We start from the raw sequence: 57,012 nt of genomic DNA on the forward strand, positions 1-57,012 counted from the left end.
CCCTCCCCCCGCCCCGCCGGTGATCCCCTCCCCTCGACGGGCGCCCGCGTCCCCGATCCCGTCGTCCCCGATCCCGTCGTCGTCGCCACACTCCGCGCGGCGGGCTGCGTCTTCGCCGAGGACGAGGCCCTGCTCCTCGCCGCAGCCGCCCGCACCCCCGCCGAACTGACCACGTTCGCCGCCCGCAGGGCCGCCGGTCTGCCGATCGAACACGTCGTCGGCTGGGCCGAGTTCAACGGCCTGCGGATATCGGTCGAACCCGGCGTCTTCGTGCCGCGCCGCCGCACGGAACTCCTCGTCGCCGAAGCCGCACGGGACGCGCCGCCCCGCCCCGTCGTCGTGGACCTGTGCTGCGGCTCCGGCGCCATCGGCGCCGCCCTGGCCACCGCCCTCGACCCGGCGGAACTGCACGCCGCCGACATCGACCCCGCCGCCGTCGCCTGCGCCCGCCGCAACCTCGCCCCCGCGGGCGGCCTCGTCCACACCGGCGACCTCTTCGCCGCACTGCCGACCGCCCTGCGCGGACGGGTGGACGTCCTCACCGCCAACGTGCCCTACGTGCCGACCGATTCGCTCCCCCTCCTCCCCGCGGAGGCCCGCGACCACGAGCCCCCCGGCGCGCTCGACGGCGGCACGGACGGGCTGGACGTCCTGCGCCGCGTCAGCGCCGAAGCCTCCCGATGGCTGGCCCCCGGCGGGCGGCTGCTGGTCGAGACGAGCGAGCGCCAGGCGGACCGGGCCGTCGCCGTCCTGACCGCCGACGGACTCCTCCCCCGTGCGGCGCACGAGGAGGAGACCGGCGCGACGGTCGTGATCGGCACCCGGCCCGGCCCCCGGATCACCCCACGGTCGGCTCGAACTTCACACTGACCGCGGCATCAGCCGAGAACTCGTCGTTCGGCAGGACCTTGCCGCCCGTCGTGTAGCGGCAGTTGCTGTCCACGTAGAGGGTGGCCGTGAACACGGTCTGGTTGAAGCCACCGATCGCCGGCTCCTCCGGATCCGACAGTTCGTAGCACAGGTGCGGTTCCGGATTGTCCACCGTCCCGGTGTTGCCCCCGCCCGAATACCAGTCGAGGGTGCCGGTCCCCGCCTGAGCGGTCGTGACCGGCCCCGCGAGGGCGAAGACGAGGGCACCGGCCGCCGTCCCGAGCGTGTGACGCATGCGCATTGCTGTTCTCTTCCGTCGTGTAGCCAGGCGAACACCCGCCTGGCTACCCAACGGATCGACGCGTATGCGCCGGGTAACTCATCGGAGTGGCGGCGGCGGTGGCGAAGGTGACGGCTCAGGGCCCGGGTCCGGCTGCGGCTCCGGATGATCGGGCCCCGGGACGGGCGGCACCGGGCCGGGCGGCACCGGGCCGGGGCCCGGGGGAGGAGTCGGCTTCGGGGGCACCGGTTCTGTCATACGCGTGACCATTCGCGGCGGGTGCCCCCACTCTCGCCCCCGCAAACGGGACTTCGGCCCGGCGAGCGCACGCCCGTCCACGGCCGAGGACTTCACGGACCCCGGGATGCGGGACGACGCCCCGACCGGGAAGCGGACGCCCCACCGAACCTGTTGGTGACTCTCTGTAGTGATTCATGGGCTCACCGTAAGCCCTCGGTAGCGATCGCGGTATCGCTCCTAGGGGTGAATCGAGCACGGCGCCCCCGCCCGCACGCGTTTCGTCAATATCCCGGCGCCCCGCCGTGTGGAAAGCGTCAGGACCGGGCCGCGGGCCCTTTCCACGTGCCTAGCCTTGCGCTGCTCACATGAATTCTCCGCTCATCGGGGGCCCGCGTGCCTGACATGTATTTCAGCCGGACCGAGGTCGAGGACACGGCGGGCGTACGGCCCTGGGAGAGAAAGCGGCGCTTCTCCGCCGAGGTCAGACCCGACGACATGGCGGAGACCGCCGCCGTGTACGCACGAGCCGCCGCCGAGGCCGGGAGCGCCGCCGAACTGGCCGGACGCGCCACCGCCGTGGCAGCGGAGGCGGGCGCCGCGGACGGCACGGCGCTCATCGACGCCCGGGGCCGCATCGACGCCACGGCACTCGGCCTCGGCGGGGCAGGGGACGGCGCCGGTGACCTGGACACCGTGGTCTCCCTCCTGGTCAGGGCCATGAACACGGCGATCGACGCGGAACGCGACGTCGCCTCCCTCGTCGAAGGACCCGGGGGCCTCGACGAGGTCTACGCCCGGCAACTGGCGGGCGCCGCCGCCGACCCCACCGCCCCCACCGACCCCGCCACCGACACGCCCGACGAGAGCAGGCGCCGCCGCCTCGACACCGTCGCGACCGCAGCCCGGACGGCCGACGCCGCCCTCTCCGACACCGTTGACGCCTATCGCGCACGCCTTTCCGGATACGGCGCCGAATTGCAGCGCGAGGGATACGACCTGGCCGGTCCGCTCACCCTGTGGACCACCCCGGAAATGGCCGACCACGCAGCGGCCCGATTGGCCGAGGAATTGCGCCGCGACGATCCCGACCCCCTCGCCCTCGCCCGTTGGACCCAGGGAATCGAGGGAATCGCCGACAGCCTCTTCGGCGACTCCCTCGCCCCCGGCGACCCCATCCGCCGCCTCACCACCACCGAGCACACCTACCTGAGCCGCTTCTACGCCGCCCTCGACACCGACACCCTGGTGGCGCTCGGACGGCTCGACGGCTGGGACCGGGCGAAGACGGAGGTCGCGGGCGGCCTCGCGATGCTGATGAACCCGGACATCGGCGGCGGCACCGCCGTCCCCGACGCCGTCCGCCCGTTCGTCCTCGACCACCACACCGGCGACCTATACACCGAGCATCCGGCGAGCCAGGCGTTCCGCCGCGCGCTGGACCGCTTCAACGCCTTCGCCGACGTCCTCGGCTCGGCGACCCTCCCCGCGGGCGACCGGTTCAGCGAGACCCTGGCCCGCGCCGCCGTGGACCTCCACGCCCGCACGACGACCCAGTACGCCGTGGGCTACCCCGGCCACGCCCTGCCCGACACCGGCAGCAGCGACCTCCTCACCGCCGCCGCCCTCAACAGCCCCACCGCCGCCACCCTCCTCGCCGACGACGACTTCCGCACCCGCCTCCTCGGCCAGACCTGGGAGGACAGCACGGGCGCCGGCGCGCTGGTCAGGAGCGGCACGACCGTCCCACCCGGCATCGAGCGCGACGCGCCCGCCGCCCGCCCGTACACCGACGCAGCCCACGGCGTCCTCGGCTTCGCCGCGACCCACCAGGACGTGGTCCTCGGCCACGGCCCGTCCCGCGTCGCCGCGCTCGGCGACGCGTCCCACACCCCGCTCCAGGCCGCGCTCGCCGACACCGCGCTGACCCACCTGGCCGACGTCGCGGGCCACGGCGACCGGCCGCTGCCGGAGAAGGAACGCCACGGCGTCTTCGCGCTGATGGCCCAGGCCGACCCCACCGTCAACGAAGGCTTCAAGGCGGGCGTGAACAGCGTCCAGTACGCCATGGCCTACGGCTACTACGCCGACGTGCCGGGCGCGATGGGCGGCACCACCACGTTCGAGAGCATCGGCAACCTCACCCGCCTCGTCAACTGGGGCGAGCACGAGGCGATCGAGAACCGAGAGGGCGACGACCGCGGCCGTCTCGTCTCCGCCCTGACCACGTCCTCCGTCGGCGGCGGACTGTGGGCCGCCAGCGTGCCGCCCGGCCCCCAGCAACTGCCCCTCGGGCTGATCGCCGCGGGCTACTCGGCCGCCGTCCCCCTCCTGCCCGGCTACTCCCCGCAGGCACCCGGCGCGCACGCCGACTTCGACCTGTCGGAAGGCTTCCTCAACGAGCAGGTCACCGCCCACACCATCGCCACGGCGGCGGCCCAGGCCCACGCCGAGGGCAGCCTGCGCCCCGGATATCCGCACGGCGGCGGGCCCGTCGAGGTGGCCGCCCTCGACACGGCGCTGTACGAGGCGGCCGGCTCCGTCCCCGACAAGCGGCTCAACGCGACGGGCGACCGCCTCGGCATCGTGGACGACTGGCGCACCGCCGGTGTCTCGCCCGACCGGTACGTCCCCGACCACCGCCCCGACGACCGCCGCTCGCAGTCCTGACCCAGCCCCGCCCGACCGGCCGAAACTCCTGGTCATGGCAGGCGCGCGCCGGGGTAACAGCCGCTGTACAGAGCCCGCGCTCGCCACGCGCGGGCACCCAAGGGGAGGTCAGCGCCCATGTCACGCCTCAGCCGCCTGGACCGCCGGGTGTTCGAACGGGTCGCAGCCGCCCATCCGCCCGCCGTCCAGGCCGTCCTTCCCCGCCTCAGCCACGCCGCCGACCACGGCCGCCTCTGGCTGGCGACCGCCGCCGCCCTCGCCGTCACCGGCGACCGCACGGCCCGCCGCGCGGCCGGTCGCGGCATCGTCGCGCTCGGCCTGGCCTCCGTCACGACCAACACGGTCATCAAGTACATCGCCCGCCGCCGCCGTCCCCTGATCGACACGGTCCCCCTCGCCAGACGGCTGGCCAGACAGCCGCACACCAGCTCGTTCCCCTCGGGACACTCCGCGTCCGCCGCCGCGTTCGCCACCGGCGTGGCCCTCGAATCACGGCGGCACGGCGCACTCGTCGCCCCCGTCGCCGCCGCCGTCGCGTTCTCCCGCATCTACGTCGGCGTCCACTACCCGGGCGACGTCGTCGCCGGGACGCTCCTCGGCGTCGGCGCCGCCCTGGCGACCGGCCGCGTCTGGCCACGCCGCCCGCCCGCCACACGCCTCGTCCACCACGCCGTCCCCGCGCCCGCACTCCCCGAGGGCGAGGGCCTCGTCGTGGTCGTCAACGGCGGCGCCGGGACGGAGGACGCCACCGCCACCGCCCAGCGGCTGCGCACCCTGCTGCCCAAGGCCGAGATCGTGGAGCGCGGCGCCGAGGGCGAGGAGGAGGGCGACCTCGTCGCGCTCCTCACCGAGGCCGCGGGCCGCGCCACCGCCCTCGGCATCTGCGGCGGCGACGGCAGCGTCAACGCCGCCGCGGGCGTCAGCGCCGACCACGGACTGCCCCTCGCCGTCTTCCCCGGCGGCACCCTCAACCACTTCGCGCTCGACAACGGCGTCCACCGCTTCGAGGACACCGCAGCCGCCGTCGCCGGAGGCACGGCCGTCTCCGTGGACCTCGCCCGCATCCGCCCCGCCGGAGGCGCCGAAGGCCCGACACGCCACTTCCTCAACACCTTCAGCATCGGCCTCTACCCCGAACTCGTCCGCGCCCGCGAATCCCTCCAACGGCACTCGCCGATCGGCCGCCTCGGCAAATGGCCCTCGGCCGCCGTCTCCCTCGCCCGCGTCCTGCGCACCGCAGAACCCGTCCAGGTCGAACTGAACGGCCGCCCCCACAAACTGTGGCTGCTCTTCGCGGGCAACGGCCTCTACTCGCCCGAGGGCTTCGCGCCCTCCCACCGCACACAGCTGGACGACGGGCTCCTCGACGTCCGCACCGTCGCCGCCGACAAGCCGTTCGCCCGCACCCGCGTCACCCTGTCCGTGCTCACCGGCACGCTCGCCGCCTCCCGCGTGTACTCCGCCGCCCGCCTGCCCCGGCTGCGCCTGGCCGGACTGCACGACGCCTGCTCCCTCGCCTACGACGGCGAGGCGGGCGACGCCCCGGCCACCCTCCTGCTCGACAAGCGCCCGGGCGCCCTCACCGTCTACCGCCCCGCCGGGCTCGACGACAACCTCATCCCCGGCCCCCGCGCCACCTGACGCCGACGACCCCGGGCGGCGGCGCGCGCCGAGTCAGCGCGCCGCCCCGCCCGGGACCACCGCCGCGTGCCGCGCATGCGGCACCACCATCGGCGTCCCGGCCCGCGGATCGGGCACGATGTCGCACGCGAGGCCGAACACGTCCGCGACCAGCTCCGCCGTCAACACCTCACCCGGCGCGCCCTGCGCGACGATGCGCCCCGCGTCCATCACCACCAGGTGCGACGCGAAACGCGCCGCCTGGTTCAGGTCGTGCAACACGGCGACGACCGTACGCCCCTCCCGGTGCAACTCCGCGCACAGCTCCAGCAGCTCGTACTGGTGCGCGATGTCGAGGAACGTCGTCGGCTCGTCGAGCAGCAGCAGCTCCGTCCGCTGCGCCAGCACCATCGCGATCCACGCCCGCTGCCGCTGCCCGCCCGACAGCTCGGTCACCGTCGCCTCCGCCAGCCCGGTGAGCCCCGTGCGCTCCAGCGCCTCGCCGACCGCCGCGTCGTCGTCCGGCGACCACTGCCGCAGCAGCGAGTGGTGCGGATACCGGCCCCGCCGCACGAGCCCGCGCACGCTGATCCCCTCGGGCGCGATCGGGCTCTGCGGCAGCAGCGCGACATGCCGCGCCGCCTCCTTGCCCCGGTACGACGCGAGGTCCCGCCCGTGCAGCAGCACCTCGCCCGCGACCGGACGCACCGCACGCGCCAGCGCCTTCACCAGCGTGGACTTCCCACAGCCGTTCGGCCCGATGATCATCGTCAGCCCGCCCGGCGGGACGTCCAGATCGAGGTCACGCACGACCGGCTCGCCGCCGTACCCGACGCTCAGCCCGCGGGCACGCAGCCCTCCGCCGTTCACAGGTCCCGTGGCGCTCACAGGCTCCCCCTTCTCCATTCGCGGGTCAGCAACCACCCGAGGTACACCCCGCCGATGGCCATCGTGTAGATCCCCACCGGCAGCCCGTCGTCGATCGGCGACTGCTGCGCCACCAGGTCCGCGAGGACGAGCAGCAGCGCGCCCGTCAGCGTCGCGAGCGCCAGGTGCGCGCCCGTGCCCCGGGTGAGGCGGCGGGCGATCTGCGGCGCCGTCAGCGAGATGAACGCGATCGGCCCCGCCACCGCCACCGCACCCGCGGACAGCACGATCGACAGCACCACCGCGCTCACGCGCGTGCGCTGCGGCTCCGCGCCCAGCACACCGGCGAGTTCGTCGCCCATCTCCCCGATCTCGACACGCCGCCCCAGCAGCAGCGCCAGCGGCACGACGACCAGCAGGACGACCCCGATCGTCGCCGCGTCGTCCCAGGAACGCGCCGCCAGACTGCCGTTGACGTACGCCGTCAGCGCCGTCGCCTTGTCGCGCTCGACGGCGTACACCACGTACTGCGTGAACGCCGTCGCCATCGCCGCCACGCCGATACCGGCCACCACGAGCCGCCCCGGGTTACGGAAACCGCTGCCCGTGGACACGTACACCAGCACCATCGCCGCCACCGCGCCGACCAACGCGCCCAGCGAGACCGGCACTTCACCCGGCATCATCAGCGCCACCACGGCCGCCCCCGCGCCCGCGCCCGAGGCGAGCCCGATGACGTCGGGGCTCCCCAGCGGATTACGCGTCACCGACTGGAACAGCGCGCCCGACAGGCCGAGGGCCGCGCCCGTGCCGAGCGCCACCACCAGCCGTGGCCCGCGCAGCCGTTCGACGACGAACGCGTCCGCGCCGTCCGCACCCCCCGTCACCGCGGACGGCAGGTCGGCCAGGGCGATCCCCAACTCGCCGAGCGACAACGTCGCCACCGACGCCACGGCCGTCAACAGCACCACGACCGCGCCGACCAGCAGCTGCCTGCCGTGCACCGGCAACGCCACCCGGCTCCCCAACGTCACCACCCCGCGTGGCCCGGAGGCGGCGGTCCTCTCCAGCGGCGTCACGCCGCACCCCTCATCCTGCGCACGGCGTACAGCAACGCCGGTGCGCCCACGAACGCGGTGACCACGCCGACCATCAACTCCTGTGGCCGCAACAGCACACGGCCCACCACGTCCGCCAACAGCAGCAGCGAAGGCCCGAGCACGGCCGAGAAGACGACCTGCGCCCTGAAGTCCACACCCGCCAGCGTCCGCGCCACATGCGGAACGGCCAGCCCCACGAAGGCGATCGGCCCGACCGCCGCCGTCGCCGCCGCACACAGCAACGTCGCCGACACCAGCCCGGCCGTCCGCACGAGCGCCGGATTCGCGCCCAGCGACGACGCCGACTCGTCGCCGAGCGCCAGCGCGTTCAGCGCGGGAGCCAGCAGCAGCGCCAGCACGAACCCCACCGCGGCGAACGGCAGGACGGACCACAGCACGTCCCAGTCACGCCCGCCCAACGCGCCCACCACCCAGTAGCGGTAGCTGTCGAACACCCGCGGCTTGCTCAACGTCACGGCCTGGATGTACGCCGCCAGCACCGCCGACACCACCGCGCCCGCCAGCACCAGCCGCACCACGCTCCCGCCGCCGCCCGCCGAACCCACCGCGTGCAGCACCAGGCCCGCCAGCAGCGCGCCAGGCAACGCCCACCACACCGTGGCCGCCTGCCCGGAGACGCCGAGGTACGCCGTCGCCGTCACCACACCGGCGGACGCGCCCGCGTTGATCCCGAGCAGCCCGGGATCGGCCAGCGGGTTGCGCGTCATGCCCTGCATCAGCGTCCCGGCGACGGCCAACGTCACCCCCGCCAGGACCCCGAGGGCCGTGCGCGGATAGCGGCTCTCCACCACCGTCGTCACATACGTGTCCGCGTCGCCGCGCAGCACGTCCCACACGTCGCCGAACGGCGTCGGCTTGCTGCCGAACATCACGCTCGCCAGCACCGCCAGCACCAGCAACGCCAGCGCGCAGATCAGGGAGAACACGCGCCGAGCGGTGCCTGTACGCGCGGTACGGGCACCGCCCGGAGCGGTGTCGATCGAGGTCGTCATCAGCCGAGGTTCGCGACGGCCTCGTCGATGAGCGGCAGGTAGCGGTCGATCACCCACGGCACGGTCAGCGGGTTGACCAGCGACGACGCCGTCACGAACGACGTGTCGGCGCTGGCGACGACGCTCCCGCGCTCGATGGCCGGGATCGACGCGTACAGCGGCTGCGCCTCGATCTCCTGGCGCGTCGCGTCGTCACTGTAGAAGGTGAAGATCAGGTCGCTGTCCGCGAGTTGGTCGGCGTTCTCCAGGCCGATGAGCGCCGAGTCGGTGCCCTCAAGCTCCTCGAAGGTGGAGACGACCGGGTCCACGGTCAGGCCCAGCGAGGACACCATGGCGACCCGCTGCTCGTTCGGCAGGAAGACGCCGAGCGTGCCGGGGCCCGAGGTGTAGGTGTAGGAGAACGTCAGGTCCGCGAACTCCGGGCGCGACGCGGCGGCCTCGGCGAACCGGTCCTCGATCTCCGCGATCAGCCGCTGCCCCTCCTCCGGCTGCCCGAGCGCCTGGGCGACCAGCTCGATCTCCTGGTCCCAGTCCGTGCTCCACGGCAGGTCCGGGTAGGCGACGGTCGGGGCGATGTCGGTCAGGATGTCGTACTGCTCCTGCGTGACGCCCGACCACGGCGCGAGGATCACGTCGGGCTCCAGCGCGATGATCGCCTCGAAGTCGATGTCGTCCGCGCCCGCGAACTGCGTCGGCAGTTCGTCACCCGCCTCCGTCACCGCCTCGTGGATCCACGGCAGGTAGCCCGTCTCGTCGCTGCCCCACTCGTAGCTCTCGATGCCGACCGGCGTGTGGCCGAGCGCGATCGACGTCTCCGCCGCGCCCTGCCCCAGCGTCACGACGCGCTCGGGCTGCTCGGCGATCTCCGCCGTGCCGAGCGCGCTCTCGACACTGACCGGGAACGCGCCCTCCTCCGCCGCCGGTTCCCCGCTGCCCGCGCCGCCTCCCGCCTCGTCCGCCGCGCCGTCCGAGCCGTCGTCCGAGCCGCAGGCGGCGAGCGCGAGGGTGAGGGCGGCGGCCGTGGCCGTCAGGCCGAGTGCCCTGCCGCGGGCGCGGCGGAGTCTGGAGGACATGGCGGTTCCTTGTCGATCGGGGCGTGCGGGAGCCTCTGCCCCACCAGGGGCAAGTTAGGTAAGCCTAAGCTTATCTTACGGTCGTCCCGCCGCCCCGGCCCCGGGGCACCGCCGCCCCGCCGTCACCCGGGACGGCCCGCCCCGCCGTGGCCGGGAGCCGCCAACTGCACAAGCGCATGGCGGCCGTTGACCCGCCAGCTCTCGCCCGACGCGTCGAGCCTGGCGACCGTCCGCGCGTCAAGACCCGCGATCACGTCCGACTTCAGCGTCCGCAGCGCCACCACCGGCGAAGGGAACCAGCCCGCGACCTCCGCGAACGGCGTCGTCGGCGCCCACAGCCGGTCGTCCACCAGGCGGCGGTAGTTGAGATCACCCTTCACGAGCGTCAGCCCCATCCCGGCGAAGTCCGCGCGCAGTTCCGACGGCATCGCGTGGAACGGCAGCGGCGCGCAGAAGAAGGCGTGCGCGCGCACCGTCAGCGTGCCGTCGTTCAGCGCCGCCCACAGCCGCCGCCCGACCGCCGCCGCCCCCGGCTGTGGCGCCCCGCGCAGCCTTCCCACCGCCGCCAGGACGTCGGCCATCGTCGCGTCGGAGACGTAGTACGGGCGCGGTTTGACGTGCAGCACCACCCGGTGCCGCCGCAGCAGCGTGTCGATCAGGACCAGGTCGGGCAGCAGTTCACGGCCCGCGTTGTCCGCGACGAGCGCGACCGCCGTGCCGTCCGGCATGCGGTCCAGCACCGTCCACATCGCGTGCCCGTCGTCCGTCAGCACGTCACCCCCGCCGCCCCCGCCGCCCGACGTCAGGCCGAAACCGAGATCCGCCCGGTTGCCCCACAGCGCGGACGACACGAGCGCCGTACGCCGGTCACGCTCCGCCATGTCCCGCAGCGCGTCCAGCGCGGCCAGCTCCTCGTCCACCGCGCCGCCCGCCAGCTCCGCAGCCTTCACCGGGCCGAACGGGTCCACGCCCTCCCACGGGCCGGGCCCGAACCAGCCCACCGCGCCCAGCAGCCGCCGGTGGAACCAGCTCTCCGCCCACAGGAACGGCGCCTCGCCCCACGGCTTCCCCCACAACCCCCGCCCCCACGCCAGCCACTCGACGCGGTCGTGGTCGTCCTCGCCCGGCTCCACCAGCACGCCGCCCGTGCTCTCCGCCAGCAGACGCTCCAGCGCGTCCCGCTCGGCCGGACCGTACGGCAGCCCGTCACGCACCTGCGCGACGAGCCTCGGATGCCGCTCGTGGAACACGCTCCACGGGAAGCTCCCCTGCCGACCACTGGGAATCACGGGCGCATCGGTACCGGCCACCACGGCACCCACCTTTCTCACGGAGGACTGCCCGCCATCCTCCCCCGCGCCCCCGACATCCCCCCGGGGACGCGCGCGGCGCCGCTCGTGTACGACCGCGCGAACCGCCCGGGGACACGGACAGGCGTGCGCGCACCGGTGGAGGGCAGAGGCGTGGGAAGGGACGCCCCACCGACGGCCCGTGTGCCCAAGGGCGCGGTTCCGGGATCGTGTCGGGGGTGTTGACACAAAATTTACCTGTCCCTAAGTTCTGAACCGCACGTGAGAGCGCTCTCAGCCGTACCGTCCCCCACCGGTAGCGAGGTACCAGAGCATGAGGCCCCCCACCACACCCATCAGACGCGCCACGCTGATGCTGACGGCCGCGGCCACGGCGCTGGGCGGCGTCGCGCTGCTGCCTGGTTCCGCGTCGGCCGCCGAGATCCCGGTCGGCAGCGGCAGTTACTCCGACACCAGGCCCGCGGGCACCGTCGGCCCCCTCGACAACCAGGGCCAGCCCGTCACGCCGCAGGTCACCGACGCCATGGCAGGCGTGCCCGTGCCGACCAACGACTGGTGGTCGTCACTCGTCTTCAAGCGCTACGCGGACAACCCGTACTCCCAGCCCATGTACGGCCACCCGCTGAGCTACCGCGCCGTCGCGGCCGGACTTGAGGTCGGCTACCCGTCCGAGGCCGTCGTCAACGGCAGCTCGTTCGAGTACCCGCACCGCGCCGACCTCGTCCTCGGCGTCGCCGGGCTCAACTCGCCCGACGCCAAGGCCGACGGCTGGTCCGACTGGACCGTCAGCCCGTACTGGGAGGACGCCGGGCACACCTTCCGCGCCACCATCGGCCACGGCAGCCCCTACGTCTACGCCGAGGCCACCGGCGGCGCCGCGCAGATCACCACCTCCGCCGCGCCCGAGGTGTTCGCCGACGAAGGCAGCACGCTCGGCATCTCCGTCGGCGGCCACGACTACGCCCTGTTCGCGCCCACCGGCAGCGACTGGCAGGTCGCCGGGTCCACCCTCACCGCGGACATCGGCGGCGACGGCTACTACTCCGTCGCCGTCCTGCCCGACCGCGCCGCCCTCGCCACGTACGAGCAGTACGCGTACAGCTTCGTCACCGGCTCCACCGTGGACTGGAACTACGAGCAGGCGAACGGCGCCGTCAGCGCCACCTACACGCTGGAGACCGAGGCCCGCGAAGGCACCGAGACCGGCACCCTCCAGGCCCTCTACCCCCACCAGTGGAGCTACGCGGCCGACCCGCTGACCGACTGGGAGTACACCTCCTCGCGCGGCATCATGCGCGTGCGCGAGGGCGCGTCGTTCACCACGCGGCAGGACGCCTCGGGCGTGCTGCCCGGGCTCCCGGCCAGCGACGGACCCGACCGGGCGACGCTGGCGGCCTTCGTGGACGAGGTCGCCGCCACGGCCAACGTCGGCGTGGGCGACACCTACTGGAGCGGCAAGGCGTTCGGCCGCCTCGCGCAGGTCGTGCCCATCGCCGACCAGATCGGCGACACCGCCGCCCGTGACCAGATCCTGGACGCCATCAAGGCGCGCCTTGAGGAGTGGTTCACGGCCGGGGGCGAGACCGGCTTCGTCTACGACAGCGAGTGGCAGACGCTGACGGGCTACCCGGCCTCCTACGGCAGCGACCAGGAGCTGAACGACCACCACTTCCACTACTCCTACTACGTGCTCGCCGCGGCGATCGTCGCCCAGTACGACCCGGCGTGGGCCGCCGAGTCCGCCTGGGGCGGCATGGTCGAGGAACTGATCGCCGACGCCGCCAACCCGGCGCGCGACGACGACCGTTACCCGTTCCTGCGCGGCTTCGACGTGTACGCGGGCCACAGCTGGGCCTCCGGCCACCAGGGCTTCGTCGCGGGCAACAACCAGGAGTCGTCCTCCGAGTCCACCAACCTGTCGGCGGGGCTCATCATGTGGGGCTCGGCGACCGGTGACACCGAGCTGCGCGACCTCGGCATCTACCTGCTGGCGACCGAGTCCGAGGCCATCAGGCAGTACTGGTTCGACGGCGACGAGGAGAACTTCCCGCCGGACTACCAGCACAACACGGTCGGCATGGTCTGGAGCAACGGCGGCGCCCACGCCACCTGGTGGACGGGCAACCCCGAGGAGATCCACGGCATCAACGTCCTCCCGGTGACCGGCGGTTCGCTCCACCTCGCCCGTGACCAGGACGCCATCGACCGCAACCTCCAGGAGCTGGTCGAGGAGAACGGCGGCCCGCCCGTGGAGTGGAAGGAGATCCTCTGGGAGTTCCAGGCGCTCTCCGACCCGGCGGCGGCCCGCGCGTCCTACGACGGCGACGGCGGCGGCTCGTACACCCCGGAGGCCGGTGAGTCCTGGGCGCACGTCTACCACTGGATCTACACGCTGGACGCCATCGGCCCGCCCGACACGCTGATCACGGCCGACAGCCCGACCGCCGCGGCGTTCTCGGACGGCGGGACGGTCACCTACGCGGCGCACAACTACACCGACGCCCCCCAGAACGTCACGTTCGAGGACGGCACGGTCCTGGCGGTGCCGCCCCACTCGTCGGCCAGCTCGACGGGCTGACCCCGCCCCCACCCCCCACGCACGCCGCCCCGCGACCGGGAACCTCCGGTCGCGGGGCGGCGTGTCGTCACGGGCCGGAACGGCGCGCCGTCACGCCCGTCACCAGGTGTTCTCCGGGTTGATCGCCATGCAGTCGTCGTCCTCGCCCGAGTGGATGTCCTCCGGGTCGATGGCCGAGCCGCCGCCCGACGGCTCGCCCGCGCCGCCCTCGCCACCCTCGTCCCCCGCCGCCTCCTGGGGGAACGCGGCGCCCTCGCGCCAGTCGGCGCCGACCACCAGCGTCAGGCCGTCGTGGCTGGTCGAGTTGCGCACCGCGCTGCCCGGCAGGCCGAGCGCCTCGGCGATGGCCTCCGCCGCCGCCTGGTCGGCGACGTCGCCGTAGTAGACGGTGCTCTCCGACTCCGCGACGACCGCGGACGAGTCCGTCTCCGCCCCGGCGAAGCCCGCGGCGCGCAGCGCGTCGGTGATCTCCGAGGCCCGGCCGTCCACCGGCAGCTGGCCGTCGGCGCCGGTGCCGTTCTGCACCGCGACCTGGACGAGCGCCGGGTCGAACGGCTCCTCGTCGGCCGGTTCCTCCGTCTCCTCCGCCTCGCCCTCGGGCGCGTCCTCACCGTCGATCGGACGGTCGTCCCTGACCAGCGCGAACAGCTCCTCGGCCGGTTCGGGGTCGGGGATGAGCGTCACGTCGGGGTTGGCCGGGTCGGGGAGGTTCGGCAGCGTGATCATGTTGATGCGGTCGTTCGGGATGGAACCGAGGTCGTTGCCGAGGTCGTAGAGCGAGGTGACGGAGCCCAGCGCGTCGTCCACGGTCAGGGCGTCCACCGCGGCCTCGGCGAGGTCCATCAGCTGCCCGGCGTCGCCGACGGACATGTTGCCCTGCAACTCCTCGACCATGTTGCTCAGGTACATCTGCTGCGCCTTGGTCCTGCCGACGTCGCTGCCGTCCGCGAACGCGTACCGGGTGCGCAGCCACTGGATGGCATCCTCGCCCTCCAGGATGTTCTCGCCCTCCTCCAGGCGCAGATGCGTCTTCGGGTCCTCCATGTTGGCGTCCACGCAGACCGGGACACCGCCGATCGCGTCGGCCATGTCCACGACGCCCGCGAACTCCACCATCATGAAGTGGTCGATGTAGACGCCGGTCAGCTCCTTCCACGTCGCCACCACGCAGCCCGGGCCGCCGTAGTACATCGCCGTGTTGATGGACGCCGACTCCTGCGCCGAGTACACCTCGCCGCTCTCCGGGTCGGTGCACTCGGGGATCGGCACCTGCGTGTCGCGCGGGATGCTGATGAGCGTCGCGTTGCTGCGGTCGGCCGAGGCGTGCAGCAGGATCTGCACGTCGGCGCGGACCGGCTCGCCCGCCAGGTCCGCCCGGCCGCCGAGGCGCTGGTTCTCCTCGCCGTCGCGCGAGTCGGAGCCGAGCAGCAGGATGTTCAGCGGACGCTGGCCCGCCGCGTTCGCCTCCGGCGCCTCGATGTCGCTGTTGCCGAGGTCCAGCGGCGCGCGCTCGATGCGGCTGTTCAGGTACTCGACGTAGAGGAACGCGCCGCCGCCGACCGCCAGCACGACGAGGGCGAGCGAGCCGGAACTCCACATCAGGACGCGTTTCCAGCGCGGCTTCGGCTTCTTCCGGCCGCGTCCGCCCTTGGCCCTGGCCTTGCGCGCGGCGGCCCGGCCGGGGGGTCTGCCCTCGTCGGCCGGGCCGGTACGGGCCGCGCTCCGGCCGGTGGCCGGGCTGTCGGCGGACTCTTCCCCGTCGTCAGGTATGCCGCTCTCCGGCACGGGTACCCCCCACTCGTTCGCCCTGGCCGTTCCCTCGGGCGGGGCTGTCTGCCCCCGGGGACGCGGCGTCTCCGGCCCTTCGGTCACGCCGGATCGGGACAGTATCGCAGCGCTGTTCGAGAGCCGGATGCGCGGTCCCCCTTCGGGTGGGGGCCGCGCGGCGCGCCGCGTCCGGGTGGGCGCCCGCCGTCAGGTCCGCGCGGGGCGCTGGGCGCGCAGCGCGCGGACGAGGGCCCGCACGGCGCCCGTCGTCGCCAGCTCCGGCGTCGTCACCCACCCGACGCCGCGCGTCGGGCGGGCCGCGCCCAGGTCGGTGACGGTCACGGACGGGGGCGCGTCCGTCAGCGACAGGTCCGGCAGGATCGCCATGCCGTGCCCCTGGGCCACCAGCGACAGGACCGCGCCGTCGTCCTGCGCCTCGACCGTCGCGTGCGGCAGCCAGTCCTGGGCCGCCCACCAGTCGCGGGTGTAGGAGTCGCAGTTCTCCGCCCAGTCGATGAGCGGCAGGGTGCGCGGCGCGTGGTGGCCGGCGGGGTGCGCCAGGCTGTAGCCCTCGCGCAGCAGCAGGCCGCCGACGAGCCCGGCGGGCAGGTCGTCGTCGGCGTGCGTCAGCGTCGCGATGCCGATGTCCGCCCGGCCCGCCAGGACCTCGCCCGCCACGCCCGCGCCCACCTCGCGCACCATCCGCACGCGCGGCACGACGGCCGGGTGCCGTTCGGCGAGCCGTGCCAGCGCGGACGGCAGCAGGTGCAGCGCGGCGCTGCGGAACGCGGCGACGCGCAGCGGCCCCGCCACCGTCGGCGCGCCGCCCGCGCCCGCCGCGCGGGCCTCGGCGGGGAGGGCGTCCAGCAGCCGCAGGACGCGGCGCGCGTGCGCGACGGCCGTGTCGCCCGCCGCCGTGGCGCGCGCGCCGCCCCTGCCCCGTTCGAAGAGGACGGCCCCCACCTTCGCCTCGATGCCGCGCACCGCGTGCGAGACGGCGGACTGCGTCTGCCCCAGCCCGGCGGCGGCCCCCGAGAAGCTGCCCGCCCCCGCGACGGCCACCAGCACCCGCAGTTCGCGCACGGTCAGTTCCGACGGCGTCATGGCGTCCCTTCCCTTCTCGCCGGGCCCGTGTCCCGGTCTGTTCCATGAACGGCGCACACGGAACGTCTTGTTCCATGACCCGTGCCGTCTGCCCGGCGCGGCGCGCGGTCCGTAGGTTCCGAGTCATGACGACGACCGCCATCACCGTGCACCAGACCGCGAGGCCGGACGGCTTCCCCACCCCCGACCTGTTCCGGCTCGTCGAGAGCCCCGTGCCCGCCCCCGAGCCGGGCACGGCGCTGGTGGAGAACCTGTTCCTCTCCGTCGATCCCTACCACAGGGAGCTGATGGACGAGGACGGCGGCTGGGCCCTCGACGCGCCCCTCGAAGGCCGCACCCTCGCCCGGGTCGTCGCCTCCCGCGACCCGCAGCTGCGCGAGGGCGACCTCGTCTTCCACCGGCACGGCTGGCGCACCCACGCGCTCGTCACGCTGGGGGAGCACGGTACGCGGAAGATCACCTCCTACCCCGGCGTCCCGCTGCACGCCCATCTCGGCATCCTCGGCGGCACCGGGCTGACCGCCTATGTCGCGCTGACCCGATTCCTCGAACTGACCGAGCTGGACGACCTGTTCATCTCCGCCGCGGCGGGCGGCGTCGGCTCGGCCGCGGCCCGTATCGCCCGCCTGCTGGGGGTGCGCCGCCTCGTCGGCAGCGCGGGCACGCCGGTCAAGGTCCGCCACCTGACGGAACACCTCGGCTTCGACGCCGCCTTCAACTACCACGACGGGCCGCTGCCCGACCTGCTCGCCAAGGCCGCGCCCGACGGCATCAGCACCTACCTGGACAACGTCGGGGGCGACCACCTGGAGGCCGCGATCGGCGCCCTGCGCGACCACGGCCGTATCGCCTGGGTCGGCGCCATCGCCCAGTACCACTCGGCCGCGACGCCGCCGCCCGCGCCGCGCAACCTCTTCGACATCGTCGGCAAGTCGCTGCGCCTGGAAGGCGTCCGCGTCCGCGACTTCACGCCGGTGCAGCAGGAGCTGGAGGACCTCCTCGTCCCGCACCTGCGGTCGGGCACCGTGACGTCGGACGCGACGATCGTGCGGGGGATCGAGCACACCGTGGGCGCCTTCCTCGGCATGCTGCGCGGCGAGAACCTCGGGAAGATGCTCGTCGCCCTGGAGCCCGCGGGCTGAGCGCGCGGCCGTGGAACTGGGCCGACGCGCGCGGAGGGGGGTGCGTCGGCCCGTCGGGGCAGCGGAACTAGTCATTGACAAGATCCGCCGCCCGGTGTCATCGTGGGCGCCGTCCGCACGGACACCGGAACCACCGAGAGGACGCGACGTGACGCACAGCCCCGGCACCGTCAGGAAGATGTGGCAGCTGCTCGAACCCGTCCACGCCACGGCCTACTTCGCGCCGGAGTGCGTCGCGCGCGCCGCCGCGCTCGGCTACCCGGCGGAGCGCCGCTGGGCCGGGTACTTCGCCTACCGCGCCGCGCCCCTCGGCCCCGTGGGACCCGCGCTCGTCACCGCCACCTTCCACAGCTTCGCCCCGCGCAAGGTCGAGCGGTACATCGCCCCCGCCTGGGACGTCGCGAGCCCCGGCCAGGTCGTCGAGGCGCGCCTCGCCTCCGTGGACGAGGCGCTGCGGCGGGTCCTCGGCGGGCTCGCCGACACGCCGGAACTGCGCGACGCCGCCGCCCTCGCCCGCCGCGCCGCCGAGGCCGCCGACACGGCGGGCCGCCCGCTGGCCGCCGTCAACGCCGCGCTGCCCTGGCCACAGGCACCGCACGCCGTCCTGTGGCACGCCGCCACGATCCTGCGCGAGCACCGGGGCGACGGCCACGTCGCCGCCCTCCAGGCCCACGGCCTCGACCCCGTCGAGTCGCTGGTCTCGCACGCCGCCGCGGGCGCGGCCCCCGACGAGGTCTTCGCCAGCAGGGGCTGGAGCGCCGACGCGTGGGGCGCCGCCCGCGAACGGCTCGCCGCGCGCGGCCTGCTGGACGCGGACGGCGCGGCGACCGAGGAGTGCCTGCGGGTACACGGCGCCGTCGAGCGGCTGACGGACGAGCTGGCCGCCGCGCCGTGGGAGGCCCTGACCCCGGCAGAGACCGGCCGCCTCGCCGCCGCGCTGCTCCCCGCCGTCCGCGCCCTCGTCGGCACCGGCATGCTCCCCGCGCAGAGCACCCTCGGCATCCGCATGTCCTGGGCCCACGCGTGACGGCCGCCCGGCCGCCGTGCGCGGTCGGGCGGCCGTCGGGGGCCGGGCGGGGGGCCGGTCAGGCGGTCTGCGCCGTGAACCCCCGCAGCCGCAGGCTGTTGCTCACCACGAAGACCGAGGAGAACGCCATCGCCGCCCCCGCCAGCATCGGGTTGAGCAGCCCGGCCGCCGCCAGCGGCAGCGACGCCACGTTGTAGGCGAAGGCCCAGAACAGGTTCCCCTTGATCGTGCCCAGCGTCCGGCGCGCGAGCCGGATGGCGTCGGCGGCGGCGCGCAGGTCGCCCCGTACGAGCGTCAGGTCGGCCGCCTCGATCGCGACGTCCGTGCCGGTGCCCATGGCGAGGCCCAGGTCGGCCGTCGCGAGCGCCGCCGCGTCGTTCACGCCGTCACCCACCATCGCCACGCTCCGCCCCTCGGCCTGCAACCGGGCGACGACGTCCGCCTTGTCCTGCGGCAGCACCTCGGCGATCACCTGGTCGGCGTCGATGCCGACCTCACGCGCCACCACCGCCGCCGCCCGCGCGTTGTCGCCCGTCAGCAGCACGGGCGTCAGGCCCAGCTCCCGCAGCCGCGCGACGGCCTCCGCCGACGTCGGCTTGACGGTGTCCGACACGACGAGCACCCCGCGCGCCGCCCCGTCCCACGCGACGGCGACCGCCGTACGGCCCTCCGCCTCCGCGTCCGCCAGGGCCCGTTCAAGACCGGCGGGCAGCGCGAGCGCCCAGTCGGCGAGCAGCCTCGGCCGCCCCACCAGCACGGCGTGGCCCTCCACGACGCCCCGGACGCCGAGCCCCTCCTCGTTCGCGAAGTCCTCTGCCGCCGGGAGCGCGCCGGTCCGCTCGGTCGCGGCGGTGGCGACGGCGCGGGCGATCGGGTGCTCCGACGCGTCCTCCAGGGCGCCCGCGAGCCGCAGCACCTCCGCCTCGTCCTCGCCCTCGGCCGTGTGGACGGCGACGAGCGTCATGCGGCCCTCGGTGACGGTGCCGGTCTTGTCCAGGACGACGGTGTCCACGCGGCGCGTCGATTCCAACACCTCGGGCCCCTTGATGAGGATGCCGAGCTGCGCGCCCCGGCCCGTGCCGACCATCAGCGCGGTCGGCGTGGCCAGGCCCAGGGCGCAGGGGCAGGCGATGATGAGGACGGCCACCGCCGCCGTGAACGCGGCCGACACGCCCCCGCCCGTGCCCCACCAGAAGCCGAGCGTCGCGACGGCGAGGGTGATCACGACGGGCACGAAGACGCCCGAGATCCGGTCGGCGAGCCGCTGCACGGCCGCCTTGCCGTTCTGCGCGTCCTCGACCATCCGCGCCATCCTGGCGAGCTGCGTGTCCGCGCCGACCCGGGTGGCGCGGACGACGAGCCGCCCGCCCGCGTTGATCGTCGCGCCCGTCACCGCGTCGCCCGGCCGCACCTCGACCGGCACGGACTCGCCGGTCAGCATCGAGGCGTCCACGGCGGACGAGCCCTCGGTGACCGTGCCGTCCGTCGCGATCTTCTCGCCGGGGCGCACCACGAACACGTCGCCCACCGCCAGCCGCTCGACCGGGACCCGCTCCTCGCGCCCGTCCCGCAGCACCGCGACGTCCCGCGCGCCCATCTCCAGCAGCGCCCGCAGCGCCGCGCCGGAGCGCCGCTTGGCCCGCGCCTCGAAGTACCGCCCTGCGAGGAGGAACGTCGTGACGCCCGCCGCCGCCTCCAGGTAGATGTTGCCGCCGCCGTCGCTGCGCTCGATCGTGAAGCTGAACGGGTGCGTCATCCCGAGGGTGCCCGCGCTGCCGAACAGCAGCGCGTACACCGACCAGCCGAGCGCCGCCAGCGTGCCGAGGGACACCAGCGTGTCCATGGTGGACGCGCCGTGCCGCAGGTTGGTGAACGCGGCGCGGTGGAACGGCCAGGCGCCCCACACGACCACGGGCCACGCCAGCGCCAGGGAGATCCACTGCCAGCCGTCGAACTGCCAGGCCGGGACCATGGCCAGCAGCACCACCGGCACCGTCAGCACGGCCGAGACCGTCAGCCGCTCGCGCAGGGCGCGCAGCCGCCCGTCCTCCCGCTCCTCGCCCGCGGGCGCCCCGGTATCGGGTGGCCCCCCGGCCGGGGCAGGTGGCGGGGGCGGCTCCGCCGTGTACCCGGCCGCCTCGACCTGGCCGACGAGGTCCTCGACGCTGACGTCTCCCGCGTAGGTGACCTTGGCCTTCTCCGTGGCGTAGTTGACGGTGGCGGTGACGCCGTCGAGCTTGTTGAGCTTGCGCTCGATCCGGTTGGCGCACGAGGCGCAGGTCATGCCGCCGATGGTCAGTTCGACCGAGCCGGTGCCCGGCTGCGTGGAGGTGCCGCTGGGGGAGGTCATCTCGCCTTCTCTCCTGTCGATGCCTGTACGGGGTAGGGGTATGCGGTGGGCAGGCGGATCAGTGCGTGTGGCCGCCGTCCGTCTCCCCGCCGCCGTGGCCCGCCACCACCGTGAACGCGGCCGTCCTGACCGTTCCCCCGTGCTGGAAGTCCAGGTACAGACGGTACGCCCCGTCGCTCGGGGCCTGCGTGTGGAACGTGATGCCGGGGCCCGCGGGCGTCTCGCCGTCGCCCGGCTCGCCCTGCGGGTGGACGTGCAGGTAGGCGAGGTCGCCCTCGCGCAGTGCGACGAGGTGGCCGTAGGCGCCGAGGTAGGGCTCCAGGTCGGTGACGGGCTCGCCGTCCCGGCTGACGCTCAGGGTCAGCGCGCTCTCGGCCCCGGCGGCGAGGGAACCGTCGAGGGTGACGGTGTAGCCGTCCACGGTGGCGGTGCGCGCCGCCTCCGGCAGCGGCTGCGGGGCGTACGCCCCCGCGACCGGCAGGTCGGCGCCGAGCGTCAGCGGGCCCGCGTCGTCCCCCGCCGGGGCGAAGTCGGCGAACATGCGGTAGTCGCCCGCCTCGGGGAACGTCAGGGGGACGCTCCAGGTGCCGTCCGCGCCGAGGGTGGGGTGGACGTGCTGGAAGCCGCTCAGGTCGCGCCGGGCGACGATGAGGTGCAGGTCACGCTCGTGGGTGGGCGTGTACTCCGTGAGCGGGGCGCCGTCCGGGCCGAGGACGCGGAAGCGCAGGTCCGTCTCCTCGCCGGGGGCCGCCGTGCGGGCGGGCGGCACGAGGGTGTAGCCGCGCTCGGATATCTGGAGGCCGCCCGGGGTGGTGGGGGTGCTCCCGCCTGCGTGGGCGCCGTGGTCCATGTCGTCCTCGTTCCTGGGGGTGTCGCCCGGGGTGTCGTCGGCGCTGCCGCCGTGGTCGTCGTGGGCCGGGGCCGGGTCGGAGCCGATCGGGCCGACCGCGCCCCCGATGCCGAAGGCCGCCCCGAAGGCGAGGCCGAGCCCCGCGGTGAAGGAGCCGACCTTCGCTGCCGTGTTCATGACGTTCTCCTCGTGGTCCTGCTGGTCCGGGTGGTCCAGGTGGGCGCGGGTGCCGCCCGGCGCCGGTTCCCGCCCGGCGCCGGGCGGCGGCGGGTCAGTGGCAGCCGCCGGAGCCGCAGCAGCCGGACGCCTGCGGCAGCTCGGGCTTCGGCGCGGCGGTCAGCTCGTACCCGGCCTCGGTGACGGCGGCGGCGACGTCCGCCTCCACCAGCGGGGCGGCGCTCGTCACGGTCACGGCGCCGGTCGGCAGATCGACCTCGACGCCGCTGACGCCCTCGATGGCGCCGATCTCGGCGCTGACCGAGCCGACGCAGTGGCCACAGGTCATGCCCGTGACGGTGTAGGTGGCGACCACGGATGCGGTGGACGTGCTCATGGCGGTTTCCCTTCAGCAGCTCTCGCCGGGTGACGCGAGAAACATAACATACCCCAGGGGGGTATGCAGTGCGCCGGACACGCCGACGTGGGAAAGGGGTCACGCGCCATGACGCGTGACCCCTTATCGGCGTGTCCACCCCTCTTGTGCCCCGCTCAGCGCGAGCCGCCGACCTCCGCGCCCGCCGAACAGCCCTCCTCCGCCCAGCAGTTCGCCCGATAGGCGCTGGGGCTGACGCCGTGGAACCGCTTGAACGCCGCGCTGAAGCCGAACGCGTCCGCGTACCCCGCACGGCGCGCCACCGCGCCGACCTTCTCGGTCGAGCCGGTCAGCAGATCGGCCGCCAGCGTCATCCGCCAGTCGGTCAGGTACGTCAGCGGCGGCTCGCCCACCAGCCGCGTGAACCGCTCGGCCAGCGTCGTCCGGGAGACGCGCGCCTGCGCCGCCAGCGTGGCGAGCGTCCACGGCCGCTCGGGCGCGGCGTGCATCGCGCGCAGCACCGGGCCCACCGTCGCGTCACCCAGCGCGTGGAACCAGCCGGACGGCGCGGCGCCTGGCCGGTCGAACCAGCCGCGCAGCGAACACACCAGCAGCCAGTCCAGCAGCCGGTCACGCACCACCTGCTGCCCCGGCGGACACGCGCCCGCCTGCGCCTCCAGCACGTCGAGCAGTGACGCGCAGCCGTCCCCGCCCGGCGCCACCACCACCGGCGGCAGCAGCCCGTGCAGCCGCCGCGCGACCGTGCCGCGCACGGGGTACGCGGCCGTCAGCAGCACCGTGCCCTCGGCCGGGTCGGCGCCGGGGGACGGCCGGTCGGCCAGCACGAAGGGCCCCGGCTCGCGCACGATCGCCAGGTCGCCGGGCACCACCCGCAGCGGCTCCCCGCCGCCTTCCTCCTGCCGGAGCCACCCCTCGCCGCGCAGCGGCGCGTACAGCGTCAGTGCCGCCGCGCCCCCCGGGCGCAGGGTCCACGGCGGCGACAGCTCGGCCCGCCGGAAACCGGCACCGTCCGCGCGCAGCCCGCGCAACAGATCCTCGAACGGGTCCATGCCCGCCACGATAACCGGACCGGGCGTCCGGGCGGCGGGGCCGCCGGACGATCGGACATGCCTCCCGTACGACGGCCCATGCCCGCGCGCCGCCCGCGGCGGTTGACTGTCCGTCATGACCAACCCCACCGACAGCCCCGTCCTCGTCCTCGGCGCCACCGGCAAGACCGGCCGCCGCCTCGTCGCCGCCCTCCGCGCGGCGGGCCGCCCCGTACGGCCCGCCTCCCGCTCGTCCCCCACCCGCTTCGACTGGCACGCCCCCGACACCTGGCCCGCCGCCCTCGCCGGGGCCTCCGCCGTCTACCTGGTGGCGCCCGTGGAGGAGGAACCCGTCGGGCGGTTCGTCCGGCAGGCCGTGGACGCGGGCGTGCGCCGCTTCGTGGCGCTGTCGGGGCGCGGCATCGACCGGCTGCCCCCCTCGTTCGCCCCCGGCATGCTCGCGGGGGAGGAGGCCGTACGGGAGCACGCGCCCGAGTGGACCGTCGTCCGTCCCAACAACTTCGCCCAGAACTTCACCGAGGACCTCTGGCACGCCCCGCTGCGGGCCGGGCGGCTCGCCCTCCCGATCGGGTCCACGCCCGAACCCTTCATCGACGCCCAGGACATCGCGGACGTCGCCGCCGCCCTCCTCACCGGCGACGGGCACCACGGGCAGGTGTACGACCTGTCGGGCCCCCGGGCGCTCACCTTCGGCGAGGCGGTCGCCGTCATCGCGCGGGCGGCGGGCCGAGACGTCGCGTACGAGGAGCTGACGCCGGAGGAGTACCGGGGCGAACTCCTCGCCGCGGGCGCGTCCGAGGCGGAGGCCGAGGGGCTCGGCGGGATGTTCGCCGGGATGCGGGCCGGGCACCTGGCCGAGCCCGCCGACGGGGTGCGGCGCGTCCTCGGGCGTGCGCCGGTGGCGTTCGAGGAGTGGGCCGCGCGGGCCGCCGCCGGCGGGGCGTGGGGCTGAGCCCGGGCCTCCGGGCGGCTCAGCGCACGGCGCCGAAGAACGTCCGCAGGTCGGCCGCGTACGGCTCCGGGTCGGACAGGGCGACGAAGTGGTGGCCGCCCGGGTTGCCGCGCGGCCAGTGCACGAGCGTGTTGTGCCGCTCCGCGAGCCGCCGGACGGCGGGCTCGTCGCCGCTGTAGACGCCGGTCGGCACGGCCTTCTGCCCCTCGGGCCAGCCCATGCCCGTCGTCGTGTACATGGGCCAGGAGGACGTGCCGAACGTGTCCGTGAACCAGTACAGGCTCACGTTCGCCAGGAACCGGTCGCGCCCCACCACCTCGTCGGCCGGGCGCGCGTCCATCGAGAACTCGTGGAACTTCTGCGCCATCCACGCCAGCGCCGCCACCGGCGAGTCGTGCCAGCCGTGCGCGAACGTGCGCGGCGCCGCGCGCAGCAGCGCGTGGTGGTCCACGCCGTTCATCCAGTCAGCCGATCGGAGCGCCTCGAACACCTTCCGCTCCTCCTCGGTCAGTTCCGGCACGTCGGCCTCCGTCGGGAAGCCGAGGCCGCCGGTGACGTACACCCCGGCCACGTGAGCCGGGTCCGCCTTCGCGACCTCGGGCGCGACGTACGCGCCCAGGTCGCCGCCCTGCACGCCGTACCGCCCGTACCCGAGGCGCCGCATCAACGCGGCCCACATGCCGCCGAGCCGCGCCACGGACAGGCCGTCCCCCTCGCGCGGCGGCGACGAGAAGCCGAAGCCGGGCGCCGAGGGCACGACGACGTGGAACGCCCGCGCCGGATCGGCGCCGTGCGCCCGGGGATCGGTGAGACGGCCGACGAGGTCGGCGAACTCCACGAAGCTGTTCGGCCAGCCGTGCAGCAGGACCAGCGGCAGCGCGTCGGGCTCGGGGGAGCGGACGTGCAGGAAGTGGACGTCGTAGCCGTCCAGTTCGGTCGTGAACTGCGGGAAGCGGTTCAACTCCGCCTCCGTGGCGCGCCAGTCGAAGGCGTCGCGCCAGTGGGCGGCCAGCTCCTTCAGGTAGGCGGTCGGCACGCCGAGGCCCCAGCCGTCGTCCCCGTCCAGCCGCCGTGACCAGCGGGCGCGGGCCAGCCGGTCGCGCAGGTCGTCCACGTCCCGCTGCGGGACGTCGATACGGAACGGGCGGATCGTGGTGTCGCTCATGGTGCTGCTCCTCGTGCGCCGACATGCTGCCGTGCTGACGTTCCTCACGCTAGGCACCATGTAGGTCAGAACCTGACCGCGACGGCGGGGCATCCTGGAGCCATGAGCGACACCGCCGCACGCCTCGTCCGCCTGCTGTCCCTGCTCCAGAGCCCGCGCGAGTGGCCGGGCAGCGAGCTGGCCGCACGCCTCGGCGTCAGCCCCCGCACGGTCCGCCGCGACGTCGAGCGGCTGCGTGACCTCGGCTATCCCGTGCGCGCGACCATGGGCGCGATCGGCGGCTACCGGCTCGTCGCGGGCACGGCGATGCCGCCGCTGCTGCTGGACGACGAGGAGGCGGTGGCCGTCGCGGTCGGGCTGCGGTCGGCGGCGGGCGGGGCGGTGGAGGGCGTCGAGGAGGCGTCGGTGCGGGCGCTGGCCAAGCTGGAACAGGTGCTGCCGTCACGGCTGCGGCGCCGCGTCGGCGCGCTGGCCGCCGCGACGGTGTCGCTGACCGTCCCGGGCGGTGCGGCCGTCGCGCCCGAGCACCTGACGACGCTGGCGGCGGCGGCCGTGGCGCACGAGCGCGTGCGCTTCCGCTACCGCGCGGCCGACGGGCGCACGTCGCGGCGGCTCGTGGAGCCGCACCGCCTCGTCGCGGCGGGCCGCCGCTGGTACCTGCTGGCGTACGACACGGAGCGCCACGACTGGCGGGTCTTCCGCGTCGATCGCCTCACCGACCCGCGCGCCACCGGCGTCCGCGTCCCGCCCCGCGAACCCCCGGGCGGCGACGCGGCGGCCCACGTGCGCGACAAGATCTACGCGCTGGCCCCCGCGTACCGCCTGCGCGCGACGCTCGCCCTCCCGGCCGCCGAGGCCGCCCGCCGCTCCGGCCTGCACCCGGACACCTTCGAGCCGGTCGATGCGCACAGCTGCCGCATGGACACGGACGCGGAGGCGCTGGAGTGGATCGCGTCCCGACTGCTCATGCTGGGCTGCGACTTCACCGTGCACGAACCCCCGGAACTCCGCACCTACCTGGCCGCCCTCGCCACCCGCGCCCACCACGCGGCGACGACGCGACCGACCGAAGGACCGGACACCTGACGGCGTACCCGATCCGCCGCCCGTAGCGTGCTCCCATGGACGAACTCCAGATCGTCATCACCACAGTTGACACCGAGGAAGCCGCCGCACGGCTGTCCTTCGGCGCCGTCGATGGGGGGCTCGCGGCGTCCGGCCAGGTGACCGGTCCTGTCGCCACGACGTACCGGCACCTGGGCGAGGTGCTGTCCGGTACGGAGTGGCAGGTGACCTTCCGGACGGCGGCGGACCGCGTGGACGCCTTGCGGGCGCACCTGATCGCGGCCCATCCGTACGACTCGCCGGAAGTCATCGCCCTGCCGATCGCCTCGGCCCCGCCCGCGTACCTGGCCTGGATCACCAGGGCCACCCGGCCTTCGCCAGGGCAGGACGCCCCCCGTACGCGCTCCACCACCGCACCGGCCGACGCGATCGAGCCATAGCCGTGGAGCCGGTCGGCGTCCCTTGACCCCGGCCGCTCAGCGCAGGGCGTGGCGGTCCAGCCAGGACGAGACCGCCGTCGCGATCTCGGTGGGGCGGTCCTCCGGGGTGTGGTGTCCCGCCGGGAGGTCGTGGCGCGCGATCTCCAGCGCGGCCATGTGCTCCGCGCACCACGCCACCAGCTCCGGGCTCGTCATCGCGCCGGGCCCCGGCGCGAAGTCGATCAGCAGCTTGGGGACGTCCCCGCTGGCCGCGAGCCACGCGTCGAACGCCTCGACGCGCGCCACGACGTCGGCCGGTTCGCCGCCGAGCGGCATGGCGCGCGGCCAGCGGAGCAGCGGCCTGCGGCTCTCCCGGGTCGGGTAGGGCCGCACGTAGGCCGCCAGGTCGGCCGGGTCCATCGGCGCGAGGACGGTCGCGGGCAGGCCCTGCACGAGCATGAGGTTGTCGTCGAGGATCATCGCCTCGCCCGTGCCCTCGGCCTTGATCGCCGCGAACAACGCGCGCCCGTCCTCCGGGAACTCCTCCCAGCTCATCGGCTTGACGATGGCCTCCGTGAAGGCGATGCCGCGCACCCGCCCCGGGTGGCGGGCGGCGAAGTCGAACGCGAGCGCGCCGCCCCAGTCGTGGCCGACGAGGACGACGCCGTCGAGCCCGAGCGCGTCGAACCAGGCGTCGAGATGGCGGGCGTGGTCGTCGAAGGAGTAGGGGATGTCCGGCTTGCCCGAGTCGCCCATGCCGATGAGGTCGGGGGCGAGCAGGCGGCCCGGGCCCACGGACGGCAGGACGTTCCGCCACAGGTGGGAGGTGGTGGGGTTGCCGTGGAGGAAGACGATCGGCGTGCCCGAGCCCTGCTCCCGGTGGAAGAGCGTCGAGTCGAGGACGGGTGTGGTCGGCATGGGGTTCTCCAGGGAGGAAGGGGCGGTCGGGTCAGGCGGTCGGGTCAGCGGAAGGCGGCGGCGTTGCGCGCGGCCCAGTCCGCGAAGGGGCGCGGCGCGCGGCCGAGGACGCGTGCGACGTCCGGGCTCACGCGGCGCTCGGCGGGCAGCGGCGCGCCGAGGATGGCGAGGGTGCCCTCCACCACCGGCGCGGGCAGGTGCGCGAGCATCTGCCCGCGTGCCTCCTCGCGGGTCTGCTCCACGAAGCGGACGGGCTCGCCGAGCGCGGCCCCGATCGCCGCCGCGCGCTCGCGCGGGGTGGTCGGCGCGGGCCCGGTCAGCTCGTGGACGGCTCCGGCGTGGCCCGGCCGCAGCAGCGCGGCGGCGGCGACCTCGGCGACGTCGGCGGGATCGACCGTCGGCAGGCCGACGTCGCCGAACGGGGCGGCGGCCAGCCGGTCGGCGCGGATCGACCCGGCCCAGGCGAAGGCGTTGGAGTCCAGGCCGCCGCAGCGCAGCACGGTCCACTCCAGGCCCGAGTCACGGAGCGCGGCCTCGAAAGCGGCGGGCTGGCCGTAGGACTCCGGCCGGGTGGCGACGCCGATCGAGGAGACCAGCACGACCCGGCGGACGCCGCCCGCCTTCGCCGCGTCGAGCACGCCGCGCGGATCGTCCCCGACCGCCAGCAGGAACAGCGCGTCGGCCCCGTCGAACGCGGGGCGCAGGGTGGCGGGGGCGGCGAGGTCGGCCGGGACGTGGCGCACGCCCTCGGGCAGGTCGGGCGCCGCGCCGCGCGAGACGGCGGTCACCTTCTCGTCCGCGCGGTGGAGGACGCGCACCAGCTCGCGGCCGACGTTCCCGGTGGCTCCGGTCACGGTGATCATGCGGGCTCCTTGTGAGTTAGTTGGCTGACTTACAAGGAGGACGGTAGCACGCCGCGCGCTAGAGTTGGTCAGGTGACTGACTCAGTGACGGCGAAGGGGCGGGCCGCCGACAAGCGGCGGCGGCTGACGGCCGCCGCGGCGCGCGTCCTGCACGAGCAGGGCGTCGAACGCACGACCCTCGGCGACATCGCCCGCGCGGCCGGTGTCCCCGTCGGCAACGTCTACTACTACTTCAAGACCAAGGACCAGCTCGTCCAGGCCGCGCTGTCCGAGCACAGCGCGCACCTGGACGCACTCACCGCCACCCTCGGCCGGTTGCCCGACCCGCGCGAGCGCCTGACGGCGATGGTCGAGGGCTGGATCGCCGCGCGCGACGTCGCCGCCCGGTACGGCTGCCCCACCGGCACCCTCGCCGTCGAGCTCGACAAGCGCGCCGACGGCACCCTCGACGCGGAGGCCGGGGCCGTCCTCCGGCGGCTGATCGACTGGGCCGCACGGCAGTTCCGCGCCCTCGGCCTGCCCGACCCCGACGGCCTCGCCGTCACGTTCGTCGCCGCCTACCAGGGCATGTCCCTGCTGGCCAACGCCCTGCGCGACCCGGAGATCATGACCCGCGAGGGCACCCGCCTCCTCCACTGGCTCGACTCCCTCCACGCCCCCGACCCGGCGCCCTGAGCCATGGGCGCGGCAGGGGACGACCAGGCTTCCCGCGCCTTCCTGGCGACACTGCGCGTCGGGGACGTCTGCCGGGGCACCGCGACGGAGGTGACGTCCTCCCGCGCGGTGACCGTCACCCTGGACGGATTTCCCGCGCGCCCCCTGGGCACGGTCGGGCCCCTCGACCTCTCCTGGCGCGGGGGAGCGCGGGCCGAGGTGCGGGCCGGGCAGCGGATCACCGCCGAGGTGATCGCCGTCGATCACGGCCCCGGCCTGGCCCGGCTGTCGATGGCCGCCACCGAGAACCCCGCCCTGTGGGCGTTCCTCGCCGCACGCCGCTCCGGCGAGATGCTGTCCGGGACGGTCGCGGCGATCGAGCGGTTCGGGGTGTTCGTCGCCCTGGACGACGGCCCGCGCCATCCGGTCCTCCCCGGCGCCGGGTTCGTCACCGTGCCCGACCTGTCCTGGCGGCGCGTCGAGGACGCCTCGGACGTCGTGCGGCTCGGGGAGCGCGTCACCTGCGCGTTCCTCCACTTCGACACGTCGAACGGCGAGGCCAGGCTGTCCCTGCGCGCCACGCGGCCCGACCCCTTCCTCGCCGTCGCGGACGGCACGGCGGTGGGCGCGCGCCTGCGGGGGCGGGTGACGAAGCTGGCCCCGATCGGCGCGTTCGTGCTGGTCGCCGAGGGGGTCGAGGGGCTGGTCCCGCTCGCGGAACTCGCGGCGGGCCCGGTGGATGCGCCGGAGGACGTGGTCCTGGTCGGCGACGAGATCCCGGTCGTCGTCACCGGCATCGACCGGGAACGCCGCGCGCTGACCCTCTCGCTCCGCCGGGCGACGCCCCGGCCCTGACCCCGCTCAGGAGTGGTCGGGGCCATCGGGTCGGCCCAGGTCCGGTGTCCAGACGCCGCTGGTGGGGCGGCCGGGATACGCGGCGGTGAGATGGCGGCGCAGGGCGGCCAACGACGGATGGGCGTCGCCGGTGCGCCAGATCATCGCGTGGGGGTAGAGCGGGACCGGGTCCTTGAGGGGGATGCGGCGCAGGTCGTGCCCGGCGGGCCACACCAGCGGCGTCTGCTCGCTGACGAAGGTGGCCAGCGTCGTGGACCCGGCCACGGTGTCGAGCAGGGGCTCGATGCCGAAGTCGGGGCCGACCGCGTCGATGGTGAGGCCGAAGGCCGCGGCGAGCGTGTCGTAGTAGGCGGTCCACTCGGCGCCCGGCAGGTTGCCCGGCATCCAGATGCGTCGTCCGGCCAGTTGGGCGGGGGTGAGCGCGCGGGCGTTCGCGAACTCGTGGCGTGGGCCGGTGAACAGGTGCAGCGGTTCGTCGAGGACGGGGGTGGACTCCAGCCCGCGGGGCAGCTCCCCGCCCGGCAGGGGCATGGCGCGGAACGTCGCGTCGAGGGTCCCGTCCCGCACGGCGGCGAGTGCGGGGCCGGAGTCGGTCACCGTCACGACGTCCAACTCGATCTCGGGATGGGCGAGATGGAAGCGGCGCAGCAGTCCCGCCGGGGCGAGCTGGCGGCCGATCACGTCCACCCGGAGTGCCCGACGGCCCGGCCGCACGGACGCGACGGCGCGCTCGGCTGCGTGGAGGAACGCGCGGGCGTGGGGGAGGAACGCCTGCCCGTCGAGGGTGAGCCGGGCCCCGCGGGCGTCGCGGGTGAAGAGCTGGACGCCGAGTTCCTTCTCCAGCGCGGTGACGCGTTTGGACACGGCCTGCGGAGTGATCGTCAGATCGACGGCGGCCTCGCGGAACTGTCCCGCGTCCGCGACGGCGACAAAGGTGCGCAGGGCCGTGACGTCCATCCGCGCATCCTAGGTGGACAACCAACGGTTGCCCGTGGGGGTGGTCAGCGTTGTTTGATTCCCGCGCACCGGCGTCGCTTTGATGGCTCGGGTCAACCTCCGGTTGATCAGGTGCCGTCGGCGTGCGGCCCGGACACGCGACGCTGAGGAATCCCCATGCCAGACCACGACCGGCTCTCCGTCCGCTCCGCCGAATTCGCGCGGGTGGCAGAGCGGATCGAGCACGTCACCACGTTGACGTCACGGCTCAACGTCCTGCCCTTCGACGACAAGGCCGCCCGCGCGGCGCTGCTGGCGGAGATCGTCGGGAAACCCGTCCCCGACTCCGTCACCGTCTATCCGCCCTTCTACACCGACCACGGGCTGCGCATCACGTTCGGCGAGAACGTGTTCGTGAACCAGGGCTGCACGTTCCTGGACCAGGGCGGCATCCGGCTGGGCGACGGCGTCCTGATCGGCCCGAAGACCACCCTCATCTCGTCCGACCACCCTCTCCCGGCCTCCGAGCGCGCCGCGTTCCTCACGCGGGCGCCCGTCACGATCGAGGCCCACGCCTGGCTCGGCGCCGCGGTGACGGTCCTTCCCGGCGTCACGATCGGACGCGGCGCCGTGGTCGGTGCAGGAGCCGTCGTCACGAAGGACGTTCCCCCCGACACGCTGGTGACCGGGCCCGCCGCGTTCGCGCGCAAGCAGTGGAACGACTGAGCCCCCGGCCCGGCCGGTCACCTGACCAGGATCAGACCGCAGCTGTAGGCACGGCCGTGGCCGACGCCTTGCGAGAGGGCGCCGACGAACGTCTCAGGGTCGGTCACGCGCAGCACGCCCCGGATCTCGGCGCGGACGATCCGCAGCCCCTTGTGTGCCTGGTGACTGGAGACCTTCGGCAGCACCCGGAGGGCCAGCCGCTCGATGTCCGCCTCGGCGCCGATCCTGACCACACCGTCGGGCGCGACGGCCGGTTCCCCCGCGGCCTGGAGACGCCGTGCGAACCACGTCTTCACCAGCTCAGGACGGGTGTGGCCCACGCGTACGCCCCTGCTCCTCCCGGGGCCCGCCGCAGGGGACGGACGGCTGGTCACCGGGTTGACGACCGTACGGAAGTCCACCCGGTCGCCGACGCGGAACGTACGGTCCACCACCAGGCTCTCCGGCGCCTCGGTCAGCGCGGCGCGCGGCAGGCGGCTCCAGTCGCCGGGGACGGCGGACTGCACGACCAGCGACAGGCGGGCGTTCCGCAGGTCGAGCGCCCAACTGGACAGGACGCTCATCTGCGCGCGGGCATCGCGGCTTCCGTCGTCCACCCAGCCCTGGAAGCCGCTCATCACGGTCCGGTGCATGTCCTGGGCGTCCAAGAGGGACTTGGCGGTGAAGGGATGCCGCGCGTCCAGGGTGATCAGCGTGTGCGTGGTGACGAGCCTGGCCGTCGTACCGGCGGGGACGGGCTTCGTGTGGGCGGTGTTCACGGGATGATGTCCCATTCGGTGGCGTGCGGGGCGATGGTGATCCGGTGCCGGGTCTCCCAGCGGTCGCGGTGGACGGGGCCGCTCGCGAGGAACCGTTCCGGCTGGTCGCGGACCGGCCCGACGCCGGGCAGCGGCACCGGGCTCTCGATCCAGGCCCAGGGCTGCTCGTCGGCCCCGGGAGCCGATCCTTCGCCGTCCGCCGGGAGCAGCGCCCTGGACTCGAACACGTCCTTCAACGTGCCGGGCACGAGGGCGAGGAAGAGGTCGCCCGAGGGCGGGCAGGACTTACGGCCAAGCCAGAGCAGGCGTTTCGGGTGCTCCACCGCGTGGGCGACCCGTTCGAGCAGCGCGCGGTCATGGTGCTGGAGGCCGACGAGGAAGGCGGCGTCCGACAGGTACCAGCGCTCGGTGATCATGGCGTGGCGGCCGACCTCGCCCGCGACCAGGACGCCGGACCGCGGGTCCGCCGCGATCCTCTTCGGCGCGCCGTACCAGGAGTCCAGGGTGTGGCGGCCGAACGGCTCGGACTCCCCGTCCGGCTCGTCGTCCGGCTCTGCGGACGCCTCGGCTGCCGCCGCCCGGCGGTGGTCCGTCACGAGGTCGCGGGGGCGCAGGGGATAGGTGCCGCCCCCCACGGTGTGGTAGTCCCGCAGGAGGGTTCCGGAGCGATCGGCGCGCACACCGAAGAGGACCGAGCCCAACTCGTCCAGCGGGTCGTCCCGTTCGAGCCCGAGGGCCGCCGCGCAGAGCCCGATCACACCGGACTTGGTGGGCCGGGTGTGGGTGTCACGCTGCGCGAATCGGCTTCTGATCCCCCAGGACTGCAACGGACCGGCCAGCCGGATGAGCAGGACGTGCGGCGCGTCGGCCGGTGCGGACGCGCCGGTCACGGGGTCAGGTCCTCGATGAAGTCCACCACGTCCACGCTCCCCGTCAGGTCCGCCTCCTCCAGCAGGTCCGCGATCTCCGGGGCATAGGTGAGGACACGGCCGGAGCGCAGGTCCCTGCGCCGCTTGCTGACGAAGAGGTGATGCCGCAGCAGGCGGCGCACGGCCGCCTGACCTGCCGCCCCTTCCCCGCCGCCGCCCTCGGGGTTCTCGTCCACCGGGTTCTGGAAGGCCGCGGCGTAGTTGTAGGGGCGCTCGCCCTCGAAGGCGAGCACCAGCGCCGGGAGCGAACCGGTGGAGGCGGTGGAGTTCTTCTTCGCCTCGGGGAACGCCTCCACGAAGGCGTTCACGAACTCCTGCTCCGCCGCGACGGCGGCCTCCTCCGCCTCCTCCCGCGCCATTCCGGCCCGTCGGAGGTTGGTGCGGAGCTGCTCGCGGTCCAGGACGGCGTGCCGGTAGAAGGTCCCCGAGATGAGCGACTGGTACCCGGTCATGCCCGCGCCCGCGTCGTCCGCCGTGTCCAGGAAGCTGAGCGCGTTCCGCTTGCGGTCCAGCTTCGCGTCGTCGGCCGCCGCGTAGAAGTCCTCGATCTGTTCCGCCGGGTGCACGGTGAAGGCGTGGCTCGTCTGCACCGCCCCGTCCACGTTCGGGGAGTCCGCGATCTCGGCGAGGAACCGTCCGTAGAGCGCGATGTCCACGGCGTCGCGGGGCGCGAGGGCCAGGAGGACGGCGTCACGCGTGGCCTTGGGCAGCGGGGGCAGGGTGACGGTGGCCGACTGCTCGGCGCCGCCCTCCCTCCCGGCGTCCGGCTCCTCGGTCTTCTTGGCGGCGCCTCGGCGGGGCTTCTTCGCGGTCGCCTTCTGGGCCGCGAGGTACGCGTCGCGCCACTCGCCGAGTTCTTCGGCGTGCGCGGCGATGTGGGCGGCGATCCTGACGCCGGTGTCGGTGGGCGCGAAGATCAGCACCTTCGTCAGGTTGGCCACCGTCCGCTTGGCCGGATCGCCGAACTTCAGGCCGCTCGCCTCGATCACGGCCCGCGCCGTGCTCAGCGCCTGCTCCTTGTCCCAGCCGTGCGCGGACTCCAGTTCGGCCGCGGTCAGGAGCGCCCACTCCCGGGTCCTGATGCCCATGCTGCGGCCCTTGAGGGGGCCGATGCCCGCGTTGGCGCGGTGACGGGTGTGGACGCGCTCGGCGCGCCGCCTCGCCTGACTGGTGATCATGTGACGCTCGACCCCGCCGTACACCAGGGTCTTGGGCTGGCCGTTCTCGTCCCTCACCGGGAGCACCGCGACAAGCGTCTCCAGGAGGTGGAGCGAGAGGAACGGGCTGCGCGTGTCTGCGGTCACGTGGTCGTGTCCTTCTGCTTGTTCCGTGACGTGCCGTCGGGGATCCGCCGCCGCTCGGGCGGGGCGTGGAAATCCACCGCCCACCGGTAGGGGACCCGGGCCTTGCGGTCGTTCCAGAGGATCAGGTCCTCGACGAGCCCGGTCCACGAGGGCGGGGGCTGCTCGCAGGACCTGAGCCGGACGATCGTGTGCTGGAGGTGTCGCCAGGGGACGTGGCGGCTGACGACCAGGCGATCCACCAGGCGTCCGGCACCGGGGTTGTCCGGGCCGCGCCCCGTCCCGTCACCGATGCGGGCCGCCGCCGCGCCGAGGCTGCCGAAGCCGTACGCGGGCACGGAACGCCCTTGGTGGTAGAGGGCGAAGAGGAAGGCGATCCGCTCGAACAGGTCGCGGTGGTCGTCGCCTCCGTACCAACCGGCGCGGATGTGCGTGTTCGTCCGGCTCCTGGCGCGGCGCAGATCGGCCAGGGAACCGCTCTCGCCGTTGCGTACGAGGGTGGTGAGCCAGGCGACGAGCGCCGTGCTGTCGTGCGGGTACGGGTGAGTACCCGCGTATGCGTCGGCGCGGCTGTCGTCAGTCATGCGCGATCTCCCCTCGCAGCTCAGCGGGCGCCTTGTCGTGGGCGACGTCGTCCTCGAACCGCCGCAGGGCCCGTGCCCTGGCCTCGTAGCCGCGCTTGTTGGGCGGGAGCGAGTCGAGACGGTAGACGAGGTGGGTGCGGGCCGAGTCGAGCAGGACCCGTGTGTACTCGGCGAGGGGGGACGAGACCGGATCGTCCGGGTTGTCGAACCCCTCCTCGATGACCTGGTCCAGGAGCCGGTCGAAGGGCTTGGCCGCCGCGGGCCAGAACATCCACCGGGCGTCGAAGCGGGCCACCTGGCGGGCCTCGTCCGCCGCGTGCGCGGCGGAATGGACGGTCTCCGAGGCGATGGTCGCGGCGCGTTTCAGGCTCCACGCGAGGTATTCGGCGATGCGTGAGCCGCGCCGGGACGCGCGGTAGAGGTGGGCCGCCATGCCGGGGGCGTAGGGGAAGTGGCCGTCCGTCCAGGTGACCGGCAGCGTCTTGTTGGCGATGAGGCCGACGGCCCACAACTGATAGGGCGCGGAGCGGTCCTTCCGCTTGTAAGGCAGGGAGGCAAGCCGTTTGTACAGACCTGGTTGCTGCGCCTTGACCGCGCTGTACAGCGCGTGGGCCTCCTGCCACAGGGCACGGGTGGGGGAGGGCCACAGAGGCTTGGGCGGCCCGCTGGCGGGCTGGACGAACACCGCGTCCTGAAGGTGCAGTTCGTCATCCAGGGCGAGGACTTCACCGGCGCCGATCAGCACCCGGTTCACGACGATCGAACCGTCCGGGGCGAGCGCGGGGTGGAGGAGGACGGAGCGGCCGAGCGCGCTGTGCAGGTCGGCCGGACTGTCCGGGACGCGGGGGACGGCCTTCTTGTCGAAAGTGCGGCGGGTCACGCTGCCGCTCGTCCACGAGGTGTTGAGCTTCCCGACGGCGCCCTTGTACGGATAGAGGTTGAGCCGCAGCGTCTCCCCCAGCGTGCTGCCGAGGGCGACGACACGGATGCGCCCTTGGAGTCGGCCTGTGGCCAGGTTGGTGACGGTGGGGCCGAGATCTTCACCCGTCATGCGTGCTCTGCCGTAGGTGGCGTACGCGTGCTGGGTGAGCATGGCGCGGAACGCCTGGGCCGCCGGTAGGGGCTCGCCGTCCTCAAGGTGGTGATGGTCGAAGAACTGGTTGTAGTCACCGGTGCGTTCGATGACCAGCTGGGCCGTCCCGGTGCTGCTCTTGGTGAAAGATTCGATGAGGAGGGAGTTCTGTCCGAGAGGCTTCTCGGGATGGAACATGTTCCAGTCGTCCTCCGGCTCATCGGCCAGCCACTCGGAAGCCCGGCCGAGGTCATGCCCGTCGAGAACCCACTCCTTCCACTCCTCCGGAGTGGCGGGGCAGATCTCGGCGGCGAAGCAGATGGCCAGGAGGTACTCGATGACGGCGACGGCCTCCCCAGCGGTCGCACACGAGATCGTGCTCAACCCGTCTGCCTGGCCGAAGAGTTCGCACAGTGATAGCGCAATCTCTGCACCGTCAGTCTTCACAACAGGAATGCACGGTTCATGCCGCGGGTCCCAGCTGAGTCGCTGCTCGACTGGCATCGAGAAATCTACCTGGCTCACGGCTCCTGCTCATCACTTCATGCGATTGCGACTGTCTGGCAAAGGAGTTGACACACCCGAGCGAGACGACGCTAGCACCCGACGACGGCGCGCGTAGGCCGATCGATCACAGTGCTCCGCCGCCCCGATGCCGGGGCGGGCGAAGCACCATCCCCGCGCACGCGGGGAGGAGGCGGACAAGGCGCCCACTGCGGTCGATGGGCCATTCCCGCTCGACGCGAGAGACTTACCGCACTGATGCCAGCAGAGCTTCCACTTGCACCAATGCGGATCGGGCAACGCGCGGAACGCACGCCCTACACTGAAGCGCCGCCGATTGACTCGGCTGCTCAGCCCGCTGTGTGAACGGAATGCGTTGCCTAGCTCCGTTCCGGGTTCCGCCCCGGGCAAACGGGGCGGAACCCAGCAGTCCGGTTGGCAGGGTCGTTCTCGACGTATGAGTCGCGTCGAGAACGGCCCACTCCTTAGAGGAGATACATCACCAGCCGGTCCGTCAGCGCGGATGCGACTGATGCGAGGCAGATCAGGACGAACTGGCTCCTGTATCGCCTCCACCAACCGGGTGGTTCTCTCACCACATCTCGCCTTTCGTCTTGGCCATGCATATCCCGCAAGTCGGGACACGCATGACCGATACGGCTGGCTCATGCATCCGCGCTGACCTCATCTTGGCTGAGCCGCCCCTCTCGGGGATGGAACTGGGCGGCTTCGGCGTGTCACATTGCGCCAAGGCGCCAACGATTGTCGAGTAGCGTCTGACTCGACAGCGGTCTGGGCGTTGCCGTGGGTGAAGCGCTTTTATGTGCGTCGCGTCAGTGTGTTCAGCCGGAGCGGCGGCGTCCGACGAGGATGGTCAGCGTGGAGCGGGCGTCGCGGCGGCGTGCGGGGGTGCGGGCCAGGACCGACGTGAGGGCGACGACGCCGAGGACGATTGCGTAGAGCAGCCCGGTGCCCGCCACCAGTACGGCAGCCGTGGTCGCGTCGGGTGTCAGCGTGGAGAGCATGGGGGAATCCTTCTGTCGGATGCCGCGTGCGGCGCCTCTGTTGATGTCCCGAGCGTCTGACGGGGGGTCGGTGCGGCGCGATGCCGCCAGCGCCATAAGCACAGGTCAGAGCCGCTATATTCACCGAGGGGGCAGCGAAATTGGGTACGGCCGCAGACCCGCGGGAGGCACGTCACCGCCTCGGTGCGATGGTGGCCGAGCTGATCAATGCGCGCGGCATGAGTATCCGTGCCGCCGCCGCGCTCGTCCCGGGGAACGGACTGCCCGAGAGCACGTTGCGCCGTTGGTGTCTGGGCGAGAGCGCTCCGCAGGACACGGACGATTTCTGGTCGCTGATCAAAGAATTGGTGACGTCCGAGCAGCAACTCCTCTCTCTCACGGACGCACTCGCCGCGGCTCGCCTGGAGTCGTCCCGCGACCGGCACCTGTGGAGAGCCGACGAGGACAAGCGCGCGCGGGCCGTGACGGACGCCTTTCTCCGCGACGCGGACCCGGGGGCGCCGTCGTATCTGTGGTGGTATTCCGAGCGTTCCCTCGGCGATACCGTTCCGCTCCTCGCCTACGCGCGGCAGTCTCGGGCGGACGTCGATACCTTGTTCTGCGTCGTTTCCGAAGAGCGCGGCACGCACACCCGCGCCGGGTTCCTCGCGGAACTGCGCAAACAGGCTGACGTGCCTCCTGGCCGGAAGACGAGAACGTCCGCCCGGGAGGAGTGCGCGCGGCTGCTTTCCCGAGCCGCCGCGAACAGTCGGCGGCGGAAGCGGCGGCTCGTCCTGGTGATCGACGGCCTGGACGAGGACGCCGCGTGGCCGATCCCCGGAGCGAACATCGCCGAGCGGGCGAGCATCGCGGCCCTCCTGCCCACCGCCCCCACATGGGGCCTGCGGATTCTCGCCTTCAGCCGCCGGAGCGGGCCGCTCCCCGCCGACGTCCCCGAGCACCACCCGCTGCGCGCACGCGAGTGCCTGCGCGCGATTCCGCCCGACGGGCAGGACGCGACGAGCGAAGCGGCGAGCCATGCCGATCTGCGCAAGCTGCGCGCCCATGGCCTGGGCAAGGTCGTCACCGATCTGCTCGCGGTCACGGGCGGTGGCCTGCGCGTGGTGGACCTGGCGCACCTCGCCGAGGCGCCCGTCGAGGACGTCGCCCGTCTGCTGCTCGCCCGCGAGCGGCGTTGCGTCGTCCCTGACGGCGCGCCGACCGGCGGCTACGCGCTCAGCCACGGCGGCATGCCGGAGTCGATCCGCGCGGAGTGGGACGAGCGCACGGCGGAGCGGTACGCCGCCCGGCTGGCCGCCTGGGCGGAGCACTGGCGTGCGGCCGCCTGGCCCGAGGACTCCCCGCCCTACCTGCTGACCGGTTACCCCCGGCTGCTGGACGACATCGACGCGCGCGGGCACCTCCTCCTCGACCCTCGTCATCAGGTGCGGCTCGCCGAGGCCGTGGGCCCCGATGTCGCGCTCGAACACCTCCAGGTGCACGCGGACGAGGCGGCCAGGTCCGAGCGGCAGCCGCTCGGCACGGTCGTCCGGCTGGCCGCCGCGCGAGACCTCGTGCGCCGCCGGGTGCACCGGGTCCCGCCTGAGCTGCCCCCGCTGTTCGCCGCGCTCCCTGACGTCCCCCGTGCCCGCGCCCTGGCCCGCTCGGAGCCTGATCCCGTCGCACGCGCCGCCCGGCTGGCGGAGGTCGCGGCCGAGGCGGCGCGGGCGTGGCACCCGTTGACCTCGGCGCTCGTGGACGAGGCGGCCGTGTGCGTGATCCGGGCGGGCCGGTTCACGCCCCGCGAGGCCCACGGCGAGGACGTCTACGCGGAGGTGTCACGGGCGGCTCGCGCGTTGGCCGCCCTCGGGAAGAACGCCGAGGCAGGCGCCCTGTTCCGCGCCGTGGTGCTCAGCGGCGCGGCCGACGTCGAGACCCTGGCGGCGGCGGCCCACGTCCTCGCCCTGGAAGGCGACGAGTTGTTCGCCAAGACGTTGGAGGAGTACGCCGACCAGCTGAGCGAGGTCAGCCCGCGGTCGCAGGCGGTCGCGGTGGACATCCTGGCGACGATCGCCCGTGTCATGTCCTCGCGTCGCGCCGACGCCATGAAGCGCCTGGAGGCGTTCTGCGGGGAACTGGACGTCTCCGAAGGGCTGGGAGCCGTGGACGTCCTGGTCGTCGCCGCCTCGGCGCTCGCCACGACGGGCCACCGCACCGTGAAGGCCCGCGAGGCGCTGCGGGCCAGTCGTGACCGCCTGTTCACCGCACTGGTCACGCGGGACACCCACGCCGACCCGGCGCACCAGGGGCGCGAGTTGTCCGGCACGTTGGAGCGGTACGTCCGCGCCGAAGCCGCCGTAGGAGGAGGCCGTGAACCCCACCGCGATGCCAGGGCGCTGGTGACGGCACTCGGCGAGGGCGTGCGCAGTGGTGTGATCGACGACTATCTCCTGGAACGCGCGGAGGCCTACCTCGCCTGGGCCGACGCACGCACGGCGGCCGAGGACGCTGCCGCGTTCGCGGCGAAGGAGGCACGACGGCTGGCGCACCGGAGGTCGGTTGACGCCCGGGCCGCGCGCTCCGAACGGGACCGGCGCGCGGCGAGGAATCCCGCCCTCGCCGCCAGCACCGGGTCCCAGGCGGAGGAGGAGACCGAGCCCGCTCCCGCCCCCGCTCCGCGTAGAGTGCCGTTCCCCCCGTTCACGGCGGCGGGCGAGTACCGCGCCGAGGACGAGCCCCCACCCTTCGGCCCCCTCACCCTCCTCCACGACGCGCGGCGTCTGCTGCGCGACGGCCGTCAGGACCTCGCGCGCGAACGGTTGGAGGCGGCCCGTCGCGCCTCGCTCCCCGTGTCGCCGACCGTCCTCCCCGAGCCGTCGCACGAGGAACTGCTCCGCGCCCACGGCGCCGTCGGAGCGTTCGCGCACGCCGAGCGCCTGGTCGGGCTCCGAGGGGAACCGGACGCACGGGCCCGGCGCCTCGCCGCGCTGTCCATGGGGTGCTCGTCAGGGAAGCGCACGACGGAGGCGCTCGCCTACGCCCGTGAGGCGGCCCGGCTCGTCCCCCAGACGCCGCCGTTCGCGGTCAAGGCTGCCGTCGCCCAAGCCCTGGCCCACGCGGGGGACGCGGACGCGGCGGTGGCGATGGCCGGACGGGACGAGCCGGACGGCGCCGGAAGCTCCCGCGCCAGGACCCGCCGCGCGCTGACCCTCGTCGCCATCGGCCTGGCCGGGCACGCGCCGGAGCGAGCCGCCGAACTGGCGGCGCCCGCCGTGCTGATGGCGCGGCGGCGGATCGACGCAGGCAGCCCGCGCAATCAACTCCCCGTCCTGGCATCCCTGCTGCTCGCCTCCCCGGTTCCCCTGCGCCCCGGGCCCGAGCTGAGCGACGCGCTCCGGCTCGCCTCCGGCTTCGTGAGCGAGCCGCGCCAACAGTGGGACGTGGAGCCCGTCGTGGCCCTGGCCGTGCTGCGGCGGCTCGACCCTGCGTACGGGGCCGGGCGCTCGGCGGGCGAACTGGACGAGTGGCTGCGCGCGTTGCCACCCGAGCGGATGCCGCACGCCGAACTCGCCGTCCTGAGCGCGCTGGACGGCGACACGGCCGAGGTCCGGCGGATCGCCGACGCGGCGCCGACCTCGGCGACGCGGGCCGCCGCCCTGGCCGCCGCCGCGCGCGTCCTGGTGGGCGCGCCCGGTGTGTTGCCGCTCGACGACGACGCCGAGGACCACGGCGTCCGCCTCTGCCTCACGCTCGCGCACGCCCACCGCGACGCACCCACGCACGAGGACATGGCAGCGGCCCGAACCCTCCTCCTTGACCTGCTGTCCGACGGGGAATGGACCCAGGCGATCCCGCTCCTGCCCCACCTGGCCCCTGAAGTCCTCGCCCCGCTCGGCGACATGGTCGCCGCCCACACCGACGGCCGAGGGGGATCGGGGCGTCAGGGCGTCACGGAGACGGTGAGGCCGCGGAGTTCGTAGCCGCCGATGGTGTCGATGTAGCTCACCCGGGGCTCGGCGGTCATCCGGACGCCCGGCAGCGCGAGCAGCCGCGTCAGGAAGACGTCCGCCTCCAGGATCGCGATGGGCGCGCCCGGGCACTTGTGGGCGCCGTCGCCGAACGAGAGGACGGGCCCGTCCGCGCCGTGCGCCAGCGGGCGGCCGGGGCACAGCCCGGTCGGGTCGGCGCCGACCGCGCGCGGGTCGGTGTTGATCTGCCCGAGGTGGATGTCCACGACCGCCCCCGCCGGGACGGTGGCGCCCGGGAGTTCGACGGGCGCGGTCGTGCGGCGGCGCAGCAGGTTCACGACCGGTTCGAGCCGCAGGATCTCGTGCAGCACCGCGAGCCGTTCCGGCTCGTCCGCGGCGCGGTAGCGGGCGCGCAGCGCGTCGTCCGTGAAGAGGTGCCAGGCGGCGGCGTTGATGAACTCGCGGGTGGTGATCATCCCGGCGGCGGCGAACGTCAGGCACTCGCCGAGGATCTCGGCCGTCGTGCAGCCCTCGCCGACGAGGTGGGTGATGAGGTCGTCCTCGCCCTTCCTGCGCCGCGCCCTGACGGACGGGAGGACGTCGAACAGGTAGACCCGCAGCCAGTTCACGCCGTGGCGGGCGGCCCAGTAGAGGCCCCGCGGGCTGGTCAGTCCCGGGGTGCCGATGTGGGCGGGGAAGAAGCTCTGGAGCCTGCGGTGGATGCCGGGCCGTCCGTCCGTGAGGCCGATGACGACGGAGGCGACCTCGACGGCCAGGTGGAAGGCCAGCTCGGACAGGTCGGCGCTGCCCGCGGCGCGGAGCTTCGCGAGCTGCGCCTCGGCGATGCGGACGGCGACGTCCCGGTACTGCCCGTTGACGCGGCGTGGCGTGAAGTAGCGGGCGGTCTGGCGGCGTTGCTCGCGGTGCTCGGCACCGTCACGGTAGAGGACGGGGCGGCGGACGCGCTTCGGCAGCAGCTGCACCGTCTCGATGCCGAGCCCCGCCTGTACGGTGTCGCCGCTGCGCAGCGCCGCGCGCGCCTCGGCGAAGCCGCGCACATGCCAGACGCCGTCGGGCCCGTGCGCCACGGGGCAGCCGTCGTACGGCGCGTCCCGCCGCGTCAGCCGCCGGTCCGCCGAGCCGTGCTCCTCGTCCTGCCGCCCGCTCACGCCGCGCCCCTCCCGGTCGTCCCCATCCTCCGAACGACGGTCACACGCGACGGGTCACGCCCGCACCGACCGATCCGGCCAACCTGGCGGCCCGTACGTCACGTGGTGCTCGCGCGTGCGGCGGTCACGGGGAGGTCCACCGTTCCGCCAGCGCCGCCACGTCGGCCTCCTCGACCCCGCCGTGCAGTCCCCACCGGTCCATTCCCGAGTAGACCACCGCGCTACGGGTCTGAGGGGCGTAGAGGCACGTGGCCTCTCCTGCGTACATCGCGACCAGCGAGTCGGCGCCTCGCCACCAGGTGTCCGCCAGCCCTCGCACCTCCCGCACCGGCTCGAATCCGTCCAGCACGATCTTCTCGACGTCGTCACCGTGGCACCGTGTGACGTGCTCGGAGGCCAGGGACGCGTGGTAGCTCAGGGCGAGCGCCTCCACCCAGCCCTCGACGGACGCGTGCAGCGGCGTCCAGTTGTGGCGATCGTTGACGGCGATGCCGAACTCGCCGACAGGGCCGATCATGAACCCGTAGGGGACCGCCGCCCGAGCCGACCCCGCGCCGAACCGTCCTCTGCCGTAGTCCGGGTCGATCGGCGAGGCCGCCAGGCACCTGGGGCCTCCGCTGTACTCCGGGGTGGGCGGCAGGACCAGGCCACCCCATCGCTCCCCGAACGCCGCCATGCGGTCCATCAGTTCGGCCGGGACGCCCCGCCCGAGCCACTCCCGCCTGTACTCCTCGGCCGGTGCGTCCTCGATCCAGACGGCGTGGCGAGCGACGAAGTCCTCGGCCCTCGTGGTCAGTCCGCCGAGTTCCTCGAAGTAGGGGAGGTCGAGGGTCATCGCGTGATGCTACTTCGAGCCCACAGAGCGGGACGCGGGCGGCGGGGCACGCCCTGTGAAGACGCGCCTAGCCCGCCGGGTCGTCCAGCGATGCCGAGCGGCGCGCGATGGCGGCCAGCGTGCGCGGCGTGCCGGTGAGCGCCTGGCCCGCCGGGTGGACGACGCGCAGCTCGCGCGTCAGGTCGAGCGCGACGACGGGCACGCGGATCAGCGTGCCCGCCGCCAGTTCCGCCGCCACGGCCAGCGAGCTGAGGACGGCAGGGCCCACGCCCTCGGCGACGGCCGCCTTGATGGCCGTGGTCGAGGACAGTTCGAGGAGCGGCTCCTCCAGCGGACGGTCCGTGCCCCGCCGCAGCGCCCGCTCCAGGGCGCGCCTGGTGCCCGAGCCGCGCTCCCGGCTGACGAGGGCGGTCGCGGCCAGCTCGTCGGCCGTGATGCCCGAGCGGCGGCGCGCCCAGCGGTGGCCCGGCCTGACGATGACGGTCAGCGTGTCCCGGCCGACCGTCGCGGCGGTCAGCCCTGCGGGCACGTCGGGGCCCTCCACGAACCCGAGCCGCGCCTCGCCCGCCAGGACGGCGGCGGCCACGTCGTCCGAGTTGCCCGTCGTCAGCGCGACCGACGCGCCCTCTGCCGACGGGCGCAGCGCGGCGAGCCAGTGGGGGAGGAGGTATTCGGCGACGGTGAGGCTGGCCGCGACCGGGACGCGGCTCTCGCGCGTGCGGCGCAGCGAGGTGATGCCGACGTCGAGGGCCGCCGCCGCGCCGACGGCCGTGCGCGCCCAGTCCGCGACGAGGGCGCCGTCGCGGGTGAGGCGGGAGCCGCGGGCCGTGCGGTCGAGCAGGGCGATGCCGAGGCCGCGTTCGAGACCGCTGAGGCGGGCGCTGGCCGTCGGCTGCGTGATGGCGTGCGCGCGGGCCGCTGCCCCGATGCTGCCCAGCTCGGCGACGGACAGCAGCAGGTCGAAGGCGGACAGGTCGGACACTCGGTGCGGCAGGGGCATAGGCCCAGTCTATGGACGCATCGGGGATCGACCCCTGCCGGAGCGCGCCGCCCGGGGGCAGGCTCGACGTATGCCCCACCGCTCGCCCCGCCCCGCCCGCGACCTGCCGCGTCACCTCGCCCCCAACTGGTACGCGTCGGTGATGGGCACGGGCATCGTCGCCGTCGCCGCCGTGACGCTGCCCGTCCACGTGCCGGGGCTGCGGGCCGCCGCGACCGTCGTGTGGGCGCTGGCCGCCGCGCTGCTCGTCGCGCTCACCGCGCTCGCCGCCGTCCACGGCCGCCGCCGGGCCGCCGCGCACGCCGACCACCCCGTGATGGCGCACTTCTGGGGCGCGCCGCCCATGGCGCTGATGACGGTGGGGGCCGGGACGCTCACGCTGGGCTCGGACTGGATCGGCGCCCGCGCCGCCGTCGCCGTGGCCACGGCGCTGTGGTGCGCGGGCACGGCGCTCGGGCTGCTGGTCGCCGTGGCCATACCGCTGCGGGCCGTGACGCGCCACGCCGTCGCGCCCGACGCGGCGTTCGGCGGCTGGCTGATGCCCGTCGTGCCGCCCATGGTCTCGGCCGCCACCGGCGCGCTGCTCGTGCCGCACGCGCCCGCCGGGCAGGTCAGGCTGACGCTGCTGCTGGGCTGCTACGCGCTGTTCGGCGTCAGCCTGCTGGCCGCGCTGCTCGTCACCGCGCAGCTGTGGGACCGCCTCACGCACCACGGCCCCGGCCCGGCCGGGATGGTGCCGACGCTGTGGATCGTCCTCGGCCCGCTCGGCCAGTCCGTGACCGCCGCGAACGCGCTGGGCGACGCCGCGCGGCACGTCCTGCCGGGCCCGTACGCCACCGGCGCCGAGGTGTTCGGGCTGCTGTACGGGCTGCCGGTCTGGGGGTTCGCGATGCTGTGGCTCGCGCTCGCCGCGACCCTCACCGCGCGGACGGCACGGACGGCGCGCGGCGGGCTGCCGTTCTCCCTCACCTGGTGGAGCTTCACGTTCCCGCTCGGCACCTGCGTCACCGGCACGAGCGCCCTCGCCGCGCGCACGGGCGCGACGGCCTTCGAGGCCGCGGCCGTCGCGCTGTACGCGGCGCTGGTGTGCGCGTGGGCGACGGTCGCCACCCGCACGGCGCGGGCCGCCGCGCGCGGCACACTGTTCCCCGCCCCGACGCCGACCCCGCCCCCGGCCCGCTCGCGCGTGGACGGACCCCTCGGCGTCCGCGCCGAAAGGCAGTTGACGGCCCGTCAGTCGGGCGGCAGCGGCACCTGGTAGCGCGGCAGCAGCGGCTGGACCGCCGCCTCCAGGTCGCTGTGGTCCATCTGGACGTCCATCGGCGACGAGCCGCGCCCCGACGCCACGGCGTCGTAGTCGTACATGCCGATGCGCGTCACGTGGTCGCGCGCCGTGTCGTACCGGCTCTCGCCGCGCTCCTCGTCCGGGAGGTCGTCCGGGTACGTCGTGCCCGAGGTGACGAGGGAGGCCGCGCCCACGCTGTTCTCCCACTGCTGGTCGAACAGCCGGTAGGCGAACTCCTTGTCGGCCAGCAGCCCGGCGGACGCCTCCGGGCTGCGCGCCACCGTCTCCAGCAGCCGGTCCGCGCCCGGGTTGGGCACCCCGCCCCGGTACTCCTCGTTGCGGGTGTACAACTCCTGCGTGTACAGGGCGGAGTCGCCCATCTCGCGGGCCATCAGGTCGCTCGGCGGGATCGTCGCCTGGGACAGGAACAGCGCGACGTCGTCGTAACTCTGCAGGTACTCCCGGCCGTCGCTCGCGCCCGGGTCCAGGGCCGCGCCGTTCTCGTGGTAACGCGGGCGCAGCAGGTCGAGTTCGTTCGGCAGGACGGTGTAGTCCTGCCCGGTGCCGAGGCGTTCTGGGTCGTTCAGCAGCATGATGCCGTTGGCGAGCGTCTCGGCCGGGGTCCGTTCGGTGCCGGAGATGGACGCCCAGCCCGGCATGCCGGGGTAGACCGCGGGTGCGTCGGCCCCCGCGCGCCCGATGGCGACGAGCTGCCCCTCCTCGATGTTGTTGAGGAAGACGTCCAGGTACTCCCGCTCCGCGGCGGTCAGGGTCCGTCCGCCCTCGGAGGCGTCGATCAGCGACTGGAGCGTGCCGAGGTACGGGCGCATCGCCCCGGTGTCCCCGGGGTCGGCCGCGCTGATCTGCTCGGCCGCGAAACGGGCCATCTCCTCGGACGTCCACAGGTCCATCGGCCCGCCGGACAGGTCGTAGCCGAGGCCGCCGAGTTGCGTGCCGTAGTCCATGAGGAGGTGCCGGTACTCGGCGACGATCCCGACCAGCGCCTCCTGCGTGGTCACGGCGGCCTCGCCGACCGCCTCGACGTAGTACGCCTTGATCCGCTGCGCGAGGGCCGGGGGCGCGGTGTACTCAGGGCCGTACAGTTCGGCGACGGTCTCGTTGTGGTACTCGACCACCAGACCGGCGCTCGGGTCGTACGGGTTGATGCTGCGGGCGAAGTCCCGCCAGTGCGCCCACTCGTACTCGGCCGAGTCCTGGCTGCCCTCCAGCCAGTCGGTCAGACTGCGGTCGGGATGCGCCTCGCCGCTGTCGATGACGCGCTGCATCTCGGTGACGGTGTCGGTGGCGGCGGTGCGGGACTGGGTGATCAGGCGGGAGACCTGTTCCATGGCCGAGCCGTCGTCCTGTCGCCCCTGCCCCTGAGCCAGCTCTCGACGTCCGCCTTACCGAATGACACCTCGGACACAGACAACCCCTCACGCTCCGACCGGCCTCCCCGGGATGCTAGGCAGAATGTCGCGTCCGTCAAAGGAAACTCCGCCCGCTTGAGGCGAACTTGAGCGAATTCACTGCCGTGACCGTTGCGCGGGGCCGTGAACCGGTCGTTACGTCCCGACATCAGGCGAAAGGTCGGAGGCAGGTGTTTCCCGGAGGCGAAGCCCCGGGGAAACACCGGGGCGGGCGCCGACCGGTCAGTCGGGCAGCGGCTCCTCGCGACGCGGCACCAGCGCGTCCACCGCCCGCATCAGAGCGTCGTGGTCCGTCTCGACGTCCCTCGGGATCGGGCCGCGCCCCCGTTCGACCGCGTCGTGGTCGTCCGTCCCGACGCGCGTGACGTGGTCGCGCGCCGTGGCGTACGCGCTCTCGCCGCGCCGGTCGGTGGGGAGGTCGTTCGGGTAGGTCGTGCCCGAGGTGACGAGGGAGGCCGCGCCCGCGCTGTTCTCCCACTGCTGGTCGAACAGCCGGTCGGTGAACTTCCTGTCGGCGAGCAGCCCGGCGGACGCCTCGGGGTTGCGCGCCACCGTCTCCAGCAGCCGGTTCGCCCCCGAGGTGGGCACGCTGCCCCGGTACTCCTCGTGCCGTATGTACAACTCCTGTGTGTACAGGGCGGAGTCGGCCATCTCGCGGGCCATCAGGTCGCTCGGCGGGATCGTCGCCTGCGAGAGGAACAGCGCGACGTCGTCGTGGTCCCGCAGGTACTCAAGGCCGTCCTCCGCGCCCGGGTCGAGCGCGTCGCCGTTCTCGTCGTGGCGCGGGCGCAGCAGGTCGAGACCTTCCGGCAGCACGACGGAGTCCTGGTCCGTGCCCGTGCGCGCGGGGTCGTTCAGCAGCATGACCGCGTCGGCGAGCACCCCGGCCGGGCTGCGTTCCGTGCCGGAGAGTGAGGCCCAGCCGGGCATGCCGGGGTAGACCTGCGCCCCGTCGGCCTCCGAGCGGGCGATGCGCGCGAACGTGTTCCCCGAGATCCCTTCGAGGAGGCCCGTCATGTAGTCCCGCTCGGCGGCGGTCAGGGTCCGGCCGCTCCGCGCGGCGTCGATCAGCGACTGGAGCGGGCCGAGGAGGCGCAGGAGCGCCTCGGCGTCGTCGTATCCGTTCGTGTTGATCTGCTCGGCCGTGTAGCGGGCCATCTCCTCGTTCGTCCACAGGTCCATCGGCCCGGCGGAGAGGTCGTAGCCCGCGTCGGCGAGCTGTGTGCCGTAGTCCATGAGGCGGTGCCGGTAGTCGGCGACGATCTCCACCAGCGTCTCCTGCGTGGTCACGGCGGCCAGGGCCGTGTCATCGAGGTAGAACTCCCTGATCCGGTGCGCCAGGGCCGGGGGAGCGGCGTACTCGGGGCCGTACACCTCGGCGACCTTCACGCCGTCGAAGTCCACGCCGAGCCCGCCCTCCGGAGCGTCGCTCCCGAGGGGATAGGCGTCCTTGCGCCAGGTGGCCCATCGCTCCTCCGCGGCCCCCCGGTTGATCTCCAGCACGCCGGTCAGACCGTGATCGGCGTGTTCCTCGCCGTCGTCGATGACGCGCTGCATCTCGGTGACGGTGTCGGTGGCGGCGGTGCGGGACTGGGTGATCAGGCGGGAGACCTGTTCCATGGCCGAGCCGTCGTCCTGGCCGGGCCTCGACATCCGCCTTACCGAACGACACCTGGGACACGGGTCAACTCCTCGCCGTCAGCGACGCTTTCTCGGGTCCTGGGCACGGCCACGCGCCTCGCTGTGCCGAGGGAACTTCGCAGGTCTGCGGAGGACCCGGAAATGTTCGCACCAAGAAAGATCGCTGTGAATCCGTTTCCCGTCGGTTTCCGAGGTTGTCAACAGACGCCTCCCGGCGGGTGTTTCCCGGAAGCGAAGCCCCGGGGGAACACCCGCCGCGCCGTCAGGACCGGCCGCGCCGCCGCCGGGTGAGCCGCGGGCGCAGCGCCGCCGTCGAGCGGCCCCGCGCCGCCGACAGCCACACGCCCGCGCCGTACGCCAGGTCGTCCAGCCGCCGCGCCACCGCGAACCGCGCCAGGTCGAGGTTCGCCCCGTCCTTGCGGTATTCGAGGGCGATGTCCGTCAGCGCCGCGACGGCCGCCGCGCGCCGCACCCGCGAGGAGACGACGCAGCCCACCGCCGTCAGCGGCCACCAGTGCCTGGTCAGCAGATTGCCCGCCTGCGACAGCGCGGCGACGCTCCCGTTCGCCGTCAGCCAGGCGGCGAGCCGTACCGGGCGCTCCGCGCGGTCCAGCTTGCGCGCGATGCGCAGCGTCGTCCCCGCGTAGATCGCCGCCGCCGCGGGGACGGACCAGCGCCGCTGCGCCAGCAGCGCCACGATCAGCGCCGTGCTCCACGGCGCGAGGATCGCCGGGGCGATGTACTCCGGGTGCCGCCGCGCCAGCGGATGCGCGCCCGTCCCGTAGACGGCCTTGCGCGTGAACCAGTCGCCGAACCGCGTCCGGTGCTCGTGCCACGCGACGACGGACGGCTCGTACCTGATACGCCCGCCGCGCTCCAGCACGCGCCAGCCCAGGTCCACGTCCTCGCCGACGCGCATCGTCGCGTCGAAGCCGTCGCCCAGCGCGTCCACGCGCGCGACGACGCAGGCCGTCGAGGCCCAGGCCACCGGCGTGCCCGGCCTGACGGCCGCCGGGTCGCCGCCCAGGTCGAGCGACGAGCGGGTGTCCTCGTACCGGCCGAGCCAGCCCTCGGCGCCCTCGGTGCGCAGCCCGGTGATCCGGGGCACGGCCATGGCGACGCGGGGATCGGCGAAGTGCCGCAGCAGCGCGGGGACGGTCTCCTCGGGCAGGACGATGTCGGAGTCCACGAGGACGACGTACGGCGTCGTGACCAGCCGCAGCCCGGCGTTGCGCGCCCCGCCGGGGCCGACGTTGACGGTGAGCGCGACGAGGCGCGCGCCGTGCTTCGCGGCGACGTCGGCGATGTCGGACGCCCGGCGCGACGCGTCGTCCACGACGATCACCTCGTGCCCGATGCCGATGCTGGCGAGCAGCCGGTCGAGTTCGTCGGGGCGGTCGCGCACGGGGACGACGAACGTCCAGCGCGCGTCCGGCTGCGGCGGCAGTTCGGCCAGCACCGGGTTGGCCATCCCCGCCTCCAGCAGCCGCTCGGCCAGCACGGCGCTCGCGCGGTCGGTGACGCGGACGGTGCGGCCCGTCAGCAGCGGGCGGGCGCGCGGCGTGAGGCTCAGCAGCCGGGTGGGGAAGCCGCCGAGGAGCGCCGCCCCGCCGTCCACGACGCGGGTCCTGCGGTCGAGTGTCACGGTGAAGCCGAGGGGGAGCGTCATACGGGCCCGTCCCCCGGTCCGCCCGGTCCGCCCGGTTCGACCAGGCGGCCGTGCGGCCCGACGGCGCCGCCCGCGACGCGGCGGGCGATCTTGGCCACGATGCGCTCCATGATCCGTGCTCCTTCGTCGGCGGACGCACCGGCCGGGTCGCCCAGCACGCCCGAGGGCGAGAGGGCCAGGACACCACGGTCCCTCAGGTCGGGCAGTATCTCGGCGATCGGCCGCGTGTCGCCCGCCACCGCGTCGGCCAGGCGCACCTCGTCGGGCGCCAGGTGCAGCATGAGCGACGTCTCGGTGCGGCCCGCGTGCGCGTCGCCGCCCGACACGGCGCACAGCGTCCACGCCACGTCGTGCCCCTCCTCGCGCAGCGCGGGCACGGCGTCGGCCAGCGTCGGGACGTTGCCGCCGTGCCCGTTCAGGAAGACGACCCGGTCCGCCCACAGCGCGAGCGACCTGACCGTCTCCACCAGCACGGTGCGCAGCGCCTCGTGGCCGATCGACACCGTGCCGGGGAAACCGGCGTGCTCCCCGCTCGCGCCGTACGCGAGCGCCGGGGCGACCAGCGGCGGCGCGGGCGAGGCCAGCGCCGGGTGGGCCGCGACCGCGCGGGTCACGGCCCGCGCCACGACGGTGTCGGTCGTCAGCGGCAGGTGCGGCCCGTGCTGCTCGGTCGAGCCGACCGGGACGAGGACGAGCGCCGCGCGCGGGACGGACGGCCAGACCGCCCGCGCCAACTCGTCGGGTGCCGCCACCGGTCAGGCGCCCGCGCGGACCGACGCGCCGCCCAGCGTGCGGGTGAAGCCGTCCGGGATCACCAGGTCGTCGGGCGACAGGTCGTGCACCGACCGGTGCCCGAGCCCGAGGACCGCCGAGTCGAGGCCGCCGCGCAGGATGTCCAGCACGTTCTCCACCCCTGCCTGCCCGTTGGCCGCGAGGCCCCACAGGTAGGCGCGGCCGATCATCACCGCGCGGGCGCCGAGCGCCAGGGCCTTCGCGACGTCGCCGCCGCGCCGTACCCCGCCGTCGAGCACGACCTCGATCTGCTCGCCGACCGCCTCGGCGATCGACGGCAGTACCCGGATCGTCGCCGGGGTGGTGTCGAGGTTGTTGCCGCCGTGGTTGGAGACGGAGATCGCGGTCACGCCCGCGTCCACGGCGCGCTTGGCGTCGTCCACCCGCGTCACGCCCTTCAGCATGAAGGGGCCGCCCCACTGCTCGCGCAGCCACTCCAGGTCCTCCCAGGTGGGAGGGGGCGTCTGCATCCACTCGTAGTAGGCGCCGAAGAACGTGGGCGCGGCGCCGCCGGGCGGCTGGAGGTTCGGCGCGGTCAGGTCGGGGATGCGGCCCGTCTTGCCGAACGTCCAGAGCCAGCGCGGGTGCGGCAGCACGTTCGGCGCGAACTTGACCATCGTCTTCAGGTCCACCTTCTCCGGGATGGAGGGGCTGCCCCAGTCGCGGCCGTTGGAGAACGACCAGTCGAGCGTGGCGATCAGGGCCTTCGCCCCGGCCGCCCGCGCGCGCTCCATCCGCTGGATCATCGCGTCGCGCGTGCCCGTCCAGTACATCTGGAAGAACACGTTGTCGTTCACCGCCGCGACGTCCTCGACGGACCGGCTGGCGAACGAGCTGAGGCCCATGATGACGCCCCGGTTCGCGGCGGCGCGCGAGACGGCCACCTCGCCGTCCGGGTGCACGGCCTGCACGCCCGTGGGGGAGATCAGCACCGGCATGGACGTCTCGACGCCCAGCACCGTCGTGGACAGGTCACGCTCGGCGTGGTGGCCGATCACGCGGGGCGCGAAGCCCAGTTCGCCGAACGCGTCCATGTTGTCGCCGATGGTCCTGCCGCGCTCGGAACCGGCGACCAGGGCGCCGTAGACGGCGCTCGGCAGCCGCTTCTTGGCACGGCGCTGCGCCTCAAGAACGGTCTCGAACCATGGATTCTGGAACATTGCTCTCTTCACCTCGTGCGGGGGATTCTGCTCGGTCAGGTACGGAAGATGTCGCCAAGCGCCGGGGCGATGCCGTGGTGCGTGCGGACGGCGTGGTACGTGCCGCGTCCGGCGCGGGCCAGCTCGGCACCCAGCTCCTCGTCCTTCTCCCCGCTCGCGTCCAGGAGTACGTCGAGCCGGGGCAGCCGTGCGGCGAACGGGCGGGGATCGGGGCCCGCGTTGTGCACGCAGTCCGACAGCAGGAGGACGCGCGCCCCGCGCGGCGGGGCGGACGCCAGCTGCTGCGCGGCGAGCCGCAGCGGGAAGGCGACGTTGGTGAGGCCGCGGGCCGGGATGCGCAGCATCGCGTCCAGCAGCTCCATCGGCCGGATGGGGTCGCCCAGCTTCAGCAGGAGCGCCGCGTCGGACCAGAACGCGACGACGGCGAGCGCGTCACGCTCCAGCTCGGCGGCGAGCGCGCCCACGGTGGCGGCGGCCGTGCGGACCCGTTCGCCCTTCATCGAGCCGGACAGATCGACGGCCAGGACGACGGAGCGCGGCGTGCGGGCCGGTTCGCGGACGAAGATGTCCTCGTCCTCGGGCACCGGGTGCTCGGCCAGGCTCTCCAGCGTCCGGTCGAGGTCGATGTCGTCGCTGCCGCCCCGGTAGGGCAGGGTGACGGGCCGCCCGCCGGGGCGGCGTGCGGTGGACGCGCGCTGCGGCCTCGGCAGGGAGAGGCGCGCGGCGATGGCGCGGGCGCGCGCCCGTACCTCGGGGGCGACGGCCTGGGTCGCGTCGTCGGCCGGGAGCAGCCGTCCGTCCTCGTCGGTGAAACCGGCGGCGGCACCGGCCGGGGGTGTGCGGCGGGCGGACGCGGCGCCGCGTGGCTGGGCGCGCAGCAGCGTCCCCCCGGCGCCCCCGACGGCTTCGAACACGGTCGGCTCCTCGTCCAGTCGCTTGGGGGTACGGCGCAGTGGCCGTCGTGCGGGCGGTGTCGTCGCGGACGTCCGGCGGACCGGCGAGTCGGCGGCGACAGCTCTTCATCCCGGCTGCGCCGCCGCCGGGTTGAGGATGAAACGGTCCTCCCAGATCTGGCGCAGGACGCGTTCAGGGGTGGTCTCGGCGGCGTCGTCGAGCCGGATGCGGCCGGAGAGGGCGACGGTCATCGCGTCGTAGAACATCTCCGGGTAGCGCGCGTCGTCGGGCCCGGTCACGCCGCGCAGCGCGGCGAGCTGGTGCGCGACGAGCGCCAGGTCGATCGCGCCGCGCACGCTGCTGCCCTGCCGTACGTCGGGGTGCGTGCGCGTCGCGCGCGTGACGGCGACGGCGTCGGGCGTGGCGCGGCGGGCGAGGGCGTCGCCGAGCCCCGAGCGCAGGGCGACGATGCCCTCCTCGGCGGTGGCGTCCTGGTAGTCCACGACGATGCGGTTGAGCCGGTCGGAGACGCTGGTGGACAGCCGGGTGGTGCCGACGTTGTCGTACGGGTTCATCGAGGCGATGACGCGGAACGACGGCTCGGCCGTGACGAGACCGACGCGCGGCACCTCGACGGCGCGGTCGGCCATCGCCGTGAGCAGCGTGTTGAGGGTGTCCTCGGGGGCGCGGTTGAACTCCTCTATGTAGAGGAAGCCGCCCGCGCGCATCGCGGCGACGAGGGGTCCTGGCACGAACGTGTCCGCCGAGTAGTCCTCGCGCAGGACGCGCGCCGGGTTGTGGTGGCCGACGAGCTTGGCGGGCGTCAGGTCGGCGTTGCCCTCCACGAACAGCAGGGGGATGCCCCACTCCTCGGTGATGGCCTTCAGCATGGTCGTCTTGCTGGTGCCGGGCGGGCCCTCCAGCACGAGGTCACGGCCCGCCGCCACCGCCGCGAGCGCGAGTTCCAGCTCGCGCCCGCGGCCGACGAGGCGCGCGGCGATCCGCTGCCGGGCCGCCTCGACGCCTGGCTGTGCCGCCGAGGTGTCACGTTGCTGCCCGGGAGATGTCATCGTCGTGGTCCTTGTCGTGGTGGGTGGTGGGTGGTGGGTGGTGGTGGTCGGTCGTCAGAGCAGGGCGGTCACTTGGTGAGCTGGCCCGCGTCCACGGGCAGCGTCACGCCGGTGACGTAGCGGGCCTCGTCCGAGGCGAGCCACAGCACGGCGTTGGAGATGTCCACGGCCTCCACCCAGGGGATCTCCAGGACGGTGAGGCTCCCGAAGCGCGGGGCAAGCGCCTCGCGGGTCCGCCCCTCGGCGGGCAGGTCGGGCGCGAACAGCTCGTACATCGCCTCGTTCTGGATCATGTCCGTGTCCACGGCGGTGGGATGCACCGAGTTGACGCGGATGCGGTCCTGGCCGAGTTCGAGGGCGAGGGTGCGCATGAGGCCGACGACGCCGTGCTTCGCGGCGCTGTAGTGGCCGGTGTTCTGCGAGGCGCTGAGCCCGGCGGTCGAACTGGTGAGGATGACGGAGCCGCCCTGCCCGCCCGCCCGCAGATGCGGCACGGCGGCCTTCACCGAGCGCCAGACGCCGGTGAGGTTGACGTCGATCATGTCGGTGAACGTCGTGTCGTCCATCGTCTCCAGCTGGCCCTGACTGAAGATGCCCGCGTTGGCCACGACGATGTCGAGCCGCCCGAGCTGGGCCACGCCGTCGTCCACGGCCTTCTTGACCTGCTCGAAGTCACGGACGTCCGCCTGCGTGGCGACGATCCTGCGGTCCAGGGCCTCGACCTGGCGTACGGTCTCGGCGAGATCCTCGGGTGTCGCCATCGGGTAGGGCACCGTGTCCATCTGCGCCGCGATGTCCACGGCGATGATGTCGGCGCCCTCCTGGGCGAGCCGTATCGCGTGGCTGCGGCCCTGTCCGCGGGCGGCACCCGTGACGAACGCTACTTTTCCTTCTACACGCCCCATTGCGTGTCCTCCTTGTCAATCGGTACGGCGGTGCTGGTCACTTGAGGAGGTTGCCGGCGTCCACCGGCAGCGGGACGCCGGTGATGTAGCGGGCCTCGTCGGAGGCCAGGAACAGGACGGCGTTGGAGATGTCAACGGACTCGACCCACGGGATGGGCAGCGCCAGGAGGGACTGGGAGGCGGCGCCGAAGTCCTCGCGCGTCGGGTTCTCCAGGTCGGGCCTGAACAGCCGGTAGGTGGACTCGTTCTGGATCATGTCGGTGTCCACCTGCGTCGGATTCACCGTGTTGACGCGGATGTTGTGGCGGCCGAGTTCGAGGGTGAGCGTGCGCATCAGGCCGACGACGCCGTGCTTCGCCGCCACGTAGTGCGCCGAGTTCTCGTAACCACGCAGCCCCGCCTCTGAGCTGGTGAGGATGATCGAACCGCCCTCGCCGTGCGCCTTGATATGGGGGACGGCCGCCGTGACGGTCTTCCACACCCCGCTCAGGTTGACGTCGAGCACGGTGGACCAGGTGTCCTCCTCGATGTCCTCGGCCTGCGCCGGGGTCGTGAGGATGCCCGCGTTGGCGACGACGATGTCGAGCCGCCCCAGCTGGGCCACGCCGTCGGCGACGACTTCGCGCAGCCTGGCGAGGTCGCGGACGTCGGCCTTGGTGGCGACGATCCGGCGGTCCAGCGCCTCGACCTGGCGTACGGTCTTCGCCAGGTCCTCGGCCGTGGCCCCCGCGTACGGGGTGCCGGGTACGTCCTCGCAGTTGTCGATCGCGATGATGTCGGCGCCCTCCTGGGCGAGCCGTATCGCGTGGCTGCGGCCCTGGCCGCGGGCGGCGCCGGTGACGAACGCTACTTTTCCTTCCACACGCCCCATTGCGTGTCCTCCTCGTTCAGATAAAAGTGCTCACGGATATCGGTATGTCCCGTGCCCGCGCGGTCACTTGAGGTAGTTCCCCGCGTCCACGGGAAGGGGGACGCCGGTGATGTAGCGGGCCTCGTCCGAGGCCAGGAACAGGACGGCGTTGGAGATGT

Annotated in this window: 49 protein-coding genes (1 of these 49 only partly in view); 14 read left to right on the forward strand and 35 right to left on the reverse strand. The window is 73.9% G+C overall.

What is annotated here, in order from left to right; translation table 11 throughout:
• Positions 1-870: putative protein N(5)-glutamine methyltransferase (locus tag IF27_RS19150; protein ID WP_052850895.1), on the forward strand; the 870-nt coding region annotated here is incomplete at its 5' end.
• Here the strand turns inward: IF27_RS19150 and IF27_RS19155 are convergent.
• The gene (locus IF27_RS19155; RefSeq protein ID WP_190233023.1) at positions 839-1,165 is read right to left on the reverse strand and encodes a hypothetical protein; all 327 of its coding nucleotides are present in this window, start codon (positions 1,163-1,165) and stop codon (positions 839-841) included. The two genes, IF27_RS19150 and IF27_RS19155, sit on opposite strands and share 32 nt — an antisense overlap.
• A 618-nt stretch (positions 1,166-1,783) precedes the next feature.
• On the opposite strand from IF27_RS19155, the gene IF27_RS19160 reads away from it, so the two are divergent.
• Both IF27_RS19160 and IF27_RS19165 read left to right on the forward strand, forming a co-directional pair.
• A complete protein-coding gene (locus IF27_RS19160; protein WP_190233024.1) occupies positions 1,784-4,057 on the forward strand; it encodes a hypothetical protein in 2,274 nt (757 codons plus the stop codon).
• 117 nt (positions 4,058-4,174) lie between these two features.
• A complete protein-coding gene (locus IF27_RS19165; protein ID WP_052850898.1) occupies positions 4,175-5,698 on the forward strand; it encodes a bifunctional phosphatase PAP2/diacylglycerol kinase family protein in 1,524 nt (507 codons plus the stop codon).
• 33 nt (positions 5,699-5,731) lie between these two features.
• Here the strand turns inward: IF27_RS19165 and IF27_RS19170 are convergent, their stop codons facing one another.
• From IF27_RS19170 to IF27_RS19190, 5 genes are all read right to left on the reverse strand, one after another.
• A complete protein-coding gene (locus tag IF27_RS19170; protein WP_052850899.1) occupies positions 5,732-6,583 on the reverse strand; it encodes an ABC transporter ATP-binding protein in 852 nt (283 codons plus the stop codon).
• Positions 6,562-7,623, reverse strand: a complete 1,062-nt coding sequence (locus IF27_RS19175) for a FecCD family ABC transporter permease (RefSeq protein WP_052850900.1) — start codon at positions 7,621-7,623, stop codon at positions 6,562-6,564. Before IF27_RS19175 ends, IF27_RS19170 begins: the two co-directional genes overlap by 22 nt.
• A complete protein-coding gene (locus tag IF27_RS19180; RefSeq protein ID WP_052850901.1) occupies positions 7,620-8,657 on the reverse strand; it encodes a FecCD family ABC transporter permease in 1,038 nt (345 codons plus the stop codon). The genes IF27_RS19175 and IF27_RS19180 overlap by 4 nt, the downstream gene beginning before the upstream one ends.
• Positions 8,657-9,730, reverse strand: coding sequence for an iron-siderophore ABC transporter substrate-binding protein (locus IF27_RS19185; RefSeq protein WP_052850902.1), 1,074 nt, complete (start codon positions 9,728-9,730; stop codon positions 8,657-8,659). The genes IF27_RS19180 and IF27_RS19185 overlap by 1 nt, the downstream gene beginning before the upstream one ends.
• 122 nt (positions 9,731-9,852) lie before the next feature.
• The gene (locus tag IF27_RS19190; RefSeq protein WP_223291111.1) at positions 9,853-11,019 is read right to left on the reverse strand and encodes a damage-control phosphatase ARMT1 family protein; all 1,167 of its coding nucleotides are present in this window, start codon (positions 11,017-11,019) and stop codon (positions 9,853-9,855) included.
• A 334-nt stretch (positions 11,020-11,353) separates the two neighbouring features.
• Here IF27_RS19190 and IF27_RS19195 point away from each other — a divergent pair, with 334 nt between their 5' ends.
• On the forward strand, positions 11,354-13,618 hold the full coding sequence (locus IF27_RS19195; RefSeq protein ID WP_110946045.1) for a glycosyl hydrolase: 2,265 nt from the start codon (positions 11,354-11,356) through the stop codon (positions 13,616-13,618).
• A gap of 99 nt (positions 13,619-13,717) precedes the next feature.
• Here the strand turns inward: IF27_RS19195 and IF27_RS19200 are convergent, their stop codons facing one another.
• Both IF27_RS19200 and IF27_RS19205 read right to left on the reverse strand, forming a co-directional pair.
• A complete protein-coding gene (locus tag IF27_RS19200) occupies positions 13,718-15,403 on the reverse strand; it encodes an LCP family protein (protein ID WP_052850905.1) in 1,686 nt (561 codons plus the stop codon).
• A gap of 189 nt (positions 15,404-15,592) precedes the next feature.
• Positions 15,593-16,489: a LysR family transcriptional regulator gene (locus tag IF27_RS19205; RefSeq protein ID WP_052850906.1), complete on the reverse strand. Its 897-nt coding sequence runs from the start codon at positions 16,487-16,489 to the stop codon at positions 15,593-15,595.
• A gap of 125 nt (positions 16,490-16,614) precedes the next feature.
• Here IF27_RS19205 and IF27_RS19210 point away from each other — a divergent pair, with 125 nt between their 5' ends.
• Positions 16,615-17,631: an MDR family NADP-dependent oxidoreductase gene (locus tag IF27_RS19210; RefSeq protein ID WP_052850907.1), complete on the forward strand. Its 1,017-nt coding sequence runs from the start codon at positions 16,615-16,617 to the stop codon at positions 17,629-17,631.
• A gap of 148 nt (positions 17,632-17,779) precedes the next feature.
• Positions 17,780-18,658 carry an SCO6745 family protein gene (locus IF27_RS19215; protein WP_110946046.1) on the forward strand — a complete coding sequence of 293 codons (879 nt, stop codon included), beginning with the start codon at positions 17,780-17,782 and terminating at the stop codon, positions 18,656-18,658.
• A gap of 58 nt (positions 18,659-18,716) precedes the next feature.
• On the opposite strand, the gene IF27_RS19220 is transcribed toward IF27_RS19215, so the two are convergent.
• From IF27_RS19220 to IF27_RS19235, 4 genes are all read right to left on the reverse strand, one after another.
• A complete protein-coding gene (locus IF27_RS19220) occupies positions 18,717-21,008 on the reverse strand; it encodes a heavy metal translocating P-type ATPase (RefSeq protein ID WP_052850908.1) in 2,292 nt (763 codons plus the stop codon).
• A gap of 58 nt (positions 21,009-21,066) precedes the next feature.
• Complete coding sequence (locus IF27_RS19225) at positions 21,067-22,035, reverse strand: hypothetical protein (protein WP_052850909.1); 969 nt, start codon at positions 22,033-22,035, stop codon at positions 21,067-21,069.
• A 94-nt stretch (positions 22,036-22,129) separates the two neighbouring features.
• Positions 22,130-22,411, reverse strand: a complete 282-nt coding sequence (locus tag IF27_RS19230; RefSeq protein ID WP_052850910.1) for a heavy-metal-associated domain-containing protein — start codon at positions 22,409-22,411, stop codon at positions 22,130-22,132.
• A 155-nt stretch (positions 22,412-22,566) separates the two neighbouring features.
• The gene (locus tag IF27_RS19235) at positions 22,567-23,460 is read right to left on the reverse strand and encodes an AraC family transcriptional regulator (protein WP_052850911.1); all 894 of its coding nucleotides are present in this window, start codon (positions 23,458-23,460) and stop codon (positions 22,567-22,569) included.
• A gap of 115 nt (positions 23,461-23,575) precedes the next feature.
• On the opposite strand from IF27_RS19235, the gene IF27_RS19240 reads away from it, so the two are divergent.
• Positions 23,576-24,412 carry an NmrA family NAD(P)-binding protein gene (locus IF27_RS19240; RefSeq protein WP_052850912.1) on the forward strand — a complete coding sequence of 279 codons (837 nt, stop codon included), beginning with the start codon at positions 23,576-23,578 and terminating at the stop codon, positions 24,410-24,412.
• Between the two features lie 19 nt (positions 24,413-24,431).
• Here IF27_RS19240 and IF27_RS19245 read toward each other — a convergent pair whose 3' ends face one another.
• Positions 24,432-25,577, reverse strand: coding sequence for an epoxide hydrolase family protein (locus IF27_RS19245; RefSeq protein ID WP_052850913.1), 1,146 nt, complete (start codon positions 25,575-25,577; stop codon positions 24,432-24,434).
• Positions 25,578-25,679: 102 nt separating this feature from the next.
• On the opposite strand from IF27_RS19245, the gene IF27_RS19250 reads away from it, so the two are divergent.
• Both IF27_RS19250 and cutA read left to right on the forward strand, forming a co-directional pair.
• Positions 25,680-26,663 carry a helix-turn-helix transcriptional regulator gene (locus IF27_RS19250; protein WP_052850914.1) on the forward strand — a complete coding sequence of 328 codons (984 nt, stop codon included), beginning with the start codon at positions 25,680-25,682 and terminating at the stop codon, positions 26,661-26,663.
• Positions 26,664-26,698: 35 nt separating this feature from the next.
• Positions 26,699-27,082 carry a divalent-cation tolerance protein CutA gene (cutA, locus tag IF27_RS19255; RefSeq protein ID WP_110946047.1) on the forward strand — a complete coding sequence of 128 codons (384 nt, stop codon included), beginning with the start codon at positions 26,699-26,701 and terminating at the stop codon, positions 27,080-27,082.
• 36 nt (positions 27,083-27,118) lie between these two features.
• On the opposite strand, the gene IF27_RS19260 is transcribed toward cutA, so the two are convergent.
• Both IF27_RS19260 and IF27_RS19265 read right to left on the reverse strand, forming a co-directional pair.
• On the reverse strand, positions 27,119-27,979 hold the full coding sequence (locus IF27_RS19260) for a haloalkane dehalogenase (RefSeq protein ID WP_052850915.1): 861 nt from the start codon (positions 27,977-27,979) through the stop codon (positions 27,119-27,121).
• Positions 27,980-28,023: 44 nt separating this feature from the next.
• Entirely contained in the window at positions 28,024-28,842 is an 819-nt protein-coding gene (locus IF27_RS19265) for an NAD(P)H-binding protein (RefSeq protein WP_052850916.1), read from the reverse strand.
• A gap of 72 nt (positions 28,843-28,914) precedes the next feature.
• Between IF27_RS19265 and IF27_RS19270 the strand changes: the two genes are divergently transcribed.
• The gene (locus IF27_RS19270) at positions 28,915-29,517 is read left to right on the forward strand and encodes a TetR/AcrR family transcriptional regulator (RefSeq protein WP_052850917.1); all 603 of its coding nucleotides are present in this window, start codon (positions 28,915-28,917) and stop codon (positions 29,515-29,517) included.
• Between the two features lie 3 nt (positions 29,518-29,520).
• Positions 29,521-30,351, forward strand: coding sequence for a S1 RNA-binding domain-containing protein (locus IF27_RS19275; protein ID WP_052850918.1), 831 nt, complete (start codon positions 29,521-29,523; stop codon positions 30,349-30,351).
• Positions 30,352-30,357: 6 nt separating this feature from the next.
• Here the strand turns inward: IF27_RS19275 and IF27_RS19280 are convergent, their stop codons facing one another.
• Entirely contained in the window at positions 30,358-31,308 is a 951-nt protein-coding gene (locus IF27_RS19280; RefSeq protein ID WP_052850919.1) for a LysR family transcriptional regulator, read from the reverse strand.
• Positions 31,309-31,464: 156 nt separating this feature from the next.
• Here IF27_RS19280 and IF27_RS19285 point away from each other — a divergent pair, with 156 nt between their 5' ends.
• Positions 31,465-32,013 carry a DapH/DapD/GlmU-related protein gene (locus tag IF27_RS19285; protein ID WP_052850920.1) on the forward strand — a complete coding sequence of 183 codons (549 nt, stop codon included), beginning with the start codon at positions 31,465-31,467 and terminating at the stop codon, positions 32,011-32,013.
• A gap of 17 nt (positions 32,014-32,030) precedes the next feature.
• On the opposite strand, the gene IF27_RS19290 is transcribed toward IF27_RS19285, so the two are convergent.
• The 6 genes from IF27_RS19290 to IF27_RS19315 all read right to left on the reverse strand — a co-directional run bounded on the left by IF27_RS19290 (position 32,031) and on the right by IF27_RS19315 (position 38,186).
• Positions 32,031-32,771: a type I-E CRISPR-associated protein Cas6/Cse3/CasE gene (locus IF27_RS19290; RefSeq protein WP_223291112.1), complete on the reverse strand. Its 741-nt coding sequence runs from the start codon at positions 32,769-32,771 to the stop codon at positions 32,031-32,033.
• Positions 32,768-33,661: a type I-E CRISPR-associated protein Cas5/CasD gene (gene cas5e / locus IF27_RS19295; protein WP_052850922.1), complete on the reverse strand. Its 894-nt coding sequence runs from the start codon at positions 33,659-33,661 to the stop codon at positions 32,768-32,770. The genes IF27_RS19290 and cas5e overlap by 4 nt, the downstream gene beginning before the upstream one ends.
• Positions 33,658-35,004: a type I-E CRISPR-associated protein Cas7/Cse4/CasC gene (locus IF27_RS19300; RefSeq protein ID WP_052850923.1), complete on the reverse strand. Its 1,347-nt coding sequence runs from the start codon at positions 35,002-35,004 to the stop codon at positions 33,658-33,660. Before IF27_RS19300 ends, cas5e begins: the two co-directional genes overlap by 4 nt.
• Positions 35,001-35,585: a type I-E CRISPR-associated protein Cse2/CasB gene (gene casB, locus IF27_RS19305; protein WP_052850924.1), complete on the reverse strand. Its 585-nt coding sequence runs from the start codon at positions 35,583-35,585 to the stop codon at positions 35,001-35,003. Before casB ends, IF27_RS19300 begins: the two co-directional genes overlap by 4 nt.
• Entirely contained in the window at positions 35,578-37,161 is a 1,584-nt protein-coding gene (locus tag IF27_RS19310; RefSeq protein ID WP_110946049.1) for a type I-E CRISPR-associated protein Cse1/CasA, read from the reverse strand. Before IF27_RS19310 ends, casB begins: the two co-directional genes overlap by 8 nt.
• A gap of 842 nt (positions 37,162-38,003) precedes the next feature.
• Complete coding sequence (locus tag IF27_RS19315; protein WP_052850925.1) at positions 38,004-38,186, reverse strand: hypothetical protein; 183 nt, start codon at positions 38,184-38,186, stop codon at positions 38,004-38,006.
• Positions 38,187-38,404: 218 nt separating this feature from the next.
• Between IF27_RS19315 and IF27_RS19320 the strand changes: the two genes are divergently transcribed.
• On the forward strand, positions 38,405-42,145 hold the full coding sequence (locus IF27_RS19320; RefSeq protein ID WP_190233026.1) for a hypothetical protein: 3,741 nt from the start codon (positions 38,405-38,407) through the stop codon (positions 42,143-42,145).
• On the opposite strand, the gene IF27_RS19325 is transcribed toward IF27_RS19320, so the two are convergent.
• From IF27_RS19325 to IF27_RS19335, 3 genes are all read right to left on the reverse strand, one after another.
• Positions 42,106-43,302, reverse strand: a complete 1,197-nt coding sequence (locus IF27_RS19325) for a cytochrome P450 (protein ID WP_420822033.1) — start codon at positions 43,300-43,302, stop codon at positions 42,106-42,108. The two genes, IF27_RS19320 and IF27_RS19325, sit on opposite strands and share 40 nt — an antisense overlap.
• Before the next feature lie 124 nt (positions 43,303-43,426).
• A complete protein-coding gene (locus IF27_RS19330) occupies positions 43,427-44,137 on the reverse strand; it encodes a hypothetical protein (protein ID WP_052850927.1) in 711 nt (236 codons plus the stop codon).
• 67 nt (positions 44,138-44,204) lie between these two features.
• Positions 44,205-45,137, reverse strand: coding sequence for a LysR family transcriptional regulator (locus IF27_RS19335; protein ID WP_190233027.1), 933 nt, complete (start codon positions 45,135-45,137; stop codon positions 44,205-44,207).
• 70 nt (positions 45,138-45,207) lie between these two features.
• On the opposite strand from IF27_RS19335, the gene IF27_RS19340 reads away from it, so the two are divergent.
• Positions 45,208-46,398: a TDT family transporter gene (locus tag IF27_RS19340; RefSeq protein WP_052850928.1), complete on the forward strand. Its 1,191-nt coding sequence runs from the start codon at positions 45,208-45,210 to the stop codon at positions 46,396-46,398.
• On the opposite strand, the gene IF27_RS19345 is transcribed toward IF27_RS19340, so the two are convergent.
• The 10 genes from IF27_RS19345 to IF27_RS19390 form a co-directional block, all read right to left on the reverse strand.
• Entirely contained in the window at positions 46,371-47,771 is a 1,401-nt protein-coding gene (locus IF27_RS19345) for a hypothetical protein (RefSeq protein ID WP_052850929.1), read from the reverse strand. The genes IF27_RS19340 and IF27_RS19345 overlap by 28 nt on opposite strands.
• 303 nt (positions 47,772-48,074) lie before the next feature.
• On the reverse strand, positions 48,075-49,505 hold the full coding sequence (locus IF27_RS19350) for a hypothetical protein (RefSeq protein ID WP_052850930.1): 1,431 nt from the start codon (positions 49,503-49,505) through the stop codon (positions 48,075-48,077).
• Positions 49,506-49,755: 250 nt separating this feature from the next.
• Positions 49,756-51,162, reverse strand: coding sequence for a mycofactocin biosynthesis glycosyltransferase MftF (gene mftF / locus IF27_RS19355; RefSeq protein ID WP_052850931.1), 1,407 nt, complete (start codon positions 51,160-51,162; stop codon positions 49,756-49,758).
• On the reverse strand, positions 51,159-51,914 hold the full coding sequence (gene mftE, locus IF27_RS19360) for a mycofactocin biosynthesis peptidyl-dipeptidase MftE (RefSeq protein WP_052850932.1): 756 nt from the start codon (positions 51,912-51,914) through the stop codon (positions 51,159-51,161). Before mftE ends, mftF begins: the two co-directional genes overlap by 4 nt.
• A gap of 3 nt (positions 51,915-51,917) precedes the next feature.
• Positions 51,918-53,114 carry a pre-mycofactocin synthase MftD gene (gene mftD, locus IF27_RS19365; RefSeq protein WP_052850933.1) on the reverse strand — a complete coding sequence of 399 codons (1,197 nt, stop codon included), beginning with the start codon at positions 53,112-53,114 and terminating at the stop codon, positions 51,918-51,920.
• A 35-nt stretch (positions 53,115-53,149) separates the two neighbouring features.
• A complete protein-coding gene (locus IF27_RS19370; protein WP_223291113.1) occupies positions 53,150-54,028 on the reverse strand; it encodes a vWA domain-containing protein in 879 nt (292 codons plus the stop codon).
• A gap of 105 nt (positions 54,029-54,133) precedes the next feature.
• Positions 54,134-55,078: an AAA family ATPase gene (locus IF27_RS19375; RefSeq protein WP_052850935.1), complete on the reverse strand. Its 945-nt coding sequence runs from the start codon at positions 55,076-55,078 to the stop codon at positions 54,134-54,136.
• Between the two features lie 68 nt (positions 55,079-55,146).
• Positions 55,147-55,983, reverse strand: a complete 837-nt coding sequence (locus IF27_RS19380; RefSeq protein ID WP_052850936.1) for a mycofactocin-coupled SDR family oxidoreductase — start codon at positions 55,981-55,983, stop codon at positions 55,147-55,149.
• A gap of 37 nt (positions 55,984-56,020) precedes the next feature.
• Positions 56,021-56,854 carry a mycofactocin-coupled SDR family oxidoreductase gene (locus IF27_RS19385; RefSeq protein WP_052850937.1) on the reverse strand — a complete coding sequence of 278 codons (834 nt, stop codon included), beginning with the start codon at positions 56,852-56,854 and terminating at the stop codon, positions 56,021-56,023.
• 63 nt (positions 56,855-56,917) lie between these two features.
• Positions 56,918-57,012 carry the 3' end of a mycofactocin-coupled SDR family oxidoreductase gene (locus IF27_RS19390; RefSeq protein ID WP_052850938.1) on the reverse strand. 739 nt of this gene lie beyond the right edge of the window, so only the last 95 of its 834 coding nucleotides appear in the window; the start codon falls outside the window, past its right edge; its stop codon occupies positions 56,918-56,920.

Origin of the sequence: Streptomyces avicenniae (assembly GCF_000719135.1) — a bacterium.
GTDB lineage: Bacteria > Actinomycetota > Actinomycetes > Streptomycetales > Streptomycetaceae > Streptomyces > Streptomyces avicenniae.

Bases quoted from the DNA above. Each gene is read 5' to 3' on its own strand.
- IF27_RS19155 (WP_190233023.1), bottom strand. From the start codon at position 1,165: ATGCGTCACACGCTCGGGACGGCGGCCGGTGCCCTCGTCTTCGCCCTC.
- IF27_RS19165 (WP_052850898.1), top strand. From the start codon at position 4,175: ATGTCACGCCTCAGCCGCCTGGACCGCCGGGTGTTCGAACGGGTCGCA.
- IF27_RS19170 (WP_052850899.1), bottom strand. From the start codon at position 6,583: ATGGAGAAGGGGGAGCCTGTGAGCGCCACGGGACCTGTGAACGGCGGA.
- IF27_RS19180 (WP_052850901.1), bottom strand. From the start codon at position 8,657: ATGACGACCTCGATCGACACCGCTCCGGGCGGTGCCCGTACCGCGCGT.
- IF27_RS19185 (WP_052850902.1), bottom strand. From the start codon at position 9,730: ATGTCCTCCAGACTCCGCCGCGCCCGCGGCAGGGCACTCGGCCTGACG.
- IF27_RS19195 (WP_110946045.1), top strand. From the start codon at position 11,354: ATGAGGCCCCCCACCACACCCATCAGACGCGCCACGCTGATGCTGACG.
- IF27_RS19205 (WP_052850906.1), bottom strand. From the start codon at position 16,489: ATGACGCCGTCGGAACTGACCGTGCGCGAACTGCGGGTGCTGGTGGCC.
- IF27_RS19210 (WP_052850907.1), top strand. From the start codon at position 16,615: ATGACGACGACCGCCATCACCGTGCACCAGACCGCGAGGCCGGACGGC.
- IF27_RS19220 (WP_052850908.1), bottom strand. From the start codon at position 21,008: ATGACCTCCCCCAGCGGCACCTCCACGCAGCCGGGCACCGGCTCGGTC.
- IF27_RS19225 (WP_052850909.1), bottom strand. From the start codon at position 22,035: ATGAACACGGCAGCGAAGGTCGGCTCCTTCACCGCGGGGCTCGGCCTC.
- IF27_RS19230 (WP_052850910.1), bottom strand. From the start codon at position 22,411: ATGAGCACGTCCACCGCATCCGTGGTCGCCACCTACACCGTCACGGGC.
- IF27_RS19235 (WP_052850911.1), bottom strand. From the start codon at position 23,460: ATGGACCCGTTCGAGGATCTGTTGCGCGGGCTGCGCGCGGACGGTGCC.
- IF27_RS19240 (WP_052850912.1), top strand. From the start codon at position 23,576: ATGACCAACCCCACCGACAGCCCCGTCCTCGTCCTCGGCGCCACCGGC.
- IF27_RS19245 (WP_052850913.1), bottom strand. From the start codon at position 25,577: ATGAGCGACACCACGATCCGCCCGTTCCGTATCGACGTCCCGCAGCGG.
- IF27_RS19250 (WP_052850914.1), top strand. From the start codon at position 25,680: ATGAGCGACACCGCCGCACGCCTCGTCCGCCTGCTGTCCCTGCTCCAG.
- cutA (WP_110946047.1), top strand. From the start codon at position 26,699: ATGGACGAACTCCAGATCGTCATCACCACAGTTGACACCGAGGAAGCC.
- IF27_RS19260 (WP_052850915.1), bottom strand. From the start codon at position 27,979: ATGCCGACCACACCCGTCCTCGACTCGACGCTCTTCCACCGGGAGCAG.
- IF27_RS19265 (WP_052850916.1), bottom strand. From the start codon at position 28,842: ATGATCACCGTGACCGGAGCCACCGGGAACGTCGGCCGCGAGCTGGTG.
- IF27_RS19275 (WP_052850918.1), top strand. From the start codon at position 29,521: ATGGGCGCGGCAGGGGACGACCAGGCTTCCCGCGCCTTCCTGGCGACA.
- IF27_RS19280 (WP_052850919.1), bottom strand. From the start codon at position 31,308: ATGGACGTCACGGCCCTGCGCACCTTTGTCGCCGTCGCGGACGCGGGA.
- IF27_RS19285 (WP_052850920.1), top strand. From the start codon at position 31,465: ATGCCAGACCACGACCGGCTCTCCGTCCGCTCCGCCGAATTCGCGCGG.
- casB (WP_052850924.1), bottom strand. From the start codon at position 35,585: ATGACTGACGACAGCCGCGCCGACGCATACGCGGGTACTCACCCGTAC.
- IF27_RS19310 (WP_110946049.1), bottom strand. From the start codon at position 37,161: ATGCCAGTCGAGCAGCGACTCAGCTGGGACCCGCGGCATGAACCGTGC.
- IF27_RS19315 (WP_052850925.1), bottom strand. From the start codon at position 38,186: ATGCTCTCCACGCTGACACCCGACGCGACCACGGCTGCCGTACTGGTG.
- IF27_RS19320 (WP_190233026.1), top strand. From the start codon at position 38,405: ATGAGTATCCGTGCCGCCGCCGCGCTCGTCCCGGGGAACGGACTGCCC.
- IF27_RS19330 (WP_052850927.1), bottom strand. From the start codon at position 44,137: ATGACCCTCGACCTCCCCTACTTCGAGGAACTCGGCGGACTGACCACG.
- IF27_RS19335 (WP_190233027.1), bottom strand. From the start codon at position 45,137: ATGCCCCTGCCGCACCGAGTGTCCGACCTGTCCGCCTTCGACCTGCTG.
- IF27_RS19340 (WP_052850928.1), top strand. From the start codon at position 45,208: ATGCCCCACCGCTCGCCCCGCCCCGCCCGCGACCTGCCGCGTCACCTC.
- IF27_RS19345 (WP_052850929.1), bottom strand. From the start codon at position 47,771: ATGGAACAGGTCTCCCGCCTGATCACCCAGTCCCGCACCGCCGCCACC.
- IF27_RS19350 (WP_052850930.1), bottom strand. From the start codon at position 49,505: ATGTCGAGGCCCGGCCAGGACGACGGCTCGGCCATGGAACAGGTCTCC.
- mftF (WP_052850931.1), bottom strand. From the start codon at position 51,162: ATGACGCTCCCCCTCGGCTTCACCGTGACACTCGACCGCAGGACCCGC.
- mftD (WP_052850933.1), bottom strand. From the start codon at position 53,114: ATGTTCCAGAATCCATGGTTCGAGACCGTTCTTGAGGCGCAGCGCCGT.
- IF27_RS19375 (WP_052850935.1), bottom strand. From the start codon at position 55,078: ATGACATCTCCCGGGCAGCAACGTGACACCTCGGCGGCACAGCCAGGC.
- IF27_RS19380 (WP_052850936.1), bottom strand. From the start codon at position 55,983: ATGGGGCGTGTAGAAGGAAAAGTAGCGTTCGTCACGGGTGCCGCCCGC.
- IF27_RS19385 (WP_052850937.1), bottom strand. From the start codon at position 56,854: ATGGGGCGTGTGGAAGGAAAAGTAGCGTTCGTCACCGGCGCCGCCCGC.